Annotated in this window: 61 protein-coding genes and 1 pseudogene (1 of these 62 running past the window's edge); 55 read left to right on the top strand and 7 right to left on the bottom strand. The window is 63.8% G+C overall.

Translation table 11 applies throughout. The features are described from left to right. Positions 1–30, bottom strand: partial view of a helix-turn-helix domain-containing protein gene (locus VH569_RS30710; RefSeq protein ID WP_423320547.1) — the 5' portion only. The gene continues 453 nt to the left of window position 1, outside the view; the window shows 30 of its 483 coding nt (coding positions 1–30); it begins with the start codon at positions 28–30; the stop codon falls past the left edge of the window. Here VH569_RS30710 and VH569_RS30705 point away from each other — a divergent pair. The 6 genes from VH569_RS30705 to VH569_RS30680 all read left to right on the top strand — a co-directional run bounded on the left by VH569_RS30705 (position 13) and on the right by VH569_RS30680 (position 4,258). Next, on the top strand, positions 13–285 hold the full coding sequence (locus VH569_RS30705) for a carph-isopro domain-containing protein (RefSeq protein WP_375731234.1): 273 nt from the start codon (positions 13–15) through the stop codon (positions 283–285). The genes VH569_RS30710 and VH569_RS30705 overlap by 18 nt on opposite strands. Positions 286–598: 313 nt before the next feature. Further along, a complete protein-coding gene (locus VH569_RS30700; protein ID WP_423320545.1) occupies positions 599–865 on the top strand; it encodes a hypothetical protein in 267 nt (88 codons plus the stop codon). Positions 866–1,304: 439 nt separating this feature from the next. Then, on the top strand, positions 1,305–2,492 hold the full coding sequence (locus VH569_RS30695) for a hypothetical protein (protein ID WP_423320543.1): 1,188 nt from the start codon (positions 1,305–1,307) through the stop codon (positions 2,490–2,492). A 112-nt stretch (positions 2,493–2,604) separates the two neighbouring features. Beyond that, a complete protein-coding gene (locus tag VH569_RS30690) occupies positions 2,605–2,856 on the top strand; it encodes a hypothetical protein (RefSeq protein WP_423320541.1) in 252 nt (83 codons plus the stop codon). A gap of 104 nt (positions 2,857–2,960) precedes the next feature. Then, complete coding sequence (locus VH569_RS30685; RefSeq protein ID WP_423320539.1) at positions 2,961–3,581, top strand: AAA family ATPase; 621 nt, start codon at positions 2,961–2,963, stop codon at positions 3,579–3,581. Between the two features lie 2 nt (positions 3,582–3,583). Beyond that, positions 3,584–4,258: a DUF3102 domain-containing protein gene (locus VH569_RS30680; protein WP_423320537.1), complete on the top strand. Its 675-nt coding sequence runs from the start codon at positions 3,584–3,586 to the stop codon at positions 4,256–4,258. Between the two features lie 60 nt (positions 4,259–4,318). On the opposite strand, the gene VH569_RS30675 is transcribed toward VH569_RS30680, so the two are convergent. Continuing rightward, complete coding sequence (locus VH569_RS30675; protein ID WP_423320535.1) at positions 4,319–5,287, bottom strand: hypothetical protein; 969 nt, start codon at positions 5,285–5,287, stop codon at positions 4,319–4,321. A 1,064-nt stretch (positions 5,288–6,351) separates the two neighbouring features. Here VH569_RS30675 and VH569_RS30670 point away from each other — a divergent pair. From VH569_RS30670 to VH569_RS30590, 17 genes are all read left to right on the top strand, one after another. Beyond that, the gene (locus VH569_RS30670) at positions 6,352–7,863 is read left to right on the top strand and encodes a type I restriction-modification system subunit M (RefSeq protein WP_423320533.1); all 1,512 of its coding nucleotides are present in this window, start codon (positions 6,352–6,354) and stop codon (positions 7,861–7,863) included. Further along, a complete protein-coding gene (locus VH569_RS30665) occupies positions 7,863–9,122 on the top strand; it encodes a restriction endonuclease subunit S (protein WP_423320532.1) in 1,260 nt (419 codons plus the stop codon). The genes VH569_RS30670 and VH569_RS30665 overlap by 1 nt, the downstream gene beginning before the upstream one ends. Then, positions 9,119–12,280, top strand: a complete 3,162-nt coding sequence (locus VH569_RS30660) for a type I restriction endonuclease subunit R (RefSeq protein ID WP_423320530.1) — start codon at positions 9,119–9,121, stop codon at positions 12,278–12,280. Before VH569_RS30665 ends, VH569_RS30660 begins: the two co-directional genes overlap by 4 nt. Before the next feature lie 98 nt (positions 12,281–12,378). Beyond that, a complete protein-coding gene (locus VH569_RS30655) occupies positions 12,379–13,689 on the top strand; it encodes a hypothetical protein (RefSeq protein WP_423320528.1) in 1,311 nt (436 codons plus the stop codon). A 193-nt stretch (positions 13,690–13,882) separates the two neighbouring features. Then, entirely contained in the window at positions 13,883–14,158 is a 276-nt protein-coding gene (locus VH569_RS30650; protein ID WP_423320526.1) for a hypothetical protein, read from the top strand. Between the two features lie 10 nt (positions 14,159–14,168). Continuing rightward, entirely contained in the window at positions 14,169–14,936 is a 768-nt protein-coding gene (locus VH569_RS30645; protein WP_423320525.1) for a hypothetical protein, read from the top strand. A 103-nt stretch (positions 14,937–15,039) separates the two neighbouring features. Continuing rightward, a complete protein-coding gene (locus tag VH569_RS30640) occupies positions 15,040–15,294 on the top strand; it encodes a hypothetical protein (protein ID WP_423320523.1) in 255 nt (84 codons plus the stop codon). A gap of 12 nt (positions 15,295–15,306) precedes the next feature. After that, a complete protein-coding gene (locus tag VH569_RS30635) occupies positions 15,307–15,489 on the top strand; it encodes a hypothetical protein (RefSeq protein WP_042703165.1) in 183 nt (60 codons plus the stop codon). After that, positions 15,486–16,484 (top strand): tyrosine-type recombinase/integrase, encoded by a 999-nt coding sequence (locus tag VH569_RS30630; RefSeq protein ID WP_423320520.1) that lies wholly within the window; start codon positions 15,486–15,488, stop codon positions 16,482–16,484. The genes VH569_RS30635 and VH569_RS30630 overlap by 4 nt, the downstream gene beginning before the upstream one ends. 1 nt (position 16,485) lies before the next feature. Beyond that, positions 16,486–16,992 (top strand): host-nuclease inhibitor Gam family protein, encoded by a 507-nt coding sequence (locus tag VH569_RS30625; RefSeq protein WP_423320519.1) that lies wholly within the window; start codon positions 16,486–16,488, stop codon positions 16,990–16,992. Between the two features lie 72 nt (positions 16,993–17,064). Then, the gene (locus tag VH569_RS30620) at positions 17,065–17,856 is read left to right on the top strand and encodes a DNA-methyltransferase (protein ID WP_423320517.1); all 792 of its coding nucleotides are present in this window, start codon (positions 17,065–17,067) and stop codon (positions 17,854–17,856) included. Further along, entirely contained in the window at positions 17,853–18,116 is a 264-nt protein-coding gene (locus tag VH569_RS30615) for a hypothetical protein (RefSeq protein ID WP_423320515.1), read from the top strand. The genes VH569_RS30620 and VH569_RS30615 overlap by 4 nt, the downstream gene beginning before the upstream one ends. Before the next feature lie 68 nt (positions 18,117–18,184). After that, the gene (locus VH569_RS30610; RefSeq protein ID WP_423320513.1) at positions 18,185–18,931 is read left to right on the top strand and encodes a hypothetical protein; all 747 of its coding nucleotides are present in this window, start codon (positions 18,185–18,187) and stop codon (positions 18,929–18,931) included. Between the two features lie 89 nt (positions 18,932–19,020). Further along, positions 19,021–19,539 carry a terminase small subunit gene (locus tag VH569_RS30605; RefSeq protein ID WP_423320511.1) on the top strand — a complete coding sequence of 173 codons (519 nt, stop codon included), beginning with the start codon at positions 19,021–19,023 and terminating at the stop codon, positions 19,537–19,539. After that, positions 19,523–19,996 carry a phage terminase large subunit family protein gene (locus VH569_RS30600; protein WP_423320509.1) on the top strand — a complete coding sequence of 158 codons (474 nt, stop codon included), beginning with the start codon at positions 19,523–19,525 and terminating at the stop codon, positions 19,994–19,996. Before VH569_RS30605 ends, VH569_RS30600 begins: the two co-directional genes overlap by 17 nt. A 108-nt stretch (positions 19,997–20,104) precedes the next feature. Further along, positions 20,105–20,407 (top strand): hypothetical protein, encoded by a 303-nt coding sequence (locus VH569_RS30595; RefSeq protein WP_423320507.1) that lies wholly within the window; start codon positions 20,105–20,107, stop codon positions 20,405–20,407. Then, entirely contained in the window at positions 20,404–21,351 is a 948-nt protein-coding gene (locus VH569_RS30590) for a tyrosine-type recombinase/integrase (RefSeq protein ID WP_423320505.1), read from the top strand. Before VH569_RS30595 ends, VH569_RS30590 begins: the two co-directional genes overlap by 4 nt. 45 nt (positions 21,352–21,396) lie before the next feature. On the opposite strand, the gene VH569_RS30585 is transcribed toward VH569_RS30590, so the two are convergent. Next, a complete protein-coding gene (locus VH569_RS30585; RefSeq protein WP_423320503.1) occupies positions 21,397–22,410 on the bottom strand; it encodes a hypothetical protein in 1,014 nt (337 codons plus the stop codon). 31 nt (positions 22,411–22,441) lie between these two features. Here VH569_RS30585 and VH569_RS30580 point away from each other — a divergent pair, with 31 nt between their 5' ends. Genes VH569_RS30580 through VH569_RS30570 form a run of 3 tightly spaced genes read left to right on the top strand, consistent with a single transcriptional unit; the run spans position 22,442 to position 23,840 of the window. After that, the gene (locus VH569_RS30580; RefSeq protein ID WP_423320501.1) at positions 22,442–22,777 is read left to right on the top strand and encodes a hypothetical protein; all 336 of its coding nucleotides are present in this window, start codon (positions 22,442–22,444) and stop codon (positions 22,775–22,777) included. Positions 22,778–22,791: 14 nt separating this feature from the next. Then, the gene (locus VH569_RS30575) at positions 22,792–23,310 is read left to right on the top strand and encodes a hypothetical protein (protein ID WP_423320499.1); all 519 of its coding nucleotides are present in this window, start codon (positions 22,792–22,794) and stop codon (positions 23,308–23,310) included. Between the two features lie 20 nt (positions 23,311–23,330). Then, the gene (locus VH569_RS30570; RefSeq protein ID WP_423320497.1) at positions 23,331–23,840 is read left to right on the top strand and encodes a hypothetical protein; all 510 of its coding nucleotides are present in this window, start codon (positions 23,331–23,333) and stop codon (positions 23,838–23,840) included. A 196-nt stretch (positions 23,841–24,036) separates the two neighbouring features. On the opposite strand, the gene VH569_RS30565 is transcribed toward VH569_RS30570, so the two are convergent. Then, complete coding sequence (locus VH569_RS30565) at positions 24,037–24,168, bottom strand: hypothetical protein (protein WP_423320495.1); 132 nt, start codon at positions 24,166–24,168, stop codon at positions 24,037–24,039. 576 nt (positions 24,169–24,744) lie between these two features. On the opposite strand from VH569_RS30565, the gene VH569_RS30560 reads away from it, so the two are divergent. After that, on the top strand, positions 24,745–26,025 hold the full coding sequence (locus VH569_RS30560) for a PIN domain-containing protein (RefSeq protein ID WP_423320493.1): 1,281 nt from the start codon (positions 24,745–24,747) through the stop codon (positions 26,023–26,025). Positions 26,026–26,049: 24 nt separating this feature from the next. Here VH569_RS30560 and VH569_RS30555 read toward each other — a convergent pair. Both VH569_RS30555 and VH569_RS30550 read right to left on the bottom strand, forming a co-directional pair. After that, positions 26,050–26,797, bottom strand: a pseudogene (locus VH569_RS30555) (IS5 family transposase). 165 nt (positions 26,798–26,962) lie between these two features. After that, positions 26,963–27,226, bottom strand: coding sequence for a helix-turn-helix domain-containing protein (locus VH569_RS30550; RefSeq protein ID WP_423320491.1), 264 nt, complete (start codon positions 27,224–27,226; stop codon positions 26,963–26,965). A 125-nt stretch (positions 27,227–27,351) separates the two neighbouring features. Here VH569_RS30550 and VH569_RS30545 point away from each other — a divergent pair, with 125 nt between their 5' ends. The 26 genes from VH569_RS30545 to VH569_RS30420 all read left to right on the top strand — a co-directional run bounded on the left by VH569_RS30545 (position 27,352) and on the right by VH569_RS30420 (position 52,804). Further along, positions 27,352–28,164, top strand: coding sequence for a DUF1376 domain-containing protein (locus VH569_RS30545; RefSeq protein ID WP_423320489.1), 813 nt, complete (start codon positions 27,352–27,354; stop codon positions 28,162–28,164). A 101-nt stretch (positions 28,165–28,265) separates the two neighbouring features. Further along, positions 28,266–29,288 (top strand): hypothetical protein, encoded by a 1,023-nt coding sequence (locus VH569_RS30540; RefSeq protein WP_423320487.1) that lies wholly within the window; start codon positions 28,266–28,268, stop codon positions 29,286–29,288. Beyond that, a complete protein-coding gene (locus VH569_RS30535) occupies positions 29,281–29,481 on the top strand; it encodes a hypothetical protein (RefSeq protein ID WP_423320485.1) in 201 nt (66 codons plus the stop codon). Before VH569_RS30540 ends, VH569_RS30535 begins: the two co-directional genes overlap by 8 nt. A gap of 87 nt (positions 29,482–29,568) precedes the next feature. After that, entirely contained in the window at positions 29,569–30,804 is a 1,236-nt protein-coding gene (locus VH569_RS30530) for a tyrosine-type recombinase/integrase (RefSeq protein ID WP_423320483.1), read from the top strand. A gap of 67 nt (positions 30,805–30,871) precedes the next feature. Continuing rightward, the gene (locus VH569_RS30525) at positions 30,872–32,569 is read left to right on the top strand and encodes a terminase gpA endonuclease subunit (RefSeq protein ID WP_423320587.1); all 1,698 of its coding nucleotides are present in this window, start codon (positions 30,872–30,874) and stop codon (positions 32,567–32,569) included. Next, on the top strand, positions 32,566–32,799 hold the full coding sequence (locus VH569_RS30520; protein ID WP_423320482.1) for a phage head-tail joining protein: 234 nt from the start codon (positions 32,566–32,568) through the stop codon (positions 32,797–32,799). The genes VH569_RS30525 and VH569_RS30520 overlap by 4 nt, the downstream gene beginning before the upstream one ends. After that, the gene (locus tag VH569_RS30515; RefSeq protein ID WP_423320480.1) at positions 32,799–34,394 is read left to right on the top strand and encodes a phage portal protein; all 1,596 of its coding nucleotides are present in this window, start codon (positions 32,799–32,801) and stop codon (positions 34,392–34,394) included. Before VH569_RS30520 ends, VH569_RS30515 begins: the two co-directional genes overlap by 1 nt. 14 nt (positions 34,395–34,408) lie before the next feature. Next, positions 34,409–35,248, top strand: coding sequence for a S49 family peptidase (locus tag VH569_RS30510; RefSeq protein WP_423320478.1), 840 nt, complete (start codon positions 34,409–34,411; stop codon positions 35,246–35,248). Continuing rightward, a complete protein-coding gene (locus VH569_RS30505; RefSeq protein ID WP_423320476.1) occupies positions 35,245–35,760 on the top strand; it encodes a hypothetical protein in 516 nt (171 codons plus the stop codon). The genes VH569_RS30510 and VH569_RS30505 overlap by 4 nt, the downstream gene beginning before the upstream one ends. Continuing rightward, positions 35,757–36,116: a head decoration protein gene (locus VH569_RS30500; protein ID WP_423320474.1), complete on the top strand. Its 360-nt coding sequence runs from the start codon at positions 35,757–35,759 to the stop codon at positions 36,114–36,116. The genes VH569_RS30505 and VH569_RS30500 overlap by 4 nt, the downstream gene beginning before the upstream one ends. A gap of 11 nt (positions 36,117–36,127) precedes the next feature. Further along, a complete protein-coding gene (locus tag VH569_RS30495) occupies positions 36,128–37,153 on the top strand; it encodes a major capsid protein (protein ID WP_423320472.1) in 1,026 nt (341 codons plus the stop codon). A 3-nt stretch (positions 37,154–37,156) separates the two neighbouring features. Continuing rightward, a complete protein-coding gene (locus tag VH569_RS30490; RefSeq protein ID WP_423320470.1) occupies positions 37,157–37,489 on the top strand; it encodes a hypothetical protein in 333 nt (110 codons plus the stop codon). A 68-nt stretch (positions 37,490–37,557) separates the two neighbouring features. Further along, on the top strand, positions 37,558–37,860 hold the full coding sequence (locus VH569_RS30485) for a head-tail joining protein (protein WP_423320468.1): 303 nt from the start codon (positions 37,558–37,560) through the stop codon (positions 37,858–37,860). Beyond that, positions 37,860–38,279: a hypothetical protein gene (locus VH569_RS30480; protein WP_423320467.1), complete on the top strand. Its 420-nt coding sequence runs from the start codon at positions 37,860–37,862 to the stop codon at positions 38,277–38,279. Before VH569_RS30485 ends, VH569_RS30480 begins: the two co-directional genes overlap by 1 nt. A gap of 77 nt (positions 38,280–38,356) precedes the next feature. Continuing rightward, entirely contained in the window at positions 38,357–38,833 is a 477-nt protein-coding gene (locus tag VH569_RS30475) for a hypothetical protein (RefSeq protein WP_109048421.1), read from the top strand. Positions 38,834–38,905: 72 nt separating this feature from the next. Further along, positions 38,906–39,286 (top strand): hypothetical protein, encoded by a 381-nt coding sequence (locus VH569_RS30470; RefSeq protein WP_423320465.1) that lies wholly within the window; start codon positions 38,906–38,908, stop codon positions 39,284–39,286. A 23-nt stretch (positions 39,287–39,309) separates the two neighbouring features. Continuing rightward, a complete protein-coding gene (locus VH569_RS30465) occupies positions 39,310–39,537 on the top strand; it encodes a hypothetical protein (protein WP_423320464.1) in 228 nt (75 codons plus the stop codon). Between the two features lie 30 nt (positions 39,538–39,567). After that, the gene (locus VH569_RS30460) at positions 39,568–46,365 is read left to right on the top strand and encodes a tape measure protein (RefSeq protein WP_423320462.1); all 6,798 of its coding nucleotides are present in this window, start codon (positions 39,568–39,570) and stop codon (positions 46,363–46,365) included. Then, the gene (locus tag VH569_RS30455; RefSeq protein WP_423320460.1) at positions 46,365–47,939 is read left to right on the top strand and encodes a hypothetical protein; all 1,575 of its coding nucleotides are present in this window, start codon (positions 46,365–46,367) and stop codon (positions 47,937–47,939) included. Before VH569_RS30460 ends, VH569_RS30455 begins: the two co-directional genes overlap by 1 nt. Before the next feature lie 3 nt (positions 47,940–47,942). Next, positions 47,943–48,854, top strand: coding sequence for a hypothetical protein (locus tag VH569_RS30450; protein ID WP_423320458.1), 912 nt, complete (start codon positions 47,943–47,945; stop codon positions 48,852–48,854). Next, positions 48,851–49,999: a hypothetical protein gene (locus tag VH569_RS30445; protein WP_423320456.1), complete on the top strand. Its 1,149-nt coding sequence runs from the start codon at positions 48,851–48,853 to the stop codon at positions 49,997–49,999. Before VH569_RS30450 ends, VH569_RS30445 begins: the two co-directional genes overlap by 4 nt. 2 nt (positions 50,000–50,001) lie before the next feature. Beyond that, complete coding sequence (locus VH569_RS30440) at positions 50,002–50,847, top strand: glycine-rich protein (RefSeq protein ID WP_423320454.1); 846 nt, start codon at positions 50,002–50,004, stop codon at positions 50,845–50,847. 55 nt (positions 50,848–50,902) lie between these two features. Then, positions 50,903–51,454 (top strand): hypothetical protein, encoded by a 552-nt coding sequence (locus VH569_RS30435; RefSeq protein ID WP_423320452.1) that lies wholly within the window; start codon positions 50,903–50,905, stop codon positions 51,452–51,454. A 2-nt stretch (positions 51,455–51,456) separates the two neighbouring features. Beyond that, positions 51,457–51,723 carry a hypothetical protein gene (locus VH569_RS30430; protein WP_423320450.1) on the top strand — a complete coding sequence of 89 codons (267 nt, stop codon included), beginning with the start codon at positions 51,457–51,459 and terminating at the stop codon, positions 51,721–51,723. Positions 51,724–51,797: 74 nt separating this feature from the next. Beyond that, complete coding sequence (locus VH569_RS30425) at positions 51,798–52,559, top strand: lysozyme (RefSeq protein WP_423320448.1); 762 nt, start codon at positions 51,798–51,800, stop codon at positions 52,557–52,559. Continuing rightward, on the top strand, positions 52,559–52,804 hold the full coding sequence (locus VH569_RS30420; protein ID WP_423320446.1) for a hypothetical protein: 246 nt from the start codon (positions 52,559–52,561) through the stop codon (positions 52,802–52,804). Before VH569_RS30425 ends, VH569_RS30420 begins: the two co-directional genes overlap by 1 nt. A gap of 252 nt (positions 52,805–53,056) precedes the next feature. On the opposite strand, the gene VH569_RS30415 is transcribed toward VH569_RS30420, so the two are convergent. Beyond that, positions 53,057–53,728: a hypothetical protein gene (locus VH569_RS30415; protein WP_423320444.1), complete on the bottom strand. Its 672-nt coding sequence runs from the start codon at positions 53,726–53,728 to the stop codon at positions 53,057–53,059. Positions 53,729–53,867: 139 nt separating this feature from the next. On the opposite strand from VH569_RS30415, the gene VH569_RS30410 reads away from it, so the two are divergent. Together VH569_RS30410 and VH569_RS30405 are read left to right on the top strand one after the other, a co-directional pair. Further along, a complete protein-coding gene (locus VH569_RS30410; RefSeq protein WP_423320443.1) occupies positions 53,868–54,767 on the top strand; it encodes a TonB family protein in 900 nt (299 codons plus the stop codon). 30 nt (positions 54,768–54,797) lie between these two features. Then, positions 54,798–54,947: transposase (locus VH569_RS30405; protein WP_423320585.1), on the top strand; the 150-nt coding region annotated here is incomplete at its 3' end.

Below are 54,947 nucleotides of genomic sequence, written 5' to 3'. Positions count from 1 at the left end.
GACTGTTGGTGCATGCTCACGCACGATCATGTCATATCCGCTTTCGGTGGCGGCACGAACATGGCAGCGGCCTTGGAGGCCGAAGGCAGCCCTGTTGATCGTGAAGCCGTCTACAAGTGGCGGAGGAACGGAATTCCACCGCGTTACTGGGGGATTGTCGCGCGTGCAGCTTCTCGTCTCGGCCTTCAAGGCATCACTCGAGAGGCGCTGGAAACCGCTCAACCATCCAAAGGACCGCGAGTGCGGCGTTCACGCGCTCTTCCTGCGCTGTCGATCAGCGGATAGCCGGGGGGACGTATGCTCATGTGCGAAGATCACCAGTTGTTTATCGGGGAAGCATCGCTCGTATTCCGCGCTCTGCGCAACAGCCAAGCTCATGGGCTGCGACCGGCGGTGACGCCTGAGAAGTTAGGTGCTGGCCGATTGCTTTGGTCAATCGGGGGCCTCCCGAGTTCGTCCTCCTTCCAACCTGTGTGGTCCCGCTCCGCATGGGCCTTCGGTTCGCTCCCGGTCTTCCCTTGTCCGTGGCCGGGATGCGATCGCGGCCGGCGCCAGTTCCAGCCGGCGCCGGCCGCAGTTCTGTTCCTGGGGAGGCGTGATGGCTGGGCTTGATCCATCTCATCTGACGCCTGCCCAGTGCGCCGTCCTCGATACGTGGCCAGCCTTCGAGGCTGCGGCAGCGGTGAAGTGGGCGACCATCGATAAGGTGGTGCGGACGCTCTGCAACGCGCAATCGCTGGCCGAGCTGAACGACGGCGAAGCGATCGAGCTGGCGGCGCTCCTGCGCCGTGGGACGGCACGCCTGCAGACACTGGCATCGGTCCGGACGGCCACCAACGCCGCCGTCGCGCGAGAGCGCGAATGACCGCCCGCGGGCGACCGTTCCGCCTGCGAAAAGATCCGAGATCCATCCACATCACCGGGAGCTATGCCGCAGTGGCGGTGTCGCCCCTTTGCGCCTGCCGGCGGCGCGCTGCCGTGCGAGGCCCGCCGGCAGACGGAGCGGTCGTGCCTGCGACCGCCCCGGACTCTGCTGCTGCCGATGTCAAACAGGTTGCGCTCTGCGTGGCGGCTGCCGCGCGAGCCCATTGCCGTCTTCGACCAACGAAAACTAGGTGCGTCATGCCGTTCATGGAAGTCAGCCAGATAGGCCGGAATGGCGCACGGAAGTATGGGTTTGCGACCATGAGCGTCACCGCCGCACCGATCCACTTCGACCGTGTCGTGCCGGTGCCGCTGTTATGCCCGCGTCGTCCTGGTCGAATACTGCGGCGGCCTGCATCCCCTCACACAGCGGGGGCGGCATGATCCAAGCGGACAAGCGTTCCCCCTTCTACCTCCTGCGCGAGCTGTTCCAGGACGCGCTGGGCCTGGCGCCGGGCCTGACCGACAAGCGCCGGGTGCTGGCGCTGCTGCTGGTCAGGCGCAGCGACGAGTCGATCTTCGTCCGCTGCGGCGAGCTGGTGGCGTGGATCGGCGCCGACAAGCTGGCGCGGGCTATGCGGTGCGACCGCCGCACCGTTCAGCGCGGCCTGTCCTGGCTGCTGGGCGCCGGCATCATCGAGGTGGACCGAAAGGGCGGCGGACGGGCCCGCTCCACCCGCTACCGCTTCAGCAAACACTGGCTGGGGGCGACCGCCGTTCAGCTGGAAAACTGCGGCATCGCCGACGCCTATGGCCTGCCCGACGATCTGTTCGCCATGGCAAACGGCGGCACCTATGCCGCAGTTGCCGCCCGGTTCAGCGGCGAAACCGCGGCGGACGGGTGGCATGGGGTGGGAGAGGGCGGCCGAAACAGCGGCATGGCCGCCGCAGTTCCGGGCGCAAACAGCGGCATGATCGGCGGCGGCGCGGAGAACAGCGGCGCGGATGCCGCTATATCCGAGCGAAACTGCGGCGCGTTTTCGGACGGCGACGGAGAAACTGCGGCGCTGGCGTCCACAAACTGCGGCAATTCAGCCGGAAACTGCGGCGCAGCTCTGCCGCCCGAAATAGATCTAAATAATAGAAATAGAGGGGCGCGGGCGGTGAAAACTGCGACAGGCCAGAATCCTGACCGCCGCCAGCGTCACCTTCCCCTTCCGATTTCCGGCGGACGTTCTGCGGCGGATGAACCCCACGGCTATCCGGGGGCGGAGCGGAATCGTGGCTGGCAGCCGAGAATCGTGCAGAGAGCAACTGAGATTCTGGGCGACACCCAGCGCGCGGCCTTGGCGGTCGAGTGGCTGGAGGATGCGCAGAAAGAGCGGCTGCGCGACGGGTACCGGCCGACGCCGGAGGAGCTGGGGAAGTGGCTGGGCTGGGCGCTCGACCGGGCGGACGGGGCGGGCAGTGTGGCGCCGGCCGGTGGGTTGCCGCCGGATCTGGCGCAGGCGGTCCAGTTGGCCGCCCAGCAGGCCGTGCGCGACGCGCTGCCGTCGATTGTCCCCACGCTGATCCAGGCGCTTCAGAAGCAGCTTCAGGGTGGCGGTGCCGGCACCGTGGCGGCTTGAGAAACGGCGGCATGGTGCAGCAGCTCGCGCAAGGGGGGGAGGGGGCAGGGATGAGCGCTTCGGTCGGAGGGGGCAACGGAAACGGCGGCGCGCTGCGGCGGGGCCGGCGGTCATGAGCCGGGCCGGCCAGCAGCTGCCCCTGGATCTGGGCGTGCCGCCGCGCACTGCGCGACACCGGCCTGTGCAGGTCCAGCCGGAGGAGCCGGGCGTGTACCGCGCCGTGGAGGTGCTGCGCGCGGCCGGGCTGCGGGTCTACCGGAACGGCGCGCTGCATCTGGTCGACGGCAAGCTGCTGACCACGGCGGAGTTGATGCGCCTCTTCCACGCCCAGCAGCGGCGGGAACGGGGCAAGGCCGACCGCTGAAGCGGCGGCAACGAATCGGGTGCCGCCGTTCCGCCGACAGCGCGGAGCGGCGGCGTGGGGAAAACGGGAAAGTGTTCACGCGTGAACACTTTGGGGGCTGGAACATGAAGACGATCCTGGTGGTGCAGGGAAAGGGCGGCGGGCCGAAGACGGCGACCGTCCGCAATTTGGCGGTGGCGGCTGCGACGGCCGGGCTGCGCGTGGGTACGCTGGACACGGATCCGCAGGGCAGTCTGACGCACTGGCACAGCCTGCGCCCGGCCGACGTCGCGCGGATCGCTGGCGAGCAGCGCGTGCTGGGCGAGGTAACGGAGCGGCCGACGCCACAGGGCCTCGACCTGCTGGTGATCGACACGCCGACCGCGGTGGAGTTCTTCCCCGAATCGACGGCGCTGCTGTTCGACGCGGCCGACTTGGTGCTGGTGCCGGTGCGGCCGGGACCGGAGGATCTGGTCAGCATGCAGGCCATGCTGCCCTATCTGCACAGCCGGCGCCGGCCGATGCGGTTGCTGCTGAGCCAGATCCAGCCGCGCCTGCGCGAGACCGCCGACGCACGCGCCATCGTCGCCGGCATGGGCACGCCGGCGCCGGTGGAGATCCCGCTGCTTCAGGAAGTGCCGCGCAGCTTCATGGCCGGCCTGGGCACGGCCGAGATCCCCGGCACCCGCACCGGCCCGCTGTTCCGCGACCTGTGGGCCTACCTTTCCACCGAGATGGGAGTCTGACGATGGCACCGACCGCCCGCAGCCTGGGGAATGCCCGCCTGTCGATGCTGGCCAAGCCGCGCACCCTGACCACCCGCGCCGAGTTCGCCGCCGACATCCGCCGGGAATGGACCAACGCGCTGGAGGCCACCGTGGCGGTGGGCCGGCGTCTGAACGAGGCCAAGGAGGCGCTGCTGCACGGCGAATACGAGGCGATGGTGACGAACGACCTACCGTTCAGTACCTCGACCGCCCGCAAGCTGCGCGAGATCGCTGACTTTGTGGATGAGGGCAAGGTGCAGCTGGACCGGCTGCCGGAAGCGATGGGCACCCTCTACGCCATCGCGACGCTGCCGGACGAGACGCGCCAGCAGGCCCTGGACGCCGGCACGATCCATCCGACGGTGACGCGGGCCGAGGTGGCAGCGCTGAAGCCGCCAGCCCGGCCGGTTGACCGTCCGGTCGAGGTCATCGCCCCATCCGCCCAGCCGGCGAAGGAGCCGTCACCGCCGCGTGAGTCACGCTTCGCAGCGGCGCTGTCGCTGCCCTGGCACACGGATCCGGCCGATCCCGGCGCCATCACCGTCGAGCTGGACGGCGTGCGACGCTACCTGCTGGTGATGGTAGCGCCCGATCCGGCGGCGGCCGACGTGGTGCGGCATGTGGTGGAGTTGCATAACAACGCATCTGAACATTAAGGTCGTTTGCTGAAATTGCCTATTGCGATATGTTTTGATATCAACTAGATGTGCAAAGTATTATCCAGATTTTTTGATAAAAGCACCATTTATTTTCTTCTCTTTTGTCAGATAAAGCTTCAAATATTTGTCCACTAGATATTGAATATCATTTAACGGAAGATCTTGAATTGAACATGACATGCTATGAAAAAAACCGTCCCGAATAATTTTAGATTTTTTCAGCAAATTTATGTGTTCATTTGCGTTCGGATCATTGAGGTGGCTTGAGAGAGCAGAAAATTTATCAAGTAAGCGATATTTATCCTTCATTACCTCGTGAATTCTCTTGGAAAAGATGTCATGCACCGGAGCCTCATTTAGAGTAATATTGACATTACCTTGAATTTTTTTAAATTGAGTTGCAATAAATACTTCTAATGCGGTCCAAGCAGAAATAAAAGCATGCAGAAATCCTAGCTCGTAAGGTTCCATGGACTTAGAGTATAGATCAATAACTAACGTTAACTCATTATTGTCCTGAAAAAATTTAGATAACTGAACCGCAGTTTGTATTTCTTCTTCAAGAATATTGGAAATCATTCTATCATGTATACGTCTTCTGTTGTTAACATTAGTGTGATTGCCATTCGCAATGTTAAGAACATAGTATCCTTCAAATATAAATTCAAATTCTTTCGATATTTTAGAATATCTGGCCAACGATATTGCGCTTGCGGTCACTCCAAATGCTCTGGACGATATCGACTTATGGGGGAGTTTTTCTAAATTTATACCTTCATCGTCCTTAAAGTTATCTAGATCTTCAATAGAAAATGACTTTAGCACCGATATATAGAGAATTGCATTGAGGTCACTGTGAATTTGATATGACCGCATAGTTGATTTAATTCTCGTTTGCTTCTCATCATCTAGGTCTGATAATTCTTTCCCAAATGGTATCAGGATGGATTTCAAAATAAGTTCGAAAGACTCGGCGCCGAGCAATCTGACTGTAACATCATCATCGCTTAACAGCATGATATCCATGCAAGGATCAGGGTTATAAATCCCAGTAGCCGAATAAAATCTGCAATATTTAATGTTCATTTTCTGTCCTGTCATTTTTGTGTTATGCAACTTGCGTGCATCTTACGATGCGACATGCCGGCAAGATATAATTTATAAACTCAAAGTTTCTCCAATAAAGTGTGTTTCTAGTAAATTTGAGCGCTGATAAGGGGGTATAGCTTTGATAGCTATCCTCAGGCGCAACAATAACAGGCGATCATTCCACGTATCTTCCAACGTAGCATCAGGAATGGCAAGCGTCAGGGACGATACTGGCGGGCGCGCGAGCTGGGCGAGGCCGAAGAACGGCGGGTCCGCGCCGCTCTGACCGCCTACGCCCTGGACCGGGTGCGACAGGGCCGGCCGGTGGACATTGCGATGCTGTCGGTCTCGGCCGTCGCCCGGCCTCTGCTGCCGGCACAGGTGCCGTCACTGATCGGCACGCCGCTGCCACCTATGTCGACTCGCTGCGCGGCCTGTGGACGGCAACATCTGCCTGCAGCATGTGGGACAGCATCGCCGCGATGATCGACAGCCACGCCCACCAGTTCCACCAGCGCCTCCCGATCGGATAGCGCCTTTTCTATTCTATGCCGGCTCCGCGAAGAGGGGGATTCACCTCTTCGCGTGCGGGCTTGAGGCTCTTCGTGCATTGTCGGCGTGATGCCATGCCGCTCGGCCGCTGATGGCCGACCCTCATGGCTGGGCCACCCGCAACCCGGCCAGGCCATCCGCTTGCAACGCCGCAAGCGCATAATCCCGTTGCTCCCTATACGAGAATTGGCCAATCTCCCTCCTCCCGTTTTCGATAGGCACGGCGGCACACCAGCCGGCCGCCGTGTCGAAAGCGGGCCAGGGTGCTGTGGAGGTCCGGGCGGCGATAGGCTGTTCGGTCGCCGTCGCTCCCATCGGAATGAGCAGTTTGCGTACCAATCCGTTGAAGGACATCCGTCATGGCCCGAGGCCGTCCGCGTAAGAACCCAGAAGCCCCGAAACCGGAACAGAAGACGGCCGCGGAGAAGCAAGCGGATTTCGAGCGTGATTTGTTCCTGGCCGCGGACAAGCTGCGGAAGAACCTGGAGCCGTCGGATTACAAGCACGTCGTTCTGGGTCTGATCTTCCTGCGGCATATCTCTCTGGCGTTCGAGGCGCGGCATGAGGCCTTGCTGCGGGAAGACCCGGAGGCGGCCGAGGATCGCGACGAGTATCTTGGCGAAAACATCTTCTGGGTGCCGAAGGAGGCGCGTTGGTCCCATCTTCAGGCCAATGCCCCGCAGCCGACCATCGGCAAGCTGATCGACGAGGCAATGACCGCCATCGAGGCGGAGAACCCGACGCTGAAAGGCGTTCTGCCCAAGGATTACAACCGCCCCGCCCTCGACAAGGTGATGGTGGGCGAGTTGGTCAATCTGATTTCCGGCATCGCCCTTGGCGTCGAGGGTGGTGCGGCCCGTGACCTGCTGGGCCGCGTCTATGAATATTTCCTGGGCGGCTTCGCCGGTGCGGAAGGCAAGCGCGGCGGCGAGTTCTATACGCCCCGCTCGGTGGTGCGGGTGCTGGTCGACATGCTGGAACCCTTTCCCGATCCGGCGCGCGGGGTGGAAGGCCGGGTCTATGATCCCTGCTGCGGTTCCGGTGGCATGTTCGTCCAGACCGAACGGTTTCTGGAAGCGCACGGCGGGCGGATCGGCCAGCTCGCCATTTATGGGCAGGAAAGCAACTACACCACTTGGCGGCTGGCCAAGATGAACCTTGCGGTGCGCGGTATCGACGCCAGCGGCATCGCCTGGAACAACGAGGGCAGCTTCCACAAGGACGAATGGCGCGACAAGAAGTTCGATTTCATCCTGGCCAACCCACCCTTCAACGTGTCGGATTGGGGCGGCGAGCGGCTGCGCGAAGATGTTCGCTGGGCCTACGGCGCGCCGCCGGTCGGCAACGCCAACTACGCGTGGCTCCAGCACATCCTGCACCACCTCGCCCCCAACGGCACGGCGGGTGTGGTGCTGGCGAATGGCTCGATGTCGTCGGCGCAGAGCGGCGAGGATGTCATCCGCCGCGCCATGGTCGAGGCCGACGTGGTCGATTGCATGATCGCCCTGCCGGGGCAGTTGTTCTTTTCCACCCAGATTCCCGCCTGCCTGTGGTTCCTCAGCCGCAATAAGAAGAATGGCCGGTTCCGCGACCGGCAGGGCGAGGTTCTGTTCATCGACGCCCGCAAGCTGGGCTTCATGGCCGACCGCACCCGCCGGGAATTTTCCGACGAGGACGTGGCGAAGATCGCCGGGGTCTACCACGCGTGGCGCGGAGAGGCGGACGCGGGCACCTATGAGGATGTGCCGGGCTTCTGCAAATCCGCCACACTGGAAGAGATCAAGGGACACGGCTATGTGCTGACGCCGGGACGCTATGTGGGGGCAGCGGATGTCGAGGAGGACGATGTGCCGTTTGCGGAGCGATTTTCCTCATTGCGGGAGCAGCTTGAGAGGCAATTCGCTGAAGCCGAGGACCTGACGGCAGCAATCCGGCGGCGTCTGGCGGGAGTTGGGTTGTAATGCAGGAAGTGCATCTTGCCGATTTGCTATCCTTCACACGCGACGGCGAATGGGGAAATGGTGAAGCTTCCGAGGGATATTCTCCGGCCTTGGTGATACGTGGGACGGATTTTGAACGGGTAAGAGCTGGCGATCTCAATACGCTGCCGCTGCGCTACATCCGGAGCGATATTCTGACACGAAAAACCGTCACCGCTGGCGATACATTGATTGAAACTGCAGGGGGAACAAAGGATCAACCAACGGGAAGAACTGTCTTTATTCCAAGTTCCGTCATTGCTGCTACCAACCTGCCGCTAATCTGCGCAAGTTTCGCTCGGTTCTTGCGGCCAGACTCTAACCTCGTCGATCCGCAGTTTCTTTTTTGGAAACTGCAAGACGAATACCACTCCCGGCGAATGATGCCGTATCACGTACAACATACAGGTGTTGCACGCTTTCAGTATACGCAGTTTGCTGAGAACTACCCGTTCTCCCTACCTAACCTGTCTATTCAACGTGCCATCGCTTCAACCCTCGGCGCGCTCGACGACAAGATCGAGTTGAACCGGCGGATGAATGAGACGCTGGAGGCGATGGCGCAGGCGATCTTCAAGGATTGGTTCGTCGATTTTGGCCCGACCCGCGCCAAAGCCGAGGGCCGCTTGTCCTACCTTGTTCCTGATCTGTGGTCTCTTTTTCCTGACCGCTTAGACAGTGATGGAAAACCAGAGGGTTGGCAAGCAGGCTGCCTATTGGACGTGTGTGAATTGAAGCGTGGGTACGATCTGCCTAGTGCGCAGCGACTGCCAGGACCGTACCCGATAGTCTCCTCTTCAGGAATAACCGGCTTCCACTCGGCTTTTATGGCGAAAGGTCCGGGGATAATAACAGGACGATACGGCACCATAGGAGAGGTGCATTTCATAAAAGGTCAGTATTGGCCTCTAAATACAACGCTCTACGTACGTGATATGAAATCAAATAGCGCTCTATTCATATACTATACGTTAAAGCGAGTAGATTATCAGAAATATTCCGATAAAGGCGCGGTGCCGGGCGTAAACAGAAATCACCTTCATCAATCTGAAGTGATCATACCACCGCGGTATGTTCAGGATAAGTTTGAGCAGACTTTGGAACCTCTTTGGCTGAAATATGATGCCAATATTGCAGAATCCCGCACCCTCGCCCAAACCCGCGACCTCCTGCTTCCCAAGCTGATGTCCGGCGAAATCCGCGTCCGTGACGCTGAAACCTTAGTGGAGAACGCCCTGTGACCAAACTCTCCGAAAGCCATGTGGAAGAAGCGGCGCTGGCATGGCTTGCGGAGCTTGGGTACACGATCACCTCCGGCCCGGCCATCGCGCCAGACAGCGTGGCACCGGAGCGCGCCAGCTATGAGGATGTCGTGCTGGTCGGGCGTCTTTTCCAGGCCGTTGCCCGTCTCAACCCAACCATCCCGGAAGAGGCGCGGGCCGAGGCGCTGCGCCGGCTGCGGCGGGTCGAGTATCCGGGGCTGATCGAGGAAAATCGCCGCCTCCACCGCCTGCTGGTCGAAGGGGTGCCGGTCGAGTTCACCGGCGCTGATGGAACGCTGAAGGGCGATCATGTCCGCCTGATCGACTTCGACGATCCCCAGGCCAACGACTGGCTGGCGGTCAACCAGTTCACCATCATCGAACAGAAGGCGAACCGGCGGCCCGACGTGGTGCTGTTCGTCAACGGGCTTCCGGTCGTGGTTGTCGAGCTGAAGAACGCCGGGGACGAGAACGCCACGCTCGACGGTGCCTTCAACCAGCTTCAGACCTACAAGGCGCAAATCCCCTCGCTTTTCCGCAGCAACGCGGCACTGGTGATTTCCGACGGGCTGGGTGCGCGCATCGGCTCGCTGACCGCCGGGCGTGAACGTTTCATGCCCTGGCGCACCATTCAGGGTGACGGGCTGACCAAGGGGATGGCCGAGCTGGAAATCCTGCTGAAAGGGGCATTCGAGCCGCGGCGTTTCCTGGCGCTGCTGAAGGATTTCACCGTATTCGGGGAAACCGGCGGCGGGCTGGCCAAGATCCTCGCCGGCTATCACCAGTTTCACGCGGTGCGCCACGCTGTCGAGCAGACGGTAGCGGCCACCGGCCCGCAGGGCGACCGCCGGATCGGTGTCGTCTGGCACACTCAGGGATCCGGCAAGAGCCTGCTGATGGCCTTCTATGCCGGCCAAGTCATCCTGCATCCGGCCATGGGCAACCCCACCCTGGTGGTGCTGACCGACCGCAACGACCTGGACCAACAGCTCTTCGCCACCTTCGGGCTGTGCAAGGATCTGCTGCGCCAGACGCCGCAGCGGGCGGACAATCGGGAGGAGTTACGCAGTCTGCTGACCCGGCCATCGGGCGGGGTGATCTTCACCACCATCCAGAAATTCCAGCCGGTGGACGGGGAGAAGGACCATCCGCTGCTGACCGACCGCCGCAACGTCGTGGTGATGGCCGACGAAGCGCACCGCAGCCAATACGGCTTCAAGATGAAGGTCGACGCCAAGGACGGAGAGATGTCCTATGGCTTCGCCAAGTATCTGCGCGACGCCTTGCCAGGCGCATCCTTCATCGGCTTCACCGGAACGCCGATCGAAAGCAGCGATGTCAACACCCCGGCAATCTTCGGCGACTACATCGACATCTACGACATCAGCCGTGCCGTCACCGACGAAGCGACGGTGCCGATCTATTACGAAAGCCGGCTGGCGCGGATCGAACTGCCGGAAGAGGAAAAGCCGAAGATCGACGCCGAAATCGCCGAACTGACCGAAGACCTGCTGGAAGGCGAAGAGGAGCGGTTGGGTCGCAAGTATGGCAGTGTGGAGGCGGTGGTCGGCGCCGATCGGCGTTTGGCCATGGTGGCGGCGGATTTGATCGGCCATGCCGAGGCGCGCTTCGCGGCCCTCGACGGCAAGGCCATGGTGGTCTGCATGAGCCGCCGTATCTGCGTCGAACTCTACAAGCACATCGTGGCTCTGCGTCCCGCCTGGCACAGCGACGACGACGAGCAGGGGGCGGTCAAAATCGTCATGACGGGGGCGGCCTCCGATCCGGCGGATTGGCAGCCGCACATCGGCAAACGCCCCAAGGCCCGGCGCGAATTGCTGGCGAAGCGGGCAAAGGATCCCGGAGATCCGTTGCGGCTGATCATCGTGCGCGACATGTGGCTGACCGGATTCGACGCGCCGTCCATGCACACTATGTACATCGACAAGCCGATGAAGGGGCACGGGTTGATGCAGGCCATCGCCCGCGTCAACCGGGTGTTCCGCGACAAGCCGGCCGGGCTGGTGGTGGACTATATCGGCATCGCCCAGAACCTGAAAGCCGCCCTGGGGCAATATTCCGGTCCCGATGGAGAGCAGACCGGCATCGATGAGGAAGAGGCCATCGCGGCGATGGTCGAGCGCTACGAGGTTGTCCGTGACATGTTCCGGCCGGGGATGGCCGATGGCTTCGACTATCGGCCGGCGCTGACGGAGACAGCAACGCCCCAGCTTCGCCTGACGATCATGGCTGGCGCCATGGACTGGGTGCTGTCCATGCAGCAGGCGCTGGCGGCGGATAAGAAAACCGAGGAGGAGAAGAAGCGCGCCCATCGTCATTACGCGGACGCGGTGCTGATCCTGTCGAAGCTCTACGCCATGGCGGCGGCCAGCGAAGAGGCGCAGGACATCCGGGACGAGGTGGGCTTTTTCCAGGCGGTGCGCGCCGCCCTGATCAAGACTGGAGCGGGCGGCGGGCGTAGCGGGGCCGACCGCGAGCTGGCCATCCAGCAGCTTGTCAGTCGGGCCGTGGTTTCCACCGAGATCGTGGACATCATGGCCGCCATCGGGTTGAGCCGGCCGGATATCTCGATCCTGTCCGATGAATTCCTAGCTGAAATGCGCGACCTGGAGAAAAAGAACCTGGCGGTGGAGGCGCTGCGCAAACTGCTGAATGGCCAAGTCCATTCGATGGGAAAATGCAACGTCGTGCAGGCGCGGGCCTTCTCCGAACGGCTTGAGGCGGCGATCACCCGCTATCACAACAACGCCGTGACGACGGTGGAGGTGTTGGAAGAGCTGATCGCGATGGCTCGGGAGATAGAGGCGAGCCGCCGGCAGGGCGAGGAAAGCGGTCTGGGAGATGACGAAATCGCCTTTTATACCGCCTTGGCGGATAACAAAAGCGCTCGCGACATGATGGGCGAGCCCGCTTTGCGAGTCATCGCCCATGAACTGGTGCAGGACATCCGCAAGAACCTTACCGTAGATTGGGCGCATCGTGAATCCGCCCGGGCCGACATCCGCCGTCGGGTGAAGCGGATCCTGCGGAAATACGGCTATCCGCCCGATTTGCAGGATATGGCGGTTCAGAACGTGCTTCAGCAGGCCGAAGCACTGTCTGCCGAGTTGGTGTAATGGTATGAAAGGTTGGATAGAATATGTCAATTTGAGCTGAGTGCAGGGCCGAAAGTCATTGACACAAGTCAATAGATAAGCGTGGGTTGGATGTTAAAATGAATTATCATGACTATATAACAAAATACAAATATATGGATAAGGCCATAAATAAACGCAATAGATTTTCAGATATATTTATTTTATTATTTGCGTTTATTTTTATATTATTGCTTATGCCGGTATCATTCATCATGCTGGATGATTTTGGCTTAATTAGCTATGCGCCAATGCATTTTTCTTTTTGGCTAACTTTGACGTTCTCGGTCTTATTCTTTTTGCCATCGGTAGCAAAAATTTTCCATATACAATTAAGAATTGCACTTGTAATCGTAGGAACTGCATTGGTAACTGCTGCACTATCACTATATGAACATATATTAGAAAACGGAATTTTAGAAAAAATAGAATGGGCTTATGCAACGATACCCCGGCTATTTGCCTTTTTCATCGTCGTAGGCGGTATGTTGTGGACAGCGCATGCCCTTAGAGAACCCATAAAACAGAGTATTCGGCGTCGTTGGTGGAATATGGGTGCTTTAGATAGTTCTAAAGCGCCGGATTGGGATGGCATACTTGATATGTTGTGTAATGATTCATGCGATCCGATGGAATTGGAGGAAGGCGGTCTTTATCCTGTTGATAAAAATGAGGTTAGAATTGATTTTTCTGTTGCATCAACTGGTTCTTTTTTCTTGTTACTAGCCGTTGGAACTATATTTGGAATTGCTATTGATTACATCTTGTATCCTCGCCTTCCGACCATCTTTGAGCCAGATGAGCAATTTAATAAGCTTGCAAGCCTTTCTGGCAATCTGACGGCATTCCTCGCGTTAATCGCGGCTGCTATAAGCATCGTGTTTACTTACCAACAACTTCAAGCCAAGGTTCGTGCGGACAGCCGCCAAGCATGGGTAACAAAGGTACGAAAACTCACATCAAATGTGTTGGCACACATCTATGACGTTTCCATGCATGGTCGTTCCAGTAATAAATTTGAATATTTTAACAAAGCACGCACACATTTAGAACTGCACCTCAATCCAGCAGAAAAAGATCATCGGCTTCTTATGCTTCTAATTCGTGCATGCGGGTACCCCGAAACAACAATTTTTAATGACCAGTACACGGCGTATCGATTAGCCAGCAAATTTGATGAATGGAGTTCTAGCAGAAAAGATTATTACGCTATTAAAGAATGCACAGTTCTAAAACTTATTATAGAAACCTACAAAACTAATGATAATAAATCTGCCATTAGAAGAAGGATAATTGTAAGAAATAATTCTGACATAGTAATTTCTTTTGTGTTTAAGCTTTCGCATGCGATTTTAAAACGTGAGTGGGAGCGCGTTAGATATATTCGATAAAAAACTGATTTTCTCGATATGATTTGAAATTTTATTTTGAGAGACTTTGTTTTAGCTTTGATTAAGCTTGGGTTGTGAAATAAACCGCTTGGCAAGTAGTTTGTGGAAAGGAATTGGTAATCCTTTTGGGCAAACAATCCTAACACCCCCCGGTGCGATGCCGTCATGCCGGGGGTTTGCCTGGAGGTTGCCCATGTCCAAACCCGCGCCGCTGATGCCGTTGTTCCTCGCCTACCAACATTTGGCCGGCTGCGCGGAGTGCGAGGCGGCCGACCGGCTGCGGGGCAGCTTGGAGCACGCTCTGGCGGCTGGCGAGGTGATCTCCGCCGACGATCTGTTCGCCAAGGCGCGCTATCTGCAGGATTGCGGGCGGATCGACCCCGGCCTGATTCCGATGGAGGCTCTGGACACGCTGGTGGCCGGGGTGGCCCGGCTGCTGGGGCCGGGACTGTCCCAGGCGGCGGCGTGAGGGCCGGACCATGGCCATCGCCTTTGCCCACTGCGACACCCGCCGGCGCCTCGACCTTGAAGCCCTGGTGACCTGGGCGTTGCGCGATCAGCAGGCCGATCGCGTCCAGTCCGGCCTGTTCGACATCGAGGCCGCGGCGAACGATCACGGATGGGAACCGCAAGGGGTGAGCGGCGACGGCGTGGCCGAGTTGCTGCGCCGCCATGAGACCGGCGACCGGGTGGACGGCGGCGGACCGGTGCGCGGCATCGCCGTGACGGTCCATCCCGATGCCGAGGCGATGGCCAACGCCGTGGGGTGGCTGGACCCGTGGCAGCGGCGCCTCGTCCGCTTCCATGGGCGATCGGGCACCCGGCCGGACTGGCTGCCGCTGGTGCCGCCCATGGTGGGGGTGAAGCGGCCGAGCGAGGCGCGCGGCCGCTACCGGCATGTCACAGCCGAGCGGTGGGAGTTCGTGCCGACCCGCTCGGAACTGGCCAAGCGCTATGTGCTTCGCGGACAGTCGCTCTTCGACGCCCGCGGGCAGCGCCGGATCGTCGAGGAAGAGCGCGGCTTCCACTTCCGCACCTTCGGCGATGGGCGCCGGCAGGTGCAGGTGAAGTGGTGCCCGCTGGAGCCGGCCCACAGCGATGCCGAGATCGTCGAGGCCAACACCGACTATGCCGGCTGGCACGCCGGCATGACGGAACTGCTGGAGCGTGTCGGCGGCTGGGGTTTGCGCGATCATGTGCTCACCGGTTTCACCGCCCCGGCGACGCCATGGGAATATAGTCCTTGACGAAAGGTCAATTCCTTGACAGGGTGAGCGGGACGAATTGCGTGTGACCGAAGGCCCGCCCGGCAGTTGCCGCGGCGGGCCTTCTGCTGTCCGGGGGCTGGCCATGCGGACCGAATGGGACGGCGTGCTGTGCCTTCAGCTCGGCCCGGTGGATCGTCATTTCGCCGTGCGCATCACCTACCAGGGCGGACCCTTCCGCGCCGACATCGAGGCCATCGAGATCCGGACCGCGCAGGGCTGGATCCGGGCGCCCTGGCTGATCGATCTGGTGGAGGAGTGCGCGCCTCTCTTCGACATGCTGCGCGATCATGCCGCCGGCCGGCTGGCCGATGCGCGGGCAGTCGCGCGGCTTTCCTGACAGGACAGCAGGATGGACGAGCTGATCCGCGAGGCGGTCGCCGCCGGCGCCGGCCTCACCCGTTACAGCGACCCGGTGGCGGTATGCCCGTCGGATGGCGCGGTCGCGTTCTTCGGCCAGCAGGTCGCGGCGATGCTGCGCGAACTGCCGGAGGACATGACCGTGGCCGAGCTGCGCGACGCCATCGACGGATGAGCCTTCCCGTCCTTCCGGGCGATCCGGCCGGACAGGACGTCAGCGACGCCCGCCATGTCCCGGCGCTGCGGCTGGACCGCATCCAGGAGCACCTCCTGGACGCCTTCTATGCCGGGCGCTCGGCCAACACGGTGCGGGCCTACCGGCGGGACCATGAGGACTTCCGGACCTTCGTGGCCCGGCAGGATGGGCTCGCCGCCTTCGCCGCCACCGCCGAGCAGGCGGTGCGGATGCTGCTGGCGGTGGAGCACGGACAGGCCAACGCCCTGGCGCTGGGCTACCGCACCGACATGGTGCGGCGGCAGCTTCAGCCCGCGACCGTCAACCGCCGGCTGGCGGCGCTGCGGTCGGTGGTGAAGCTGGGCAACACGCTGGGCCTGGTCAGCTGGACGCTGGACGCGGAGAACGTCGACTCTGCCCCCTACCGCGACACGCGGGGGCCGGGGCGGGACGGCGTGCGGGCGATGGTGGCGCAGGCCAAGGAGCGCACCGACGCCAAGGGCCTGCGCGACACCGCCATCGTCCGGCTGCTGCACGACGTGGCCCTGCGCCGCGGCGAGGTGGTGTCGCTGGACCTGGAGCATTACGAGAGCCGGCGCGGCACCGTCGCGGTGCTGGGCAAGGGGCGGACCCAGCGCGAGCGGGTCACCCTGCCGGCCGCCACCAGGGCGGCGCTCGAGGCGTGGATCGCGGTGCGGGGGAAGGACCCCGGGCCACTGTTCCATCGCCTCGATGCCGCTGGCCGAGGCACAGGGCGCCTGACCGGCACCGCCGTCTATGACGTGGTGCGCGAGCTGGGCGCCGGGGTGGGCATCGCCACCCGGCCGCACGGGCTGCGGCACTCGGCCATCACCGCGGCGCTGGACGCCAGCAACGGCAACATCCGAGCGGTGCAGCGCTTCAGCCGGCACCGCAACGTCCAGACCCTGCAAATCTACGACGACAACCGCGCCGATCTGGCTGGCCAGATGGCGGCGCTCATTGCGGAGGATTGACATGGGCGAGACTGTCGCCGCTCCGGTGCGCAGGGTGCGCACCCAGGACCAGGCCGCGGCCGTTGTCGGCCGGATCGGCACTGCGCAGGTGCAACTGGGCCGGCTGAAAGCCTCGCTGGACGTGGCTGTCGCACAGGCCAACCTCGCCTATGAGACGGCGGCGGCGCCGCTGCGCGCGGCCATCGTCGCCGACACGGAGCTGCTGCGCGGCTACTTCGACGCCAACCGGGCCAGCCTGCTGACCGGGGCCAAGAAGTCGGTGGCGCTGTCCACCGGCATGATCGGTGTGAAGAAGACGGCGGCCAAGCTGGTGGTGGCCGATGTCGACGCGCTGCTGACGCGGCTGGAGGAGGATCGCAAGCTGCGGCGCTTCATCCGCACCAAGAGCGAGGTCGACCGGGCGGCACTGCTGGCGGAGCCGAAGGTGGCGGTGACCATCGACGGCGTGTCCATCGAGGGGGGCGAGGACGCTTTCTTCGTCAAGCCGCTCATGGTCGGAACGCCCTGAAATCGAGCTTGCGAAAATCGGCATTATCGCAAGCTGACCCCTGAAAAACGGTTGAAATCCAAGGGTTTCGCAATGACCTCCCAATCCGTGACGATCGGCGCCGCGACGCTGATGCTGGGCGACTGCATCGAGCGGATGCGGGAGCTTCCCGACAGCTCGGTCGGCCTGGTGCTAACCGACGTTCCCTATTCCAGCGGCGCCACCCGTGAAGCCGGCCGCACCGCCTACGGCAAGACCATGACGCGGTCGACCAAGGGCGGTGGTGACCGGTGGTTCGGATCGGACAGCCTGAGCACGCGCGGATTCCTCCACCTGCTGCGCAGCTGCGCCATGGAGTGGCAGCGGGTGCTGAAGCCGGGTGGCCATGTGCTGGCCTTCATCGACTGGCGCATGGGCGACCATCTGGCCGATGCCATCGACGGCGGCCAAGCCGCGCTGTTCCTGTCCGGCCATGCCGCCGACGCCATGGAAAGCGCCGACCTGAAGCGGGTGGGGCTGCTGGTGTGGGACAAGACCTATTTCGGCATGGGGACGCACTTCCGTCACCAGCATGAGCTGATCCACCACTTCACAAAGGGCAAAGGCAGCGAGCCGCTGCGCCGGAACGTCGCGAACGTGCTGCGCCATGCGCCGGTGCGGTTCGGCGCCCACCCGACGGAGAAGCCGGTCGGGCTGCTGGCCGAGCTGATCGGCACCGTCTGCCCGCCGGGCGAGACGGTGCTCGACCCGTTCTTCGGCAGCGCGTCGGCCGGCCATGCCGCCCTGACCACGGGCCGGCGCTTCATCGGCATCGAGCGCGACCGGCGCTATTTCGAAGCCGGCTGGCAGCGGCTGGCCAACCTCACCGAGGAGCTGGCGGCATGACCATGCATCTGGAGGACGTGATGCACGGCCTCACCGCCCGCACCGCCACCGACGGCGTCATCGTCACCATCGGCGGCACCATGGGCTGGTGGCTCGACGCCCTGCATGGGCCGGCGCAGGAACTGGCCTTCTGGGGCACGGTGGCGCTGGTGGCCGGGCGCCTGGTGCTGCTGGCACTCGACGTCCGGGACCGCCTCCGCCGGCCATCCAAAGTGTTCACGCGTGAACACTTTGACGGGGATCGCACCCCCAAGCCGTAGGGCGGTTTCAGCCACTCCAAAGTGTTCACGCGTGAACACTTTGCCCCAAGACCGAGGGCAGGAACACCATGGCCGACGCACGGATCCGGGGCTCTGCCGACCGGGTAAAGGCGGCGCTGCGCCAGTACGGCGACCAGCTCACCCGCTACGCGCTGCCGATGGCGCTGACCAGGACGGCGCAGGACGCCAAGCTGGCGGTGCAGCGGGCGCTGCCGGAAACCTTCGACCGGCCGACGCCCTACACGATCAAGTCCACCTTCGTCCGGCCCGCCACCAAGGCGGACCCGGTGGCCTGGGTGGGCTTCAAGGACGATGCCGGCAAGGGCACGCCGGCGGCGCGTTACCTGCTGCCCAACGTCGAGGGCGGGCCGCGCCGGGACAAGCGGATGGAGCGGCAGCTGCGCGCCGCCGGCCTGCTGCCGGCCGGCATGTTCGCCGTTCCGGGCGAGGAGGCCCGGCTGGACGCCTACGGCAACATGCGGCGGTCGGAGGTGGTGCGCATCCTGTCGCAGACCCGGGCCTTCGGGGAACAGGGCTACACGGCCAACCGGAGCGACAGTGCCCGCAGCAGGAAGAAGCGGCGGCGCAACGGCTACTTCGCAGCATTGCCGGGCAACGCCGGCGGGCTGCCGCCGGGCATCTACCAGCGCGACGGCGCCGACGCCCGGCCGGTGGTGATCTTCGTCCGGGCGCCCAGCTACCGCCCGCGCTTCCGCTTCCACGACATCGTCGAGCGGGCGGTGCGGGCCAACATCGGCCGGCGGCTGGAGGAGGCGGTGCGGACGGTCAACGCCCGCTTCGCCGCCCAACGGTGACGGGTCCTTCCGGGGGGTACCACCCACGAGGGTAATTCGGGCCGCACCGGTCCACCCTCTGAGAAATTTTCGGATCGAGGTTTTTGTTTATGTCCAAACCGGGCCAACGGGTGAACCGGGCGGAGCTGGCCGACCTGTTCGGCGTCAGCCTGCCCACCGTCGACGCGTGGGTGCGCGACGGCTGCCCCTTCGCGGAGAAGGGGGCCAAGGGCCGGGAATGGGCCTTCGCGACCGCCGACGTTCATCGCTGGCTGGTGGACCGCGCCGTGGCCGACGTTGCCGCCGGCTACGAGGGCGAGATCGGCGTCATCACCGCCGACGAGGCCAAGCGCCGCAAGGCGGTGGCCGATGCGGTGGTGGCCGAGATCAAGGCCGACGAGGCGCTGAACGAGGTGGTGAACCGCCATGAGGCCGCGGCCGACGTCGCCGGCTTCTGCATCTCCCTGCGCACCGGCCTGTCCAACGCGGTGGCCAAGATCGCCGGCCGCGCCGCGGCGATGACCGGGGCGCCGGAAATCCAGGCGATGGCGGAGACGGAAATCAATCGGGCCTTCGACGCTGCCCGCGACGAGCTGGTCAAGAGCTGGGGCGATGAGCCGGGGGCTTGAGGCGGCGGCGCGGGTCAGCGCCCACCGTCACGGCGATTACCGGACCGGGCGGGGCGAGCTGCGCCGGGCGCTGCTGGCCCTGTTCGAGGGCAGCCTGAAATTCCAGGAGCGCATGAGCGGCTCGGTGTGGGCCGAGCGCTTCGGCTGGATCCCGAAGGGCACCGGGGCAGAGCACGGCAAAGTGACGCTCTACGGCTACCAGCGCGGTCTGGTGGATGCCATGTGCGATCCGGCGGTGCCGCTGCTGACCGTGCTGAAGGCGGCGCGTGTCGGCTACACGCGCTGCGCCACGCTGGCGGTGGGCTACCACCTCCACCAGGACCCGACGCTGTGCGCCATCGCGCAGCCGACGATCCCGGATGCGGGGGACTCGTCCTCTGAAAGAAATCTGAAATCTCTGTTCTATATCAACCTCTTATCCCCCGGCCCCTCTCTGTGGTCGGGGGTTTCTGTTTGAGCGGCACCTTCTCATAAGGCTTTGATTTTCCCTGATTTCCGCAGTTGCACGGCTTCTCCGTGCGACAAAGCCGCGACATGGATGCAACAAGAGCAAGGAGCAAAGTGCATGGAAAGCCATCGGCTTGAGACCCCTCCCGAGGATGCCAGTGCGACAATGGCAGGGGTGTGCGGGGTAGACTCGGACCTGCTCTATGGAATGCCGGCCATCGCCCGGCACCTCAACATCCGACCGCGACAGGCGCACCACCTCAAAGAAAAGGGCGGGCTGCCGATATTCGATCTGGGCGGCGTGCTGTGCGCGCGGCGAAGCACGCTCAACGCCTGGATCGCGGATCGGGAAAGAACGGTCCGTGCCGCCGGCCCGGTCAAGGTGAAGAACAGCGGTCCGCGTGGTCGGAGGGCAGCATGACCGGCTCTGCTGTTGTCATCCCGGCGCCGCCCGTGGCACTGGCCCTGAGCGATCTACAGGCGCACCTCCTCGACGCGTTCTTCGCCGGCCGGAACGCCCGCACGGTCGCGGCCTACCGCCGGGATCTGGAGGACTGGCGCACGTTCGCCGGCGCCGCCAACATGGACGCCGCCGCGCGGGCCATCCTGGCGGTTTCCCATGGGCAGGCGAACGCCTGGGCGCTCGCCTACAAGGCCGCGATGATCGAGCGGGGACTCCAGCCGGCCACCGTCAACCGCCGCCTCGCGGCTCTACGGTCGCTGGTGAAGCTGGGGAACACGCTGGGGCTGGTGTCGTGGAGGCTGGAGGTGGAGAACGTCCCCAGCGCGGCCTATCGAGACACACGCGGTCCTGGCCGTGACGGCGTGCGCACGCTCTTCGAGCTCGCCGCGCAGCCGGGCGGTTCGAAAGCGTTGCGCGACGTCGCGGTGCTGCGGCTGCTGCATGACGTGGCGCTGCGGAGAGGGGAAGTGGTCGGGCTTGACCTGGCGCACTACGACCCGCGTCGAGGCACCGTCGCCATTCTCGGCAAGGGGCGGACAGAGCGGCAACTCGTCACCCTTCCGCCGGCTGCCCGCGCAGCGGTCGAGGCATGGATCGCTGCGCGCGGCAGTGTCGCCGGCCCGCTGTTCACCAACCAGGACCGCGCCCGCAAGGGAAGCGGCCGGCTGACGGACTCGGCCGTCTATCGGCTCGTGCGTGGCCTGGGAAAGAAGGCAGGGATCAAGGCGCGTCCGCATGGGCTTCGGCATTCAGCCATCACGGACGCGCTCGACCGGACCAACGGAAATATCCGCGCTGTGCGGAAGTTCAGTCGTCACAAGGATTTCAACGTTCTTGTCGTATATGACGACAATAGATCGGACCTCGCTGGAGACATTGCCCGGCTGGTTTCAGAGGATTGAGCTAGATCGTGAGCACGAAAACTATAATTATCATGCACATAATACTTAGGAACCGGATTTTGACCACATTCCACACCCCTTCGATAGGGCGGAGGCCTGGGCTTCGATGTATGTTCTTTCGAAATCACTGCCAGATAATACCTGGGGGTCGATCTTTGCGCGTCCATTCTCAAGCAGAATGGTCGCTACGTCGTTTTGTTGGTCGTTTGTGTCATTATTGATTGCGCATACCCACTTATCAACACTATCTGAAGGCTGAAAGCAAAACCCACTCAATTTGTTTTCCTTTGATACGCGTTTCGCTACCTGCATCAAATTGATGGCCGCAGCGTTAATTTGAGTATCATTGAAACTGTCAATAAGAATTCCAAAAATATCAAAGTATCTCACTGAGGAAGATGCATCTTCAATGAGCGCAATTTTGCTACCTTCTACAGGGATTATCATCCCATTCACAGAATTATGTGTCTTTCCAATGGATATTGCACGACCGGGTGCTTCGCAGCGGCTATCAACATCTTTGTAGTCGATAAGGTACTTCCGATCAATGAACATGGGATGGTTGTCATTGAAGGGGATCATGGCGCTAAAAGGAAGTCCTACATCGCTAGCAGATTTCCTCAAAGCGTCATCGTAATCTGATGCTTTCATTTCTTTCTTAAACGGCTGAATTGTCGCCATTTTCATCACAGATGCGGCGCCAATAGTGATCTGAATTAATGTGCTTACTGTCCATAACGATAATGCAAACGCAATAATTCCTCTAAATATTATTGTCCCAAATGTTGGCTTTAACTCTTTCTCGATGATAACAGTAACAGCAAAAAACAAAAGAGAAGATAGCGCGAACCAAGTAAACAAAATATATGATGAAACACGAATAGGAACTTCTGTGGATGAATACCATCCAGAGATGCAGGCGATAGATAATGCTCCTGACGAGACCATGCACACTCTAATTACGACCTTAACGTGATCGTAAAGGTATTCAACTCCTTCTCGAACATATGGCTTGTCAATTTTTTGTGTAAGACTTAGCAAAAATCTTAGTTTTTCCATTTTTACTTTCCTAATGCAAGGAGGTTCTAAAGTGAGAACTTACGATAGCACAAAATTGCGCCACATTGAGGAGCGACTCGCAAGCCACACGGGCGTCGCAAACGGTCTGTCCGAGAAATACCGCGCCATCGCACTCCGTCGCATGGATGCAGACAAAGAACTCGGTGAAGCCAGTGCATGCTCCTACCGTAGCCGGGATAAAGCCTTGTTGGCAGAGCTCGGGAAGAAGGCTGTGAAGCTCCTTCAAGAGGAAAACGCGGTTGCGGAGCAGGTTGGAACCGCTCGCCAACAGGCGGATCGCCTCAAACAGCTGGTTGCCCGCCTCAAAACTCACATCCAGAAAACCGGCGCGCTGCCGCGCGATTGAAGGGAACGGCCATCATGACGCTTTCCACCGCGCTTGCCAGCATCGCCGATGCGCGCAAGGCAATCGAGACGGAGATCGCTGCGCTTCGCCGCCGCATCACCACGACCAAGCATGAGATTGAAACCATCAGCCGTGCACCGCTTCCTAAGGAGGAGGCTCTCGCGAAACTGGACGGTGTCCTGGCCGGCTTTGACAGTTATGCCGCGAACGTTCACGCGCTCGTATCCCCAACAGCCAAGGTCGGGATCGATGATCTGCTGCTGAGCCACTATCCCGAACGGACTTTGCTTTGGGCTGTTGCCCTGACCATGCGGGACCGCTTGGCGGAGTCCATCACTGAATACCTTGCGGACAAGCCGGCCGGATTGCCGCACGCTGCACGCGAAGCCAAGCTGGCAACGCTGGAGGCGTCTCTGCTGAAACTGGAGCGCGACGAAGAGAAGCTGATCGAGCATGCCGGCGCCGCCGGGTTTGAGATCATGCGCCGAGTCGATGCGGATCCCCGTGCCGTTCTCGACATTATCGAAAGCTGAGGCTTGCCATGTTCCGACACATGCTTGCGCATCTGAACCCTTTCGCCTCTCGCGGGGCCGGCGCCAAGGAAGCTCCCAAACGGGCGCTGAGCCCGCCCGGCAAGCCTGCCGGGCGGTTCAGCTTTGCCGATTATGTCCAACGCTCCATGGGGCGCACAAGCGGCGGGAACCGTGGTGCGGTCGATGGCGGCACCCGAGTGGGATCATCGGACGAAAACAAAGCCGAGAGGGACCGCTGGCGGACCGTCTTCGCATCACCAGAAGCACAGGATCGACCTGACGCGGCCTGCACCATGCTCGCAACATCGAACCTGCCGCCTGCCAAGATCATCGCTGCTTTGGTGGGGATACCGAAGCCGATACGGGGCAATCCGGAAATGATCGCCGCGATGGATGCTTTCCATATCCCCAAGATCGGCGCTACCTACGAGGGGCCGGCTCTGTCGGAAGATCAGCAAGCAGCCCATGCCGTGCTTGCCAGCCTGAACCAGACCCTCCATCCGCTCAACCGCCTGGACAGGAAGGCGTGATCAGGTCGGGAAGGCGATAGCTGTGCGAGCTTCCTGATTGCCTCCGCTGGGCGTGGGAGGACTGGTCGACGCCAATACAGACGGTCGACGGGCCCTTCCAGGGCCGCACCGCGCCGGGACAAACGGGTGGAGCGCGAACCGCGAGCCACCGGCCCTGGATGTTCGCCGTTCCGGGCGAAGAGGCCCGCCTTGAGACCTACAGCATCATGCGGCGGCCGGAGGTGGTGTGCATCCCGTCGCAGACCTGGGCCTTCGGGGAGTTGGGATATACCGCCAACACCGCCAACCAGAGCGACAGCGCCCGCAGCAGGAAGAAGCGGCGACGCAACGGCTATGTCGTCGCTCTGCCGGGTAATATCGGCAGGCTGCCGCCGGGCATCTACCAGCGCGACGGCGCCGACGCCCGGCCGATGGTGATCTTCGTCCGGGCGCCAGAGCTACCGCCCGCGCTTCCGCTTCCACGACAGCGTCGAGTGGGCGGTGCGGGCCAACATCGGCCGGCGGCTGGAGGAGGCGGTGCGGACGGTCAACGCCCGCTTCGCCGTCCGGCAGTGACCGGCCAGCCGACCGCCGCGGGTCCTTCCGGGGGCACCCCCCAGCGAGGGTAATTCGGGCCGCACCCTCACACCCGCTGAGAAAATTTCTAGACACGCTTTTTGTTTATTTCCAAACTTCGGTTGGGTTGACCGGTTCGCGGGAAGACGCGCACATTGTTGTAGCGAGATGCTACTTATTGTAATGTTCCTACACAGACTTTCTCTGTGCCTGTCTGATGGACGGTTTGAGATGGTGTAATTGAAGGATGAATTTCTCCAGTAAATATGTAGAAAATCCACATCGAATGTCTCAATGACTTGTGGGAAGTCTGTATATAAGAACGAATTTTTGCAATGTGGAGAACATCATGAGAGCGGGCTTTGAAGAATATTTCGATTTGACTGAGACAGAATTTAAGGAGCTGTGGGGGTCTGCCACTTTTGTGTTCGACACTAATGCGCTTTTATCTCTTTTCAGAGATAAGAAATCTACATCTGATGAGCTCATGAAGATAATAAATAGTATATCGTCTAGAGTTTGGGTGCCTCATCAAGTTGCAAGTGAATTTCATAGGAACAGATCTAGTGTAATAATAGGAAATAAGAAAATATATTCTCCTCTTCGCAATTCTATTGAAGCTGGTAGGAAGGCTAGTTTAGAGTCTCTTGAAAAATATATATCAGATTTTAAACATCATCCAGTTATGAGTGGCTTAGAAGCTCTTGAATTTATAAATGATAGCTTTAACTCAATGCTCAAAGAAGTGGATGTTAAAGAAAATGCGGCTCCTAGCAGCGAAGATTATTTAGGAATACTAATTAATATTGTTGGAATTCTTGATAAAAGGACTGGGACGCCTTATGATAGTGAGGTAATGGAGGAGTTAATTAAAGAAGGACAGGAAAGATTAAGTAGAAAAGAGCCTCCTGGATATATAGATTACAAAGAAAAGGAAGGAGAGTCTCTCGATAAGAGGCTTGGTGACTATATAATCTGGAGGCAGATTATTGACCACGCAAAACAAAATTACAGAAGCGTTATATTTGTAACTGATGATGTTAAGGAAGATTGGTGGAGGAAGGTGAAGGGCGAGAGGATTGGCGCAAGATTGGAACTGGTTAGGGAGTTTAGGCAGAAGGTCGGCGCGACTTTTTATATTTATACTCGGCATGCCTTCCTAGAAAGAGCGCGGGATTATCTAAACGTATCTGTAAGTGATGAAACAATAGAGAATGTCAGATCGACTGTTCCGTCGAAGGCAGACGAAGCGGTTGTCAGCGACAAGAGCAAAAATGTTGGGTGGGGTGAGATATCTACGGAAACTCTTTTTGGCGCAATCTCTGAAGGCGGCGATTTCGTAAGCGACATAAGGAAAAAGAAGGATACGTTTAATAGGTTAAAGAGAATTCTTGAGGAAAAGGTGAGGAAAAGGGATGAACTTATAGGTCTTATTGCCCAGATGAATGGGTGGCTAGAGTATAGTAATGAAAAGGGCAGAAATAACTTTGAAAATATCATAGCTGTTTTAACAGAACAAAGAATAACTGAGGCAAAAAATGAAATATCTGATATAGTGGCGGATATAGAAGGATTAAATCAGAGAATTTATAGAGACCCAGACTACCGTGGTTGGATTCAAAATGAGTGATATAGATCTTATTTATTTTGGCATTTATTTTAGATGGCAAGCGGTATTTGCCGCGATGTGGGCAGTTGCCATGAGGTTGGTGGCGGAGCGGTTATAGCGGGAGGCGATGCAACGGAATTCCTTGAGATGTCCGAACATGCGCTCGATGACGTTAAGGTTCCGGTAGAGGTAGGGAGAGAGGCAGTTTTTTCAGCGCTTGTTGGCCCGTGGCGGGATGTTGGGCCTTGATCCTTCGGCGAACAGCGGCGCTGTCGTAGCCCTTGTCACCGTGCAGGAGGTTGCTGGAAGGTATCCGGTCGGGCAAACGGTCGGCGGCGGTGGAGTCGGCAACCTCACCGCCGGTCAGCAGGAAGGCGAGCTGTCGACTGCATAGATCGTTCAGGGCGTTGATTTTCGTGATTCTCCCACCTCGGGACGGTCCGATGGCCTGGGCATGCTCTCCCCTTTGCTGCCGCCCGCCGAACGCTGGGCGCGCACTGCCGTGGTGTCGATCATCACCTGAGCCGGTGGTCCACCCGCTGTGGCCAAGGCAAGGAAGGTGTCTTCCCAGACGCCCTTGGCCTTCCAACGGACTAAGCGGTTGTAGAGCGTCTTCGAGGGCCGTGGACCAGCGGAGCATCCACACATCGCACAACCCGATTTCCGGACATTGAGAAGATCCCGCTAATCACATGTCGCTTATCCACGCGCGACTTACACGGGTGCCGCTCGGAAGATACGGCTCAGGCCACCCAAGCTGCTCCACCGTCAGCCAGGACTGACCATCGCTCATCATAAAGCTCATTCCCAGGCCGTTGCATCACAACCGTTCCATCCGGAATAGTCCCTTTATGGGGCCGAACCCTAACATCTCGCCATCTGCCAACAGTTGCTGGAAACTGGATTTCTTATTGCCTCTATCGGAACCGTAAAGTCATTGAGCCTATGTTTAGGCGCCTCAAAGCTGGCTATCTTGTTTCCCGTCGGCTTTTTTTAATCTGACGCCAGGACCTTCGCCATTCTCGTCAATAAAAATAACGCCTGCGGCTTCTAAAGCTCTGCGAATTGCTCGGGCTGTTGAGCTTCTGGCTTCTGTTTCTCCCCCCTCCAGACGAGCAAGCGTTCTCGTCGTTGTGCCTGCCGCTTCGGCTAGAGCTTCACGAGTCCAACCGATCAAGGCACGTGCTGCTCTAAGCTGTCCGGGATGAATGTCCTCTGACATGACATTTCCTAATTGCAATGTCATGTATTGTGACATAGCGTATGCATTGTGACAAGCAGCCGGGCAGGGAAGGTGAAAGCTTCCCATGCCTAGCCTTACCAAAAACCGAACTGGAGTTTCGGATCATGGCTGATTCCGAGAATACCACAGCTTTGCCTAGAGCCAGCGACTTCCTGCCGCCAGTCCCGCCTACACTGGACCTTCGTCGTCTCTGGTGGATGAAACTTGACGTCACCGCCTTGCTGAACAGCACATTTAACATGACGGCCGATGATACGGGATGGCGCTGCGGTATCACCCTCTACATGAAGGCATGGCATCAGGTGCCCGCCTCGAGCCTTCCTGATGATGATGCGATGCTGTGCCATATGGCCGGCTTGGGGCGAGATCTGGAAACATGGCGTCGCGTCAAGATGACCGCTCTGCACGGCTTTACCAAGTGCAGCGATGGTCGCCTGTATCACCCATTCCTGGCGGCACAGGCTTTGGAGGCATGGGGTGAATTCGAGCGGATGAACGCCCGCCGAACCAAGGATCGTGAGCGCAAGCGCACTCGCGGAAATGTCGAAGAGGCGTCCGAGGGATTTCCAGCGGAAAAATCGCTACAGGACAAGACAGAACAGTCTCCCCCCTCCTTCCCCCAAGACGGCGCCGCCGGAATTGACCTCGCTAACTCGGCTTCGATGGGTAGCGACAGGAACGTCTTGGAACGTCGGCCAAGAACCCGTGAGGACGGACGAAAAGGGCGTCTGCGTTCCGCTCCTGATCGGGTGTCGGATGCGGATGCGCAATGGCGCTGCCGCTTGGCTGTGGGGCCGGAAAAGCCCTGGCTTTCGTCGTGGGGACCGCAGCCGGGCGAGCCTGGATGCGATGCGCCTGCCGCCTTGGTCGCGGCCAGCCCTTGGGGCCAGCGTTTATCCGCAACTGCTGCCGAGTGAGCCCGACATGAGCAAAGCCAATCTGGTGTTGGGCTGCGTAGCCGAATTCCAGCCCTCGTATGAGGCGCTTGGCACGGTCCGCGATACTCAGGAGGTGGCCCATGGGTGACGCCGCCCTGTCGATCACTCCAGCGCGGCCGGCGCCGACGCGGCGCGCTGTGCTTGCCGGGGGTGTAGCGTTTACCGCGGTTCCCGACGCCAGGATCATGCCGCCGATCGGCATGGCGAAGGGCGCTCCGGTGCGGGATCCAGTGGTCGATCTCTGGTCCCGCTACATGGCGTTGGAAGCCGACGTCGAGGCGGCTTGGACCCTTGTTGAGGCAGCAAAAGCGCGGCTGCCCGGATGGGCGCGGGAGGCTGGGTGGCCGGTCTGGACTGATGCCATGATCGCGGAGCATCGTCTGCCGGAAGCATGGACGCAGCCCGGCTTGGCAGAACTGGTGAGGCTTCACCGGGAGCGGCTGTGGCATTGTCCAATCGGAGACAATGCAGCCCGCATGCAGTGTGCGGTGGAGCATCGGGCACGTGTCCGCGCCTGGATTGCCCGAGTGCGTGAACAGCGACAACTCCGAAACGTTGCCGGCATTCCCGAGCTGGTGGCGCAGGCAGAAGCACTGTGGGATCGCCGTAGCGCCATCGAAGCGGAGATCCTGCGCACTCATCCCCTGACTGTGCCCGGTGTGGTGTGCAAGCTTCTGGTCTGGCGGGACAACCTCGATGGCCTGGACGAGGATGGGGCCGGCTTCACCGACGACATTGTCCTGTCGGTTCTGGCCGACCTTCAAGCCGGCGTCGCCACTGGTGCATCTTCTCTGCCGCTGAACGCCGCCGGGGACGATGTCCGCTTTCTCGCATGGGAAGCCGAGTTGGCAGAGTTGTTGAGCCGGCGCTTCGAGGTGGACGAACCGTCAATGCATCACAGACGGGTCGACGCGCTGGAGCGGTTGATCGCCTGGACGCCAGCATCGGGGCATGTGGGTGCCCTGGTGAAGCTGCGACGGCTGGTTTGCCCAAGGCTGGGTCTGTTCGCCTGTGGACATCGGACGGACGGAGACACCGAGGCGATGATCCGCGACGTAATGCGGGTGATTGCCGCGCACGTCGCGGATGGCTCCGATGGATGAGCGCCGTTCCGCCCTACTGGACAAAGCCGTCGGGCTTCTTGCGGCGGTGTTTCGCACCATGGACCCGAAGGACAGGGACAGCCTTCTGGAGCTAATGGATCAAGCAGGTAATGCGTCCGGGCCTGACAAGGAACGCTTGATGAAATTGATCCACGAGCGCCTCAAGAGCCACAACAATGGTAATTGCTCGTAAAAAAATCCTGTCATAGATACAGCGCTATCACCCACTCTTTTGGGGTGGAGCGGTGGCGCTTCTATGCAGAAGCATGGAGAAGTTCACATGGCATCTGTACGGAAACGTGAGTGGCAATACAACGGCGAAGTAAAAACCGCTTGGGTTGTAAACTATACAGACCAGTCTGGGAAGCGCCGGTTGAAGACGTTCGACCGGAAAAAAGAGGCAGATGCATATCGGCTAAAGGTCGAAACGGAAATAGAAAAAGGTGAGCACACGGCAGATGGATCGTCCGCAACTGTCGCCCGAGTCTGCGATCAATTCATAAAAAGCGCAGAGGAACGCTATAAGGCAGGTTCTATTGGGACGTCAACATTTTACAAGTATAGGCTGGCTGTCGATAGGTACATTATTCCCGCAATTGGGAGCCGTAGATTTAACTCGCTGTCATGGTCTGATCTGGAAGCTCTTCAAAGGGGGTTTTCTAAAGTATCTCCTGCGACAGCAGAGGGATATCTTACCACCCTGAAAATGATTGAGGATTATGCGATCCGGCGAGGATACACTAAGAAGAGAATAGTAAGAGATTATCGACTGGATTTTGCATCTTCAAAAAAGAAGAAAATTCGGATACCGGCTATCGAAGAAATACTTTCTATATTGAAGGTTGTCGATGAGAGGCCGAGAAACTATGTTATTCGCGGCCATATGCTTCTCAGGTGCTTTGTCCATCTGGCCGCTTTCTGTGGGCTGCGATATGGTGAGATTGCTGGGCTGACTAAGGATAATATTGATCTGGACAATAGAATAATAATGGTCCGCCATTCTCTCACAAGTTGGGACGAATTGAAGGAGCCAAAGACGGAGGCTGGAGTTAGGAACGTTCCAATACCGGCCCATATCGTCGCCCTATTGAAAGAGTGGATTGAGAAGCACCAATTGATCAATGAAAGAGATCTTGTGTTCCGTACGAGCACTGGATGTCCTATCAATTCTGGAAATTTCCATACACACTTTTGGCATCCTCTGTTAAAGCGGGCAGGGCTGTATTCAACCGATGGGGACCAACTCCATTTTCATGCACTTCGTCACTTTACGGTGTCGTTTATGCTCAACCAGGGCATTCCGGTAACGGAAGTGTCTCGACATGTCGGGCACAGTCGTTCGGACATCACCTTGAACACCTATGCTCATGCGTTGGCAAATGACGGGCAGAGGCAAGAAGCGATGGACCGCATTGCAGATGTGTTATTGGATCGAGCGCGCGTCGCTCCCCAACCGACCTCAATGGAGCGCATCGGCGAGCGTAATCGCAAGGATCAGGCGCGACCTGCGGAATAGCACGGATGGTTCCGGCCGCGACAAGAGCGCGACATAGATCATTAAAGCTTTGATATAGAACAGATATATTCCAGATGCGGAAGACTTCGGCAGCGGGGAAATCGCCCCGATGCTGCGCGATACGCCGGTGCTGAAGCCACTGATGCGGCCGACGCGCAAGGGGGAGAAGCAGGACAACGCCACCTTCTACCAGCTGAGCAACGGCGCCAGCGTCCGCGTGGTTGGGGCCGCGTCGGACGATGCCTTCCGCCGCTACTCGGCCCGCTTCCTGTTCGCCGACGAAATCGACGGCGACGGCTGGACGCCCGGGGCCAAGACCCAGGGCGACAAGCTGAAGCTGTTCTGGACGCGCGGCGAAACCTTCTGGAACCGCAAGCAGGTGCGCGGTTCCACTCCGCTGCTGTACGAGACGAGCCGGGTGTGGAAGCTGTGGCTGGCGTCGGACCAGCGGCGCTACTTCGTGCCGTGCCCGCAATGCTCGGATGCCGCCGGCCAGCTCGATGGCTGGCAGTATCTGGACTGGGGCGGGCCGGACGTGCCGCACGGGCTGAAATGGAGCCTGGACGCCGAGGGCACCCTGGACAAGGTGTGGTACGTCGGCACCTGCGGCTGCATCGTCGAAGAGCGCCACAAGGCCTGGATGGACGCCAACGGCGAATGGCGCCCGACCGCCAGGGCGAAGGTGCCCGGCCATGTCGGCATGCACCTGTGGACGGGCATGTCGCTCAATCCCAACGCCGCCTGGACGGTGATCGTCCAGGAATGGCTGGAGGCGCAGGCCGATCCGGCCAGCTTGGTGCAGCCTTTCATGAACCTGCGGCTGGGCCGCCCCTACCGGGCGATCTACGGGCAGGAGGTCAAGAGCAGCAGCTTCATCGACCGCATGGAGCCGTACCCGGCCGAAGTGCCGGCGGGGGTGGAGTTCATCACCGTCGGGGTGGACGTCCAATCCGGCAAGGTCAACCCGCGCCTGGAGGCCTCCGTCTATGGCTGGGGCCGCGGGCTGGAGGTCTGGCTGATCGGTCATTTCGTCTTGGCCGGCGACCCGGCCAAGGGCGAGGTGTGGGCAGCGCTGGACGAAGGCGTGCTGCTGCGCCGCTTCCGCAAGCCGGACGGCACCACGCTGGACGTGCGGGCCACCTGCATCGACAGCGGCGGCCACCACACGCAGGAGGTCTATGCCTTCGCCAACAAGCGCCGCTCCCGGCGGGTGTGGGCGATCAAGGGCCGCTCGGAAAGCCGTGGCCAGCGGGCCAAGGTGTGGCCGCGCAAGCCGTCCAGCAAGCTAGGCCATGTCTGGTACATGATCGGCGGCAACGCCGCGCGCGACTGGGCCTATGGCAGCCTGGCTGTGGACAAGATCGGGCCGCGCCATGTGCATTTCCCGCAAGCCGCCATCGATGGCGCCCGCGAACTGGACGACGAGTTCTTCGCCCAGCTCACCCGGGAGAAGCTGATCGTTCCGCGCGGCCAGCAATACACGGTGTGGGTGAAGCCGTCGGAAGCCCACGAGGCCGGGGTGTGCTTCGTCTACGCCTACGCCGCAGTGTGCGGCCTGCAGGCGCTGTCCGGCAAATACGTGAAGCTGGGCGAGGCCGAAGTCGATGCAGCGCCCGCTGAAGCCTCCAGTGATACCGACACGGAACCGACGCCGGCCGACGCGATCGCCGCGGCGGTGGCCCGGGCGCGCCGGCTGAGCCAGCCGGCCGTAGCCGTCCAACCGGCGCCGCCGTCCTCGACCGACAAAGGGGAACTCTACCTATGACCGACGTCACCACCCTGGAGGCGTGGCTCGCCGACGCGCGGGCCGCGCACCATGCCCTGCGGCTCGGCCGGCAGACGGTCAGCGTGCGCTTCGGCGACCGCGTGGTCGAATACGCGCCGGCCAACGCCGCCCAGCTGGCCGGTTACATCGCCTCGCTGGAACGCCAGATCGCTGCGGCCAAGGGCCGGCGCGGTCCGGCGGTGTCGCCCTATGTCCGGATCGTCGGCTGATGGCCACCGCTCCCGTCATCCTCGACCAACACGGCCGGCCGATATCCCAGGTCGAGATCCGGCGGGCCCGGGCGCAGGCGGCGATGGGCGCCTTTCTCGCCGGATCGAGCAACGCGCCCGAGCTGCGCGACTGGACGCCGGCGGCAGGCTCCCCCGATGCCGACCTCGACGGCGACCGCCAGACCATCGTCGCCCGTGCCCGCGACCTGGAGCGCAACGACGCGCTGGTCTCCGGTGCCGTCCAGTCGCTGAAGGACAGCGCCATCGGCTTCGGGCTGGATTTCCAGTCGATGCCGGACTATCGCGCGCTGGGCATCGGCCGTGACGAGGCGCAGGAGGCCGCCCGGCGCATCGAGTCCATCTGGCACGAGTGGAGCGAGGACCGCGACGCCTGCGACGTCACCGGCCAGCTGCCCTTCGGCGCGATGCTGCGCCAGTCGGTGCAGTCCGACCTCGTCGTCGGCGAAAGCCTGCAACTGGCGCTGTGGCTGCCGGAGCGGCAGCGCCGGCTGGGCAGCCGCTTCGCCACCGTCATGCAGACGGTGGAGGCCGACCGCCTGTCCAACCCGCAGGACCGCATCGGCGATCCGCGCCTGCGCGACGGTGTCGAGATCGACGAGTACGGGGCACCCGTCGCCTACCATGTCCGCAGCACCCACCCGGGCGACCTGTTCATGCCGTGGGCGATGGCGGCGGCCGAGTGGCAGCGGGTGCCGTTGCGCGGGCCGGGCGGGCGGCGGGTGGTGATCCACTCCTTCGACCAGAAGCGGCCGGGCCAGCACCGCGGCGTGTCGGTCTTCGCGCCGGTGATGACCGAGTTGAAGCAACGCGCCCGGTTCCAGCGGGCCGAGCTGCAGGCGGCGGTGGTCAATGCGGTGATCGCCGCGGTGCTGGAAAGCCCGGCCGACGGGCAGACGCTGCTGGACCTGTTCGGGGACGCCAACAGCTACATGGACATGCGCAACGCCCAGCCGTCGGTCCAGCTCGGCATCGGTCCGGGCGGCGCCATCCCGCGCCTGCTGCCCGGCGAGACGCTGAAGGGCTACTCGTCCAACCGCCCCAGCGCCGGCATGGACGGGTTCGTCACCACGGTCAGCCGGCTGATCGCCACCGGCATCGGCATGACCTATGAGACGTTCATGCGCGACTTCTCCAAGACCAACTACTCCAGCGCCCGCGCGTCGCTGCTGGAGGGTTGGCGCTTCGTGCTGTTCCTGCGCATGCACAAGACCCTGACCTGGTGCCGGCCGACGCTCGACCTGGTGCTGGAGGAAGCGGTGTGGCGCGGCTACCTCGACCTGCCGGGCTTCTCGGAAAGCCGGGCGCGGCGGCAGGCGTGGCTGCGCGGGGTGTGGCGCGGTCCGGCCCGTGGCTGGGTGGACCCGGTGAAGGAAATCACCGCCGCGGCGATGCGGGTGCGGCTGGGCATCTCCACCCTGCGTGACGAGGCGCTGGACCAGGGCCGTGATCTCGACGACCTGCTGGACCAGATCGCGCTGGAGCAGGAGGCGTTGAAGGCGCGCGGGCTGACCCTGCCCGAGGTCAACTTCATGCCCACCCCGGACCAGCCCGAGCCGGCCGCCGCCGGCGCGTAACGGAGCCATTCGACATGCTGAAGACGATGCAGCCCGTGCTGGTGTCCCCAGCGTGGGCCGAGACCGCGGCTGCGCGCCTGGTGCAGCTGACCCAGGCTGGGGCCGAGCTACCAGCCGGCTGCTATCGGCTGGGTGAGGTCAACGGCACCCGCCGGCCCTACGAGGTCGACCAGGGCGTGGCGGTGGTGTCGGTGGCCGGGCTGCTGGTGCCCAAGCTGGGATACATCGGCAGCAGCTGGGCCACCGGCTATGACGGGCTACGCTTCCAGCTCGCCCATGCCTTCGCCGATCCGGACGTCCGCGCCATCTGCCTCGACATCGACAGCGGCGGCGGCATCGCCCAGGGCTGTTTCGACCTGGTGGACTGGATCGTCGCCACGAAGACGGCGACGGGCAAGCCGGTGGGGGCCATCTGCAGCGAAGAGGCCTATTCCGCCGCCTACGCCATTGCCTGTGCCGCCGACAGCATCGCGGTGCCACGCACCGGCGGCGTCGGGTCGATCGGCGTCTGGCTGATGCACTGGGATTATTCCCGGATGCTGGAGGAGGCCGGGCTGACGCCGACCATCGTCCAGTCCGGCGCCCACAAGACCGACGGCCACCCCTATGCCGCGCTGCCCGAGGCGGTGCGTGCCGAGTGGCAGGGGCAGGTCGACGCGCTGCGCCAACTCTTCGCCGAAACCGTCGCCCGCGCCCGCGGGCTGGACGTGGCGGCGGTCCTCGCCACCGAGGCCCGCTGCTTTGAGGGGCCGGTCGGCACCGCCGAGGCCGTGCGCCTTGGGCTGGCCGATGCGGTCCTGCCACCCGACCGGGCCTTTTCGGCCCTGGTGGATCATGTGAGGGAAAATCAGTGAAGACGTTCAGCTTCGCTCACCTGAACCCCTTCGGCCGCTCCAAGGCGGCGGACGGGGAGACCCAGGCGGGCACCGACACCACGTCCAAGGCCGGCGAAGAGTCCGGTCAGCAGGACCAGGAAGACGACAAGGAGAAGCCGGCAGACGGTGACGAACCGAAAGCCGGTGACCAGCAGGCCGCCGCGCCAAGCGAGCGCGAGCGCTGTGCCGCCATCTTTGCCGCACCCGCCGCCGCTGGCCGCGTTCAGCTCGCCGCGCATCTCGCCTTCAACACCGACCTGACGGTCGAGGCGGCCTGCGCCGCCCTGGAGGCTGCACCCATCGGCGCCACCGCGCCCGGCGCCTCTACCGGCAACCCGCTGGCGCTCGCCGCCATGGACGCCCACCCCAACCCGACCGTCGGCGCCTCCACCGACGCCGGCACCCTGAGCGACGACGAGAAGGCCGCCGCCGCGGTGCTGGCCAGCATGGCCGCCGTCGGGCTCATTGCGAAGAAGGACGGCACCCGATGACCTCCGCCAGCTTCTCCTCCCAGAGCAATCAGCCGCTGCCGTCCCTGATCGGCGGTGACTTTCCGCGCGTCACCCGGCTGGTGACCGTCGCCAGCGGCGTCAGTGCGCTGCCTGCCGGTGCCGTGCTCGGCCGCACCGGCGGTACCAGGCGCTTCGTCCTGTCGGTGGCCATGGCCACCGACGGCACCGAGAAGCCCTGCGCCATCCTGGCCGAACCGGTCGATGCCGCCGCCGGCGACGTCGAGGCCATCGCCTATTTCAGCGGCGAATTCAACCCGGACCAGCTGACCTTCGGCGTCGGGCACAGCGTGGCGACGGCGGCCGATCCGCTGCGCGACGTGTCGATCTTCATCTGAGGACCCCACCCATGGACATCTATTCGACCATCGCCATGCTGGGGGTGCTGCGGTCGCTGCGCGCCAAGGCTCCCCGCTTCCTGCTGGACATGTTCTTCCCGCTGGCCAGCTTCAGCGACACCGAGAAAATCATTTTCGACGTCGAGGTCGATGACATCGAGGTCGCACCGTTCGTCTCGCCGCTGGCTGCCGGCCGCGTCGGCACCGACACCGGCTATGAAACCAAGATGTTCGCCCCGGCCTATGTGAAGCCGCTGCACGACATCAAGCCGGACGAGCCGCTGCGCCGCCTTGCCGGCGAACCGCTGGGCGGCGCCCTGTCGGCCGCGGCGCGCGAACAGGCGATCCTGGGCGCCAAGCTGCAGCGCCAGCTGACCCAGATCCTGCGCCGCAAGGAGGTGATGGCGGCCGAGGTCCTGCGCACCGGCAAGTGCGTGGTGAAGGGCGAGAAGTACCCGGAGGTCCTGGTGGACTTCCAGCGTGACGGCGACCTGTCGCTGGTGCTGTCCGGCGGCGCCCGCTGGGGCGAGTCCGGTGTGTCGCCCTATGCCGACGTGTCGGAATGGATCGACCTGGTGGGGAGCAAGTCCGGCGCCGCGGTCAATGTCGTGGTGATGGACGCCAAGGCCTGGGCCCTGTTCGAGGCCGACCCCAAGCTGGAGAAGGTGCTCGACCGCACGCTGGGGCAGGCCGCCATCGTGCAGATGGGCTTCCAGCCCGGCGTGCCCGGCACCCCGGTGTTCAAGGGCCGGATCGGGATGGTTGAGTTCTATACGTACAACGACACCTACACCGAGGACGGCGTCGCCAAGCCGCTGCTGCCGGATCATACGGTGCTGCTGGGCGCCACCGGCGCCATGGAGGGCACCCAGGCCCATGGCGCCATCCTCGACCCGCGCGCCGGCTACCAGGCCCTGGAGATCTTCCCCAAGAGCTGGATCGAAGAGAACCCGGGCCGGCGCCTGCTGCTGAGCCAGTCGGCGCCGCTGGTCTACCCGCGGCGTCCCAACGCCTGCATGGCCGCGACGGTGAGGTGATCCATGGCCAAGCTGCGCCTGCTGGCCACCGTGAAAGTGGCCAAGGACACCACGCTGCGGCCCGGTACCGTCATCGAGGCCGGGCAGGACGATGCCCACGCCGTTTCGCTGGTGGCCCGCGGCTTCGCTCGTTGGCTGAAGCCGGGCGAAGAGGCCGGGGTGGAGGCATTGTCGCTGCCGCTCGACCGCATCATCGCGGCGATCGGCCAGCTCGACCCGGCGAATGCCAAGCACTTCAAGGGCGGCAAGCCGGACCTGAAGGCGCTGGGTGCGGTGCTGGGGGCGGACATCACCGCCGACCAGCGTGACCAGGCGTGGGCCGCCCTGCAGGGCTGACCGGCACCATCACCAGCGACGCGACACGGGCGGCCTTCGGGCCGCCCGTCGCGTTTTCGGGGGCTCCAATGTTCTTCGATGACCTCAACGCCGCCTGTGTCGGCGCCTTCGGTGAACCGGCGGTGATCCGCCGTCCCGGCCGGCCCGACATCACCGTCACCGGCATCTTCGACCGCCGGCACTATCAGGTGGACACCGACGACGGGCCGGTCTCCACCCTGATGACCTCGCTGGCGGTGGTCGACGCCGACATCGGCGGGCCGGTGCCCGCCGGCGCCGCCATCGAGGTGCGCGGCCTGTCCTTCACGGTGTCCGAGCCGCGGCAAGACGGGCAGGGCATGACCGTCCTGCTGCTGCGGGAGGCCCGTTGATGCACCCCCGCACCCGGATCCGCACCGCCATCGCCGCGGCGCTTGCCTCCGTCGCTCCGGTCACCGCCAACCGGGACGATCCGCTGCAGCCGGACGCGTTGCCCTGCATCGGCCTGTTCACGCCCGACGAGGCGACGCAGGAAATCACCATGGGCAGCCGGCGCCAGATGCGGCGCATGGACCTCTATGTCGATGGCTACGTCCGCGCCGGCGCCGATCTGGACGACCGGCTCGACGCCATGGCGCTGCGCATCGAGCAGGCGATCGCCGCCGGCGGCAGGTTCGGCGGCGCGCTGGACCGCATCGAGCTGGTGCGCACCGTCACCGACCGCCTGACCAGCGGCGAGCTGAAGGCCGGGGTGACCCGCCTGCAGTTCGTCGTGACCTACCAGACCGGTTTCGGCCAACCCAACGCCTGAGCCCTCCGGAACCTCCGGAGCGTCCCCGCCGCCCGGCTTCGGGCGGCTTTTTCTTTGCCCGAAGGAGGGGCATTCCCATGAGCGGCAACGCTGTTCAGAGCGCCGGCACGCGCCTGTTCCTTTCCACCACCGCCTTGTGCACCACCGAAGCGCAGTACAAGGCGCTCGCCTGGACCGAGGTCGAAGAGATCGAAGACATCGGCGCCTTCGGTGAGACCTTCGAGAAGGTCACCTACAAGACGCTGGGCGACGGCGCCGTCCACAAGAAGAAGGGCACCGTCGACTACGGTTCGGGCACGCTGAAGCTGGCCCGCGTTCCGACCGGCGCCGGCCAGACGGCGATCCGCGCCGCGGCCAAGAACCGCAAGGCGGCCTACAACATCAAGATCGAGTTCGACGACGCCCCGGACGGCGGCACGCCAACGACGATCTACCTGCGCGCCTACGTCATGTCCTACACCACCGAAATCGGCGGCAACGACAAGGTGATCGAGGCCAGCGTCGGCCTCGAAATCGATGCCGAGCCGATCGAGGTGGCGGCCGACGCGCCGTAAGCGCCGGTGCCCTGACGCCGGCAGCCCGCCCTGGCTGCCGGCCCCTTTCCCTGTCCCAAGCGAGATCCTGCCATGACCGTCCCCAGCACGGCGCCGCGCTTCGCGCACGGCGTGATGACCGTCAGCCTCGACGGTGAAGACGTCGAGCTGTTCGCCAACGTCCGGGCCAGCCGCACCATCTGCCGCCTGTATGGCGGCTTGCAGCAGGCCTTCACCAACACCAACGCCTTCGACTTCGACACGCTGGTGAATGTCGTCAACGCCGCGGCGGGCCGCGTCGGCAAGCAGGCCGAGGCCACCGCCGAGGCGATCTTCGCCGAGGGTGTCGTCGTCGTCGCGCCGCAGGTGCTGCTGTTCCTCAACTTCCTCGCTGGCGGCGGCAAGGCGCCCAAGACGGATACCGCCAAGGCCGAGTCGGACAGCGAGGCCGCCGCGCCGGGGGAAGCCGGCTGACCTTCCCGGAGTACGTGGACCGGATGTTCCAGTACGCCACGGGCTGGCTGGGATGGTCGCGCAGCGAGGCGCTGGACGCCCCGTTCCCCGACATCCAGCTGGCCCTGGACGGGAAGGTCGATTTCCTCGCCGCCACCACACCGGGGGCCAAGCGCCAGACGCGCAAGCCCAAGGACACGGCGGAGCTGAAGGAGCGGGCGCGGGCCGTGTTCGGCCTGAAGCGCCCGGAACAGGGCAGGGGCGCCGGGTGACCGGCGCCCTTTTCGTTTCCGGAGACCGGCATGGCTGATTTCCCCGGCATGATGGTGCCGGTCGGTGCGGACGACAGCGGCCTGCGGCGGGTGCTGTCGCAGGCGGAAGCCCGCGTCGACCAGTTCGCCGGCCGCGTCGACGGCTCCGTGCGCCGGGCTGCCGGCAGCTTCGACGCGCTGGGCAGCGCCGCCGGCCGTGTCGCCGGCGTGGTCGCCGGCATCGGGCTGGCGCAGGGGGCGGGCGAGGCGATCAAGGCGGCCGACGCCTGGAGTCTTTCCACCTCGAAGATTGCGCTTTATGCCGGCGCCGGCGAGAAGGCGGTGGCCGTCCAGGAGCAGCTGTTCCAGGCCGCCCAGCGTGCCCGCTCGGCCATGGAGCCCACGGTCGGGCTCTACACCTCGCTGGCCGATGCCGCCCTCACCATGGGCAAGTCCCAGGGTCAGGTGATCCGGCTGACCGAGACCATCTCCAAGACCTTCAAGATCTCGGGCACCGAGGCCGGCACCGCCGCCGGCGCGCTGGTGCAGCTGTCGCAGGCGATGGCCAGCGGCGTGCTGCGCGGCGACGAGTTCAATTCGGTGATGGAAGCCTCGCCGCGCTTGGCCAAGGCCCTGGCCGAGGGGCTGGGCGTGCCGCGGGGCGCCCTGAAGTCGCTGGCCGAGCAGGGAGCGCTGACCGCCGACAAGGTGGTGAACGCGCTGCTGAAGCAGAGCACCGCCATCGACACCGAGTTCGGCCACATGGCGACCACGGTGTCGGACAGCCTGACCGTGCTGGCCAACACCGCCCAGCGCCAGATCGGCCGGATGAACCAGGCGGTGGGGCTGACCGCCGGCATTTCGTCCGGCATCCTGGTGCTGGCCGACAATCTCGACGCGGTGACCAAGGCTGCCGGCGCCGCCGCCCTGGCGCTGGGCGCCATCGCCGCGGCGCGGACGATGCCGACCGGCATCGCCGCGGTCACCCAGGCGATCGACGACCAGCGCGTCGCCCTCTACGCCAAGGCGGTGGCCACGGCCGAGGCCGCCACTGCGGAAAAGCTGGCGGCGGCGCAGGACCTGATCCGGGCGCAGACGGCGCGGGCCGCCACCGTTGCCACGGTGCAGGCGGCTGAGGCGGAGTTCGCGGCGAAGGCCGCCGCCGCTAGCAGTGCCGCAACCACGCTGGCATCGGCAGAGTCGGCGCTGACGTCGGCCCGGGCCAAAACGGCGCTCACCACCAACGTCTATGTGCTGGCCAAGGCGCTTGCGACCGAGCGCGACGCCGAGGCCACCGTGGTGATGGCGCGCGAGGCCTCGATTGCCGCCGACGCCGAAAAGATGGCTTCGCTCGCCCGGCTGCGCGCCGCCCAGCTCGCCACCGCGGCGGCCGGCGAGGCCGTCGTCGTGGCCGACGCCCACCTCACCACCATGGCGGTGAGCGCCAACGCCGCGAGCGTCGCCCTGGCGCAACGGGCCTCGCTGCTGACCGCGGCCTGGAACGGGGTGAAGGCCGCCGGCGCCGGCATGCTCGGGGTGGTCGGCGGGCCGTGGGGGGCGGCACTGCTGGCCGGTGCCGCGGCGGTGGCGGTCTTCGCCACCCGCACCACGGCGGCCGAAGCGGCGGCCGACAGCTTCGAGCACGCGCAGCGCGCCGCCCAGGACGCTGTGAAGGACTCGGCCGCGGACGTCGAGCAGCTGGCCACCCAGTACGGGCGCCTGTCCGACAGCATGCGGGCGGTGACCCGGATCAAGCTGGACGAGGCCCTGGCCGAACAGGCCAAGGCGATCGTCGCCCAGCGCAGCGCCGCGTCGGCCGCGGTCTACCGCCCGGATTCGGTGGCGCGGCCGGTGGCGGGCGACTGGAACGTCTCCACCGACAGCGCCAGCGCGGCCCGCGTCTACGAGCAGATGGGGCTGGCGGCCGATCAGGTGGACCGGCTGCGCGTCGCGTTCCAGGCCTTCCGTTCGGCCGCGGCCGACGATCCGGAAGCGATCGCCAACCTGGTGCGCGTGCTGGACGAGGTCGGCCGCAACGCCGGCGCCGCCGGCAAGCCGCTGCTGGAGCTGGCGCAGCATCTGGCCGATCCGGCCACCAAGGCGGAAGCGGCGGCCAAGACCTCCAAGGAACTGGCCGCCCGGCTGGCGCTGCTGGCCAATCCGGCCGACGAGGCGGCCAAGGCGGTGCTCGCCGCCGGCCAGACCGCCGACACCGCCGCCTCGCGCTTCGCCGGGCTGGGCTCGGCCGTGGGCGGCGTGGCCTCCAAGCTGGCCGAGCTGGGGGCCAAGAGCTGGACCCTGTCGCTGCCGGAAGGGCTGGAGCGCCGCGTCGGGGAGATGGTCGGGCCGCCGCCCGAGCAGAAAACCCCCGTCGTCACCGGCCTGCAGGACCGCGGCCGGTCCTCCGACGACACCGCCTATCAGACCTGGGATGCCCAGCGCGACGTCGTGCGCGGCCGGCTGAAGAGCCAGATCGTTCCGGCGGAGTCGGCGGAAGCGGTGCGGCTGCTGAAGCTGGAGGCCGACGCCACCGAAAAGCTGGCCCGGGCGCGGGCATCGGGCAATCCGGCGACGATCAAGGCGGCCGAGGTCGAGGTGGAGGTGGCCAAGCGGCTGCGCGAGGGCCTCGACCCGGCGCAGGAGGGCAGCACCCGCACCCAGCTGCTGCGCAAGGCGCGGGCCGAGCTGGCCGGCGAGGTCGGGGCGCAGGTCACCCAGCTCACTATGGACGTCGCCGCCCAGCAGCGGCTGGCGGCGGCCGCCGGCAAGGGCGAGGCCGCCCAGCGCGCGGCGGCTGCCGCCAACCGCGTGGCGGCGGCCGGGCTGAAGGGCTACGGCGATGCCGCCGCGGCGGCCGAGGCGCGGGTGGAGGCGCTGACAGTCCAGCAGCTGCGCAAGGATGCCGACCAGCCGATCCAGGACCGCATCCGCTCGGCCCGGACGCTGATGGACACCTACGAACAGGGTCCGAAGGCGGTCAAGGCGGCCGAAGTGGCCGAGCAGGCCCACACGCTGGCGCTGAAGGAAGGGGAGGAGGGGACTCAAAAATACAACGAGGCGAAGGCGCATTACATCGAGCTGCTGACCCAGGCGCAGCAGCTGGAGTCGGCCGCGGCGGCCGGGCCGCTGTTGCAGCAGCAGCGCGACCAGCTGGAGCTGGGACGCCAGCAGCTGGAGCTGATCGGCGCGTCGGCCGAGATGCGCGCTGTCGAGCTGGCGCGCACCCAGGCGCTGATCGACCTGCGCGAGCACAACATCGACGCCGCCAGCCGGGAGGGGCAGGCCTATCTGGCCAACGCCGAAGCGCTCGCCCGGCAGAACCTGGCGCTGGAGCGGACCAACGCCGCCTACCAGGAGCTGGAGCAGGTCGGCGACCGCAGCTTCGACGCCATCCTGCAGAAGCTGTCCGCCGCCGGCAAGTCGACGATGTCGTGGGCCGACGCCATCGGCACCGTCAGCGTGGAGTTGCAGCAGCTCGCGCTGAAGATGGCGGTCATCAACCCGCTGAAGAACTGGGTGATGGGCAGCAACCTGCCCACCGTCTTCGACCTGTTCGGCGGCAGCAGCGGGCAAACGGGACAGACAGGGCAGGGCGGTGGCATCGGCGGCAGCCTGACCAACACCGCCTTGAGCAAAGGCGCCGGCTGGGCGATGGACAAGCTCGGCATCGGTGGGTCCGGCGGCATCGGCGGCCTGATCGACAGCTTTGGCTACAGCGCCCTCGGCATCGGGACGGTCGGCGGATGGGCCGCCGCCGCTCCTGCCAGCGTCACGGCGGCAACTGCGGCTCCCATCACCGGGGCAGCGAGTGCCAATGCGGCGACTGGCGTAGCGGCAGCCGGCAACACAGCAGCGGCCAACACCCTTTATACCGGCTCCGCAAGCGGCGTATCCGGGGCTGGCATCACCGGCGGCCTGTCTGCCTATCTGGGGGCTGCCGGCGCCGGTGCCTTCGATGGCGCCATCGGCGGCATGCTGGGCACGGCCACCAACTCCAAAGCTGTGGGCGGTCTGTCGGGTGCGGCATTGGGTGCCGGTGCATCGGCGCTCGCCGCCTACATGGGCTTGGGCGCCATCGGCGGGCCGATCGGGCTGGCGATCGGTGCCGTGGTCGGCGGCATCATGGGCATGCTGGGCACGCAGAAGGCGACCGTCGGCCCCAACAGCTCGGGCAACATCGTCCTGAACGGCAAGGGCGGGTTCCGCACCGACACTGCCCTGGCGGACAACGGTGCCGACGCCGGCCAGATGCAGCAGGTGACCGACGCCGTCGCGGCGTCGATGAACGCCATCGTGTCGGGGATCGGCGGCAAGCTGACCGGTGGCGACGGCGCCAACACGGCGCTCATTCAGCAGTTCGCCAAGGACGGCAAGTGGTACGTCACCCCGACCGTGGGGGAGAAGGCGGGGCAGAAGACCGCGTTCACCGACCAGAACGAGGCCATCGCCTTCTATATGCGGGAGTCGTTGAAGGGCCTGATCGGCACCGGCCAGCTGACCGGCGTCAACGACGACGTCAGGAAGGCGCTCACCACCTCCAAGGCGACCAAGGCCGAGGATCTGGCCAACGACCTGGGCTTCGCCGCCGGCTTCCGCCAGCAGCTCGACGTGATGAACGCCAGCCTGGATCCGACGAACAACCTGCTGAAGACCTTCACCGAGAATGCCAAGGCGATCGGCGACCAGGTCAAGACCAACATCACCGATTGGCGGAGCAAGGCCAGCGAGCTGGGACTGGCGACCGAAACCGAGCTGACCGCCGCCGCCCGCAAGGGCATCGAGGCGATGATGGGTCTCGGCCCGGCGACAAAGCCGCTGGTGGGCATGGCCGCGGCGACCAAACAGGCCGAGATCGAGTTCGAACAGTTCCGCCCGGCCCTGCTGTCGCTGGGCTACACCACCGGCGAGGTGGCCGAGCTGGCGGCGCGCTACACCAAGAAGCTGCAGGACAGCTACGCCGACGCGGTGGCCTATGTTCAGCGGCAGGGCGCGGTCGCCATCGAGGCGCTGATCGACCCGAACGCCAAATCCAGCGCGCTGGACCGGCTGCAGGGGCTGGGCCTCGACCGCACGAATGCAGCGGTTGCCGGACTGGCCGGTGTCATCGAGGGCGTGGAGCAAGCGGCATCCGGCGGCACGCTGACCATCGAGGCCGAGCGGGCAGCCCTGGGCCGGCTGAACAGTGCGCTCTACGACGGCACCATCGGTGGCGACCAGTACACCGCCATGGTGGGGTATCTGACCCAGGCGTGGCAGGACAGCGCCGACGCTGCCCAGACGGCAGCGGAAAAGGCCAAGGCGCTTTCCGCTTACCAGACCGACATCGCCAGCCGGATGGTTGCGGCGCTCGGCAACAGCCGCGGCGCCGGGCTGATCGCGCTGGACGCCCAGCAGGCGGCAGCCCTGGCCGACGCCAAGGCGGCCGGCTACGACACCGCCCAGCTGCGCCTGGTGCAGGCGGCCGAGCGGGGTGCCCAAGCCTTCACCCTGGCACAGCAGGACCTGCTGGACGCCTACGACCGCGAGATCGCGGCCAAGCAGGAGGTGGTCGACTCCATCCAGTCCGGCGCCATCGCCCTGCTGCAGGCTGCCCAGCAGTTCAAGGATGCCCGCGCCGCGCTGCGGGAGGGCGACGACTCGCCGCTGGCACCGCGCCAGAAGATCCAGGAGGCAACCGACCGCTTCGACGCCGCTTATGCGGTGCTGAAGGACAGCAGCTCCACCGATGCGGAGAAGGACACCGCCCGGCAGACCCTGCTGCAGGTTGGTCCCACCCTGGTGGCGCTGGAGAAGGCGGCTAGCGGCGGCACCGCGTCGGTGCTGTTCGACAAGGTGGACAAGGTCTTTGCCGAACTGGGCGACACCGGCGGGCTGAGCCTCGACACCGCCACCCAGGACCTACAGGTGGCGCAGGACCAGTTGAAGGAACTGCAGAAGGCCCGGGCCGAGGCCGCAGCGATCGGGCAGCGCCAGCTGGGCAGCCTGTCCAGCCTGCGCGACGTCATGGACCAATCTTACGCCGTCTGGCAGGCGGCGCTGACGCCGTTGATGACGCTGACCGGCACCACCGACAACCGGCCGCATTACAGCGCGCCGGCGGCGGTGCAGTCGGCCTGGGACGGACTGTCGGGCGAGCAGAGGCACGGCATCGCCCGGGCCATGGGCTGGGGCGGGGACATCGACGAGGCCTTCAATCTGTGGCTGGCCACCTCGACCCAGCGCGCCACCACCTTCGGCGCCGATGTCACCGCCATCGCCGGCGGGGCGCGCTATGGCGCACCGGACGACGTCGGCCGCGCCTGGGACGCGCTGACCCAGGCGCAGCAGCTCGCTGCGGTGCGCGGTGCCGGCTACGACGGCGGACTCGACAGCGGGCTGAACGCCTGGGTGAAGCTGGGGCACCAGTCCGCCTTCGAGGCGGCGGTGCGGGCGCAGGCCCACGGTGCCGGCATCCCGGGCTTTGCCACCGGCACCCTGGCCACGCCGCCGGGTGCCGTGTGGGTGGGGGAACGCGGGCCGGAGCTGCTGTGGCAGGGCGGCGGAGCGGCGGTGGCATCCAGCGCCGACAGCCTGCGGATTGCGTCGGCCTTCGACGCCGCGGTGAACGGTCTTGCTCCGCCGGCGGCGATGGTCTCTTTCCGCCGCCCCGACCTCGATGCCGGCGGCGCCGGCGTGGCCGAGCTGCTGGAGGCGGTGGAGGGCCTGCGCGACGAGGTCCGCGCGCTCGGCCGCGACGCCCTGACCCAGCGCGCCCGCATCGGCGCCGATGCCGCCGCCCTGCTGGCCCGCGTCGAGGCGGCCACCGGCGACCTGCCCCGAAAACTCGCCAACACCCGGAGGGCCGCCTGATGAAGGTGCGTCTCGTCGACCTCACCCTGTTCCACCGCCCCAGCGGCCACCGCCACCGGCTGCCGCTGGCCACCTTCCCCGGCTACCAGTCCGGCCCGGCCGACGATCCGCCCAACGTCACCTGGCTGCCGCTGGTGACCGCCGGCGCCGACGCGTCGGTGTCGGTCGGCAGCCTGGGGGCCGCGGACGGGCAGGCCGAGCTGCGGATCGGCGATCTGGTGCTGCGCAACGAGACCTCGCGCAACCCGGGACAGCGCTTCGCCACCGTGCAGGACCTCGACACCGGCGCCTGGCTGCGCCTCGCCCTCGATGACCGGCCGCTCAACCTGCTGCTGACCGGCGACTATATCATCCAGTCGGTGACCGAGCGGGAGATCGAGGACGGGGCACCGCTGGCCGAGGCGGTGACCATCTGGACCGCCCGGGTTGGCCAGCCCAAGCCCAAGCGCACCGAGATCGCCCTGCCGATCTACGACTCCCGCCTCGACTACGACACGCCGATCCAGACCGAGCGCTACAAGGGCACCGGCGGCTATGAAGGGCCGGCCGAGCTGAAGGACACGCTGAAGGAGCTGCCGCTGGGGCACTGCCCGATGGCGCGGCCGACCTATCTCGGCATCGTCGACGGGTACCACCGCTGGTCTGTCGGCGGCGGCAAGCCGGTGCAGGACGTGCCGCGGGGCTGGTCTTCCGGTGTCGGGGTGGCCAAGCAGAGCGGCACGGTGCCGGCGGACAATGCCCACTTCACGGTCGACCTTGCCAGCGGGATCGTCACCACCACGGTGAGGTATGCCGACTTCCGGGTCGAGGTGCTGGGCAGGAAATTCGCTGGCGTCTACCGCCGCACCATCGGCGAGCTGATCGCCGCTCTGGCCACCGGTGCCGGGCTGGCCGGCACGGTGGACAGCGCCGGCATCGACGCGGTGCCGCGCACGGTGGGGCTCTTCCTCGCCGCCGGCGACGGCACCACCCACGCTGCCGCCTATGCCAAGTTCGTCGGCAGCGTGCCGCGCGGCGGTTGGTATGTCGGCACCGCCGGCCAGCTGGTGGTGACGCGGGTTCCCCGTCCCACCGCCGCGGCGTCCCTGCGCACCTACAGCAGCGCTGCCGGCACAACCACGGGCCTGCAGTATGTCGAGGGTCAGCACAACCCACCGGCCAAACAGGTGGTGCTGCGCTGCGCCCACAACCCCAGCCCGTCCAGCAGCGCCGCCACCGATGCCACCGCGGCCGACGCCACCCGCTGGACCCAGGAGTGGGTCGAGGTGCCGTCGGCCACCGACACGGCGATCGCCGCGGCGTGGGGCAGCTCGGCCAAGGTGGCCACCGTCGAGACCGCTCTGACCTTCAGCGCCGATGCCGCGGCCGAGCTGCCGGCCTGGGTGGCCGAGCTGTCGGCACCGCCGACGCTGTACGAGCTGCCGGCGCTGGACGGGGCGCCCGGCGTCTGGATCGGCCACACCGTGACGGTGGAGGACGACATCGCCGGCTTTGCCGAGGGGGCGCCGGTGGTGGTCTACGGCCGGACCATCGCCGACCGCAGCGGCGGCGCCACCCTTTACGTGGCGCGGTGAGCCATGGCCACCGGACTTCTGGCTCACATCAACGAGCTGTCGGAACAGGACTGCGCCATCACCGGTGCCGCGGCCGACTGGGCGACCACGGCGCCGCTCGACGCGCTGAAGACGCTGCCGCTGGTGGACGCCGCGGTGTCCACCCGGATCGGCAGCCGCAACGAGCCGGTGGTGCTGGAATGGGAGTGGGACCGGCCGGTCGACCTGACCTATGCCGGGCTCTACCGCACCAACCTGTGGAAGACCGGGCGCATCCGGCTGGAGGCCTTCAAGACCAGCGCGCGGACCGCGCTGGCCTTCACCACCCAGCATGCCAGCGGCATCGACCGCCTGGTGCTGCCCGGGCTCTACGATCCGAAGACCCTGCGCTTCGGCGGTGAAAACACCGTGCTGGGCCAGCTGGGCGCGCGGGAGTTCCTGCGTTACCCGACCAACATCCATGTGACGATGCCGCTGTGCAGCGCGCAGGTGCTGCGCTGGACAGTTTACGGCCCGGCCTACCGGGTGACCGGCAGCCGCTACAGCACCACCGAGCAGGCCTATCGCATCGGCTTCGGCTGGGCCGGCGACAGCCTGGCATTCGACCGCCATGTCGGTGCGTCGGCGGAAGGCTACCGCCGCGGCGGCACGGTGACGGAGCTGGCCGGCGGCGGTGTGGCGGTGGAGCCCGGGCGCGGCCGGCGGACCGCCACGCTCGACCGCACCGTCAACGAGGCCGGCGACCGCGACCGCCTGTTCGACCTGGTCAACTTCCTCGACGCCGACCGGCCGGCGGTGTGGCTGCCGGACACCGACAGCGCCTTCGACTGCTACCGCTACGGCGGCCTTTTCCAGGTCATCGAGGACTTCAGCCAGAAGTACCTGAACGACCTGCACAGCGCCGCCACGATTTCCCTTGGTGAGGTGACGACATGACGACGCTGGCCACCATGCTGGCGGCAGCCCAACGGCTGCTGACCTACTACAACGGCGACGAAAAGACGGCTCAGAACCCGGGTGGCCTCACCGGTGTCGGTGGCATGGCCGATAACTGGGATCCCTGCATCCAGGACATCGGCACGGTGGGCACCGGGGTGGGCGATGCCCTGAGCGCTGCCTCCACCAGCGAGGGGAACGCCGCCGCGTCGGCAATTGCCGCCGCCGGCAGCGCCACGGCGGCCAATGCCTCCAAGGTTGCGGCGGCCACCAGCGCGGGCAACGCCGTGGGCTCGGCCACCGCTGCGGCCAGCAGCGCCTCGGCCGCATCCGGCAGCGCCACCGCGGCCAACGCTTCCAAGCTGGCGGCTGCCACCAGCGAGGGCAACGCCGCGACCTCTGCGATGACGGCGACGCAGCAGGCGGGAATCGCCACGACCAAGGCAGGGGAGGCTGCCGGATCCGCGACGGCTGCAGCCGGATCCGCATCGACCGCGACGACGAAGGCCGGCGAGGCTGCGGCCAGTGCGTCGGCAGCGGCCACCAGTGCCGGCAATGCGGCCAACAGCGCATCGGCTGCTGCTGCTTCTGCCGCTGCGGCGCAGACCTTCGATCCGGCGACCTATCTTGCGAAGATCGGCGGCATGCTGGCCGGCTGGCTGCAGACCTTCGCCGGAGTGGATGCCGGCAATCTGGGCCTGCGGATCGGGGAGGCAACGAGCGGCTTCTACCGCTCGGCCGCGGGAGTGCTGGGCTTCGTGGTGTCCGGCGTCGAGGTGTTCCGCACGGCGGCCAACGGTGTGCTGCACTTCTACAAAGGCATGACCGTGTCGGTGGTCACCCTGACCAATGTGGGCGGCGTGTTCACTCCGGACTGCACAGCCGGGGTGGAGTTCGATTGCGGGACCATCGGCGCCGCGGCTGTCATCGGCAACCCGACCGGTGTGCCGGGGGCAGGCAAGGCGCAGCAAATCTCCATCAAGTGGACGCAGGACAACACGGGCGGCCGGGTGATGTCCTTCGGCGGCAACTGCATCAACGTAGGCGGAACAAGTGCAAACACGGGTGCGGGTAAAACGAATTTCGCGGTTGGCAAAGTCTACAGCGACGGGAAATTCTACTACAGCATCGTCAAAGGGGCCTGAACATGTTCGGCTTCGACCCCCTGATGATGGGCGCCGGACCTAGTGTCCCCGGACCTCCAACGCAATACAGCACAACTTCGGCGACTTTATCGTCCTTTACGGTGCCGGCTGACGGCGAGGTTGAGTTCTATCTGTGGGGCGCGGCTGGTGGCGGCTCGGGATGGGGTACAACGCCCGGCGGGCCTGGGGGCTACGCCTATGGGAAATTCAAGGTTCAGGCAGGGCAGGTAATCAAGTATGGCGCCGGCCAAGGAGGAACGGGCGGCGGGAACGGCAACGGGCCGTCGCTTGGTGGAACCGGTGCAGGCGGTTTCGGCAACGGTGGTGTCAGTGGCACCGGAACCGATGGCTATAACCATGGCGGCGGTGGCGGGGGTGCCACGGTCGGGCTTATCGACAACGCATTCAAAACCATCGCAGGCGCCGGCGGCGGCACTGGTGGCGAGCCTGGCTATCGCGGCGGAAGCGGCGGCGGCTTGTCCGGCGGAAACGGCACGGGCTCGTCGACGGGTGGAACACAAACCGAACCGGGCGGGAACGCCAGCGGCATGAACGGCGGCGCGGGTGGTAACACCCGCGAGGCCGGCGGCGGCGGCGGCGGCGGGTACCATGGTGGTGGCGGTGGTAACGGGAGCTGGACCGGGAGTGGTGGCACCGGTTCCGGTGGTGGCTCTGGGTATATTGCGGCTGACTGTCTCGCGAGCGATTTGCAGACTGCGGCACTTCAGGCAACCCAGCCGCCGAATACAGCGAGCCCGTATTACGGCGGAAGTGCGGGAGTTCCCAGTTACGCCAACTCCGTTTCAAACCCCGGTTTGGCTGTCATCGTTTATCGGCCCTACATCTAGCGGCGCTGAATTCTGCATGCGCCAGGTAATCCAACACAACTACTGAGGTGGCGTCATGATCGTTTTCCCTGTGGCTCTGGTGCGGGGTGATGGCTCGTTTTCGATAATCGAAGAGTCTGCCCCTTTCGTCGGTCCTGGTGACGTTCAACACCCGGCCGAGGCGTGGCGGCTCTGGTCGGCCGAGGATTGGGCGGCAATGTGCCCCGGCTGGCGCTTGCTGCCGGTCCTGGACGATCCGCCGGCGGAGGCCGGCCGGCGGGCCGAGCGCCTGCCGGTGGACGAGTGGTCGATTAGCGCAGAAGCTGTAGAGGTCACCTATCGGTTGGTGGACCTGACACCGGCCGAGATCGAGGCAGCCAAGCCGCCGGTGCCGGTCACCGTCACCAACTTCCAGGCGCGGGCTGCGCTGCTGGCCGCCGGACTGTTCGACCAGGTCAACGACGCCCTGCTGGCGCTGCCGGCCAACTCCACCGCCCGGCAGGCATGGGAATACGCCAACGAGTTGACGCGTAACGGCACGCTGGTCAACAGCATGGCCGAAACGTTGGGCCTGACCTCTGCCCAGCTTAATGACCTGTTCCGCCAAGCCGTCACGATCGAGGCCTGACCATGCTGGGCGAACTGGCATCCCTGCTGTCCTGCCTGCTGAATGTGCTGGCCGGCGGGCAGCGCGAGATCACCTTCAGCGCCGCCTCCTATGAACTGGCCACCTTCGGCGCCACGCCGCGCGCCCGCTGGTGGGGTGCCCACCGCGTGGCGTTCATCAACTGGCTCAACCGGCACGTCACCGGCGAGGCCGACCACTGCCACAAGGCTTGGGAGGCGCACCTCGCCTTCTGGCGCGAGCGAATGACGCTGGGCGTACCGCCGGCCTGATCTGCCGCGACAACACTCCAAGCCTGATCGACCCGGCGCCCGCGAGCGGCCTTTTTCATGCCCGGAGGACTCCCATGCGTGCCATCCCCCAAGCCGCCGTCGACCTGGTGAAAGAGGCCGAAGGACTGCGCCTCACCGCCTATCCGGATCCCGCCACCGGCGGAGCGCCCTGGACGATCGGCTACGGTCACACCGGCCCGGACGTTCGGTCGGGCCTGCGCATAACCGAAGCGCAGGCCGAGCAGTTGCTGCAGGCCGACCTGGATACCGCCGCGGCGGTAGTCGACGGCGCCGTCACCGTCGAGCTGACCGACAACCAGCGCGGCGCGCTGGTGGCCTTCGTCATGAATATCGGCGCCGGCCGAAAGGCCAAAGGCAAGGATGCCGGCAAGGACGGGTTCGTCACCCTGAAGAATGGCCAGCCCTCCACCCTGCTGCGGAAGCTGAACGCCGGTGACGCCGCCGACGCCGCGGCCGAATTCGCCAAATGGACCCGCGGCGCCGGCAAGGTCATGCCCGGCCTGGTCAAGCGCCGGGCGGCCGAGGCGGCGCTGTTCCTGTCGGACGAGGTCCACCCCGTCAGCCGGATTGCTGAGCTGGCGCCGGCCATGAAACCGATGGCCAAGTCGGTCAGTGCCGTCAGCGGTGGCGGAGCGCTCGGCCTCGCCGGCGTGGCCGTTCTGCTCGACCAGGCGCGCGACGTCTCGACCGCCATCAAGGAACTGCTGGCAGCGCTGCCTTCGGGCGCGTTGGGCTGGGCGGTGGCCGCTCTGCTGGGCTTGGCGGTGGCGGTGATGCTCTTCCGGCGCTGGGACGACCAGCGCAAGGCGGCCTGATGCTGGCCTTCCTCACCACCGGCTGGAGCCGGGTGGCTGCCGGCCTGATCCTCGCCAGCGTGATGCTGGCGGGGATCGCCACCTTCGGCGCGCTTCAGCGTCGGGCAGGGCGGCAGGATGCCGCCCTCCAGTCGACCACACAGACACTCCGGAACGCAGAGGTGCGCCATGGGATTGAGGACGATCTGCGCCGGCATCCTGCTGGCACTGCTGAGCGGCTGCGCGACCAGTGGAGCCGGGACTGAGGGAGGCTGTGCCGCCTTCCGCCCGATCTACGCCAGCCGGGCAGACGTGTTCACGGATGGCACGGCAGAGCAGCTGCTGGCGCACAATCTGACCGGTGCCCGGCTATGCGGGTGGAAGCCTGCAGGCTGACAGGGGTGACCACAGTGATCATAGGCGAACACTCTGGTCACCTGTGTCTTGAGCCAACGTTCGATGTGTGCTCAGCACAAAACATATGCGGGAAAATCGCCATAATTTCTTTTCAGAAAAATTCAATTCACGATAAATCCAGACAATATCTTATATTTGATGTTTGTATTTGTTGCCTCTATTACCTCAATCCGGGCGCCCTTCATACCAATAACTCTGCTTTCGGATAGATCAAAAATTAAGTTCTGTGTAAACGATGGCCGAGACCACTCATTCTTGAATTCACGATAAGTTATGTAAACTTCATTTCCGCGTTTTCCTGTATAAATCAGATTCATCTGGAAATTATTAAGATAAATGTGAGATACCATCTTTATTTCATAAGTGCCTTTTGGCATATTCCATTTTTTTTCTAAATCGTGTACATTCTCACACCAATTTCCCGTGAATTCTCTATCGCCATCTGTTGATACATACACCATTCTCCCGCAATACCATTTTTTTCCATCAGTATTCATTTTTGCAATCATTTCACCTTCATATGTCAGGTATCCATTGTGAAGCGGCCTGTTGGTTTTCATGTCCTTACTGGGAATTAAAGCTTCGTAAATATGCTTTTGTCCTTGTTCAATCAGTGGAACTCCAATATCTCTGGTTTGTAATGATCCAATTTCAGGAACAGTCACCTTGGTAATTTCTGGGGGGATTGGCCGCAGGACCGGGCCGCAAGCAGATAGCATCATTATCATGCTGATTAGTGCGAGTTTAGAAAACGTTGGCACGGACCAGCCCATCTCATTCCCCTTTGGCATGTAGACCCCGTGCGGGAATGAACCCGTAGCGCGCGAAACTATTCCCCAAGTTTCTTCCTCTGGGGCTACTGCGACGCTCGATGCGCCCTGTCGATAATTTCAGCTCAATCCGATCGTGCAGGTGATCGACCTGACGGATCGGGTTTCTCATCAGATCCAGAAGAAAGAAACAGGTGGAATAGTTTCGCGCTCAACGGGTTCATCCCTGCGTAGGGGCTGCCTTCAGGGCATTGCCAGGAAAAAGGGGCATTCGCTAATGTCTGACCTGGAGCCGCACCGAAACGGGCGAATTAGAACATCCGATGGATCGGACTCCACCGTTCGATGGGGGTTACTGTTTTCCATTGCCATCCACGCCGTGGTCGTCGCGCCGCTCATCTGGTACTGCACGCCACCTGTTTATCGTCCGCCCGCGTCTCAGATGGATGTTCCCTTCATCGAGATGGTAGAGATGGCGCAGTTGTTACCAGAAACGTCGTCTGGCGCATCGGCAATTTCGACAAGTAAAACAGCCGCGGAAACCGGTTCACTGCCAGCGGGTGAAGTGTCCGCCGATATGTCTTCACCTGAGCCGATCCTGAACGCAGTCAGAAAGCCTGACCCGCAGCCTACAGTCGATGCGCCACCGTCGAAACCGCCACGCCAGCCGCCGGTTAAGCCGGTCCCGGCCAAGGCGGCGCGGGTCAAGCCTATGCAGGCCAGAAATAATTCAGTGGAGCAGGCGATGGATGTTCCGTTGCCACTCGGTATGACGGGAGCGGCGGCCCGCACCGTAGCATCGTCATTTCCACCGTCACAATCTGCCAAGGAAGATCCAAATCAAGTGGCAATCGAATACGGAAGAGTTGTACGATCCCATCTCGACAAAAACATAATTTATCCCCAACAGGATCGATCAATACTAATGTCTGCTAAGGCCGTAGTGCATTTCTTTATTTTGGCGGATGGCAGAGTAACGGACGTTAAGATTGTCCAGAGTTCCGGTAGCGATATCATTGATCGGGTGGCTAAGAGCACCTAACAAAACGGCATTTGGGCGGTTGAGAGGGGTATGGCTTCCCCTCTTGTATCCGACGCCCTTTGGGCGCTGATTGAACCGTTGCTCCCACCGGAGGCGCCCAAGCCGAAGGGCGGGCGGCCTCGGCTGGACAACCGCGCTGCGCTAACCGGTATCCTGTTCGTGTTGCGTTCGGGCATTCCC

Source organism: Azospirillum sp. 11R-A (assembly GCF_049472615.1).
Taxonomy (GTDB): Bacteria; Pseudomonadota; Alphaproteobacteria; order Azospirillales; family Azospirillaceae; genus Azospirillum; species Azospirillum palustre.
This window is presented reverse-complemented; position numbering and strand designations above follow the sequence as displayed.

Coding starts and splice junctions, on each gene's coding strand:
- VH569_RS30705 (WP_375731234.1), top strand. CDS start 13: ATGCTCACGCACGATCATGTCATATCCGCTTTCGGTGGCGGCACGAAC.
- VH569_RS30700 (WP_423320545.1), top strand. CDS start 599: ATGGCTGGGCTTGATCCATCTCATCTGACGCCTGCCCAGTGCGCCGTC.
- VH569_RS30695 (WP_423320543.1), top strand. CDS start 1,305: ATGATCCAAGCGGACAAGCGTTCCCCCTTCTACCTCCTGCGCGAGCTG.
- VH569_RS30690 (WP_423320541.1), top strand. CDS start 2,605: ATGAGCCGGGCCGGCCAGCAGCTGCCCCTGGATCTGGGCGTGCCGCCG.
- VH569_RS30685 (WP_423320539.1), top strand. CDS start 2,961: ATGAAGACGATCCTGGTGGTGCAGGGAAAGGGCGGCGGGCCGAAGACG.
- VH569_RS30680 (WP_423320537.1), top strand. CDS start 3,584: ATGGCACCGACCGCCCGCAGCCTGGGGAATGCCCGCCTGTCGATGCTG.
- VH569_RS30675 (WP_423320535.1), bottom strand. CDS start 5,287: ATGGATATCATGCTGTTAAGCGATGATGATGTTACAGTCAGATTGCTC.
- VH569_RS30665 (WP_423320532.1), top strand. CDS start 7,863: ATGCAGGAAGTGCATCTTGCCGATTTGCTATCCTTCACACGCGACGGC.
- VH569_RS30655 (WP_423320528.1), top strand. CDS start 12,379: ATGAATTATCATGACTATATAACAAAATACAAATATATGGATAAGGCC.
- VH569_RS30650 (WP_423320526.1), top strand. CDS start 13,883: ATGTCCAAACCCGCGCCGCTGATGCCGTTGTTCCTCGCCTACCAACAT.
- VH569_RS30645 (WP_423320525.1), top strand. CDS start 14,169: ATGGCCATCGCCTTTGCCCACTGCGACACCCGCCGGCGCCTCGACCTT.
- VH569_RS30640 (WP_423320523.1), top strand. CDS start 15,040: ATGCGGACCGAATGGGACGGCGTGCTGTGCCTTCAGCTCGGCCCGGTG.
- VH569_RS30635 (WP_042703165.1), top strand. CDS start 15,307: ATGGACGAGCTGATCCGCGAGGCGGTCGCCGCCGGCGCCGGCCTCACC.
- VH569_RS30630 (WP_423320520.1), top strand. CDS start 15,486: ATGAGCCTTCCCGTCCTTCCGGGCGATCCGGCCGGACAGGACGTCAGC.
- VH569_RS30625 (WP_423320519.1), top strand. CDS start 16,486: ATGGGCGAGACTGTCGCCGCTCCGGTGCGCAGGGTGCGCACCCAGGAC.
- VH569_RS30620 (WP_423320517.1), top strand. CDS start 17,065: ATGACCTCCCAATCCGTGACGATCGGCGCCGCGACGCTGATGCTGGGC.
- VH569_RS30615 (WP_423320515.1), top strand. CDS start 17,853: ATGACCATGCATCTGGAGGACGTGATGCACGGCCTCACCGCCCGCACC.
- VH569_RS30610 (WP_423320513.1), top strand. CDS start 18,185: ATGGCCGACGCACGGATCCGGGGCTCTGCCGACCGGGTAAAGGCGGCG.
- VH569_RS30605 (WP_423320511.1), top strand. CDS start 19,021: ATGTCCAAACCGGGCCAACGGGTGAACCGGGCGGAGCTGGCCGACCTG.
- VH569_RS30600 (WP_423320509.1), top strand. CDS start 19,523: ATGAGCCGGGGGCTTGAGGCGGCGGCGCGGGTCAGCGCCCACCGTCAC.
- VH569_RS30595 (WP_423320507.1), top strand. CDS start 20,105: ATGGAAAGCCATCGGCTTGAGACCCCTCCCGAGGATGCCAGTGCGACA.
- VH569_RS30590 (WP_423320505.1), top strand. CDS start 20,404: ATGACCGGCTCTGCTGTTGTCATCCCGGCGCCGCCCGTGGCACTGGCC.
- VH569_RS30585 (WP_423320503.1), bottom strand. CDS start 22,410: ATGGAAAAACTAAGATTTTTGCTAAGTCTTACACAAAAAATTGACAAG.
- VH569_RS30575 (WP_423320499.1), top strand. CDS start 22,792: ATGACGCTTTCCACCGCGCTTGCCAGCATCGCCGATGCGCGCAAGGCA.
- VH569_RS30570 (WP_423320497.1), top strand. CDS start 23,331: ATGCTTGCGCATCTGAACCCTTTCGCCTCTCGCGGGGCCGGCGCCAAG.
- VH569_RS30560 (WP_423320493.1), top strand. CDS start 24,745: ATGAGAGCGGGCTTTGAAGAATATTTCGATTTGACTGAGACAGAATTT.
- VH569_RS30550 (WP_423320491.1), bottom strand. CDS start 27,226: ATGTCAGAGGACATTCATCCCGGACAGCTTAGAGCAGCACGTGCCTTG.
- VH569_RS30545 (WP_423320489.1), top strand. CDS start 27,352: ATGGCTGATTCCGAGAATACCACAGCTTTGCCTAGAGCCAGCGACTTC.
- VH569_RS30540 (WP_423320487.1), top strand. CDS start 28,266: ATGGGTGACGCCGCCCTGTCGATCACTCCAGCGCGGCCGGCGCCGACG.
- VH569_RS30535 (WP_423320485.1), top strand. CDS start 29,281: ATGGATGAGCGCCGTTCCGCCCTACTGGACAAAGCCGTCGGGCTTCTT.
- VH569_RS30530 (WP_423320483.1), top strand. CDS start 29,569: ATGGCATCTGTACGGAAACGTGAGTGGCAATACAACGGCGAAGTAAAA.
- VH569_RS30520 (WP_423320482.1), top strand. CDS start 32,566: ATGACCGACGTCACCACCCTGGAGGCGTGGCTCGCCGACGCGCGGGCC.
- VH569_RS30515 (WP_423320480.1), top strand. CDS start 32,799: ATGGCCACCGCTCCCGTCATCCTCGACCAACACGGCCGGCCGATATCC.
- VH569_RS30510 (WP_423320478.1), top strand. CDS start 34,409: ATGCTGAAGACGATGCAGCCCGTGCTGGTGTCCCCAGCGTGGGCCGAG.
- VH569_RS30500 (WP_423320474.1), top strand. CDS start 35,757: ATGACCTCCGCCAGCTTCTCCTCCCAGAGCAATCAGCCGCTGCCGTCC.
- VH569_RS30495 (WP_423320472.1), top strand. CDS start 36,128: ATGGACATCTATTCGACCATCGCCATGCTGGGGGTGCTGCGGTCGCTG.
- VH569_RS30490 (WP_423320470.1), top strand. CDS start 37,157: ATGGCCAAGCTGCGCCTGCTGGCCACCGTGAAAGTGGCCAAGGACACC.
- VH569_RS30485 (WP_423320468.1), top strand. CDS start 37,558: ATGTTCTTCGATGACCTCAACGCCGCCTGTGTCGGCGCCTTCGGTGAA.
- VH569_RS30480 (WP_423320467.1), top strand. CDS start 37,860: ATGCACCCCCGCACCCGGATCCGCACCGCCATCGCCGCGGCGCTTGCC.
- VH569_RS30475 (WP_109048421.1), top strand. CDS start 38,357: ATGAGCGGCAACGCTGTTCAGAGCGCCGGCACGCGCCTGTTCCTTTCC.
- VH569_RS30470 (WP_423320465.1), top strand. CDS start 38,906: ATGACCGTCCCCAGCACGGCGCCGCGCTTCGCGCACGGCGTGATGACC.
- VH569_RS30465 (WP_423320464.1), top strand. CDS start 39,310: ATGTTCCAGTACGCCACGGGCTGGCTGGGATGGTCGCGCAGCGAGGCG.
- VH569_RS30460 (WP_423320462.1), top strand. CDS start 39,568: ATGGCTGATTTCCCCGGCATGATGGTGCCGGTCGGTGCGGACGACAGC.
- VH569_RS30455 (WP_423320460.1), top strand. CDS start 46,365: ATGAAGGTGCGTCTCGTCGACCTCACCCTGTTCCACCGCCCCAGCGGC.
- VH569_RS30450 (WP_423320458.1), top strand. CDS start 47,943: ATGGCCACCGGACTTCTGGCTCACATCAACGAGCTGTCGGAACAGGAC.
- VH569_RS30445 (WP_423320456.1), top strand. CDS start 48,851: ATGACGACGCTGGCCACCATGCTGGCGGCAGCCCAACGGCTGCTGACC.
- VH569_RS30440 (WP_423320454.1), top strand. CDS start 50,002: ATGTTCGGCTTCGACCCCCTGATGATGGGCGCCGGACCTAGTGTCCCC.
- VH569_RS30435 (WP_423320452.1), top strand. CDS start 50,903: ATGATCGTTTTCCCTGTGGCTCTGGTGCGGGGTGATGGCTCGTTTTCG.
- VH569_RS30430 (WP_423320450.1), top strand. CDS start 51,457: ATGCTGGGCGAACTGGCATCCCTGCTGTCCTGCCTGCTGAATGTGCTG.
- VH569_RS30425 (WP_423320448.1), top strand. CDS start 51,798: ATGCGTGCCATCCCCCAAGCCGCCGTCGACCTGGTGAAAGAGGCCGAA.
- VH569_RS30420 (WP_423320446.1), top strand. CDS start 52,559: ATGCTGGCCTTCCTCACCACCGGCTGGAGCCGGGTGGCTGCCGGCCTG.
- VH569_RS30415 (WP_423320444.1), bottom strand. CDS start 53,728: ATGGGCTGGTCCGTGCCAACGTTTTCTAAACTCGCACTAATCAGCATG.